Source organism: Neobacillus citreus, assembly GCF_018343545.2.
Classification (GTDB): domain Bacteria; phylum Bacillota; class Bacilli; order Bacillales; family Cytobacillaceae; genus Neobacillus; species Neobacillus citreus.
Genome location: NZ_JAGYPE020000025.1, coordinates 1 through 57,671, shown reverse-complemented (window position 1 = coordinate 57,671; position 57,671 = coordinate 1). Strand labels below are relative to the sequence as shown.

Genomic DNA, 57,671 nt, shown 5'->3' with positions numbered 1-57,671 from the left:
TGGGAATGATGATGCTGCCACCGGTGATGATTTCCCTTCCATTTAAAATTTTACTTTTTATATTGGTCGACGGTTGGAATTTAATTGTCAAATCACTGCTATTAAGCTTTTAGGAAGGGAGTGACTATCAATGACAACGGATATGATTTTAAGAATTGCCCAACAGTCTGTTTACACGATTTTGATTGTCATTGCACCAGTCGCGGGTGTTGCTTTAATTGTAGGATTATTGGTTAGTATTTTTCAGGCAACAACACAGATTCAAGAACAAACTCTGGCATTTGTACCAAAAATAATTGCGGTTTTTCTGTCCTTGCTTTTTTTTGGGGCGTGGATGTTGCGTGAAGTAGTTGATTTTACGGAAAATCTGTTGGGAAACCTATCTAAGTTTGTAGGATAGGTGATGACAATGGATATCTCCTCCGTATGGACTTTTTTACTTATTTTTGTTCGGATTACCACCTTCATGATGACAGCGCCTATTTTTTCCGGACAGCAAATCCCAGCAACTTATAAAATCGGATTCAGCGCGGTCCTCGCTTTGCTTTGCACGGGTGCGGCAGACTCCTATCAGCCTATAGTAGAAAATGGAATTTTATATTTACTTTTGTTGAAGGAAATTATAGTTGGACTGGTATTAGGGATGGCTGCGGCTTTTTTATTCTATTCCATCCAATTTGCCGGTCAATTGCTAGACTTTCAAATAGGTTTTTCGATGGCTAATCTGTTTGATCCAACCTTTGAAACAAGTACACAGTTAACCGGTCGTTTTAAAAATATTCTGGCCATATTATTTTTGCTTGCTACAGACGGCCACCATCTTTTGATCCAAGGGATTTTGGCCAGTTTTGATTGGGTTCCGTTACAAGCTATGCTGCCATCGTGGATGGATGGGAGGATTTCCACCTTTTTACTGGAGTGTGTCCAACAGTTGTTTATGATAGGCTTTATGATGGCTATCCCAATAATTGGTGCATTATTTGTAGTTGATGTAGGCTTGGGAATCCTTGCAAAAATTGTACCTCAGATGAATATTATTGCGATTTTTCCACCCATCAAAATTTTAATGCACTTTTTGATGTACATTCTGGTTTTACCAAGTTTTTTTTATCTGCTTAAAATTCTATTTGAAAATATGTTTAATTCTATGCATTCTATCTTAAAAATTATGGGGGCATAACCATGCTTCTTCGTCTAGATTTGCAGTTCTTTTCTGATGAAAAAACAGAAAAAGCTACACCTAATAAACGGCGCGACGCTCGAAAAAAAGGTCAGGTGGCAAAGAGTCCTGAGATTTCATCAGCATTAACACTGCTCCTTAGTTTTTCATTTTTTGGGGTAGCGGGAAAGTCCTTTTTGGAAGGTTGTTTTCAAATTTTCCAACATAGCTTTCAAGAGTATTTATTATGGGAATTGTCCATTAAAAGTACACAGCTGATGTTTAATCAACTTCTATGGGATGCAGTAAAGCTTGTTGGCCCTATTTTTGGTGTAATTCTTATTGCAGGATTGGTTGCCAATTTTGCACAAGTTGGCTTCATGTTCAATACCGAGTCTTTAAAAATGAAACTTGGAAAAATAAATCCAATCCAAGGGGCAAAAAATATTTTTTCCCTCCGCTCTGTGGTTGAGATGGTCAAATCAATTTTGAAACTTGTAATCATTATAAGTGTCGCTTATTGGGTTATATGGCGTCAGAAACACGAATTTTTGATTATCGGAGGAAAAAACATTTGGGATGCAACAAGATTTATCGGTTCGATGGTTATTCAGGTCGGGATGGCAGTATCACTTAGCTTGGTGGTGCTTTCTGGGGCAGACTATTTATATCAAAGATTCGAATATGAGAAGAAGCTGCGGATGTCCAAACAGGATATCAAGGATGAACACAAAAAGATGGAAGGTGACCCTTTTATTAAAGGAAAGCGTCGTGCCAAACAACGGCAAATGGCGATGAACCGGATTATTCAAGAAGTTCCAAAAGCGGATGTGGTAATCACGAACCCAACTCATTTTGCTGTTGCAATTCAGTACGACTTTGAAACAATGGCAGCACCTCAGGTGATTGCCAAAGGACAGGATTATATCGCTTTAAAAATAAAAGAAATAGCAAAAGAACATAAAATAATGACGGTCGAAAATCGGCCATTGGCTCGTGCATTATTTGCAGCGGTAGAAGTGGGGGATACAATCCCCGAAGAATTGTTCAATGCAGTAGGGGAGATTTTGGCTTATGTATACTTTCACGAAGGCCGGTATAGGGGGATGATGACATGAAAGCAAAAGATTTATCAGTATTGATTGTCGTACTTTTGATTGTAACCATGATGATCATTCCACTTCCAACATTATTATTAGATGTTTTATTAATTTTCAATATTTCAGTTTCATTACTGATTCTTTTGGTGGCTATGAATACAAAGGAGCCTCTGGATTTTTCTATATTTCCAACGGCATTATTATTGACTACATTATTCCGTCTAGCGCTGAATGTGTCGACAACTAGATCAATTCTCTCTAAAGCTGATGGAGGAAGGGTAATCGAAACATTTGGTTCCTTTGTTATTGGTGGTAGTCCAGTTGTTGGTTTTGTAGTTTTCTTAATTCTTGTCGTAATTCAATTCATTGTTATTACAAAAGGTTCGGAACGGGTTGCCGAAGTTGCAGCTAGATTCACTTTGGACGCCATGCCGGGTAAGCAAATGAGTATTGATGCTGATATGAATGCAGGTTTAATAAGCGAACAAGATGCCAGGGAACGTCGCAAGAAGGTAGAAATGGAATCAGACTTCTACGGAGCAATGGATGGTGCCAGTAAATTTGTAAAAGGGGATGCCATCGCAGGCATTATTATTCTTTTAATTAACGTTATCGGTGGGTTTATCATCGGTATGGCCATTCACGGTATGGGCTTTGCTGAAGCAGCAAGTACCTTTACTTTGTTATCGGTAGGTGATGGCCTTGTCAGCCAGGTACCTGCTTTGCTCATTTCAACCGCTACTGGTATTACTGTTACACGGGCTGCGTCGGATGGAAATCTGGGAACGGATATTTTAAATCAAATTTTTAATTATCCTAAGTTGTTATACATTGTGGCAGGAACCATTCTGGTATTAGGTCTATTTACCCCTATCGGCCTTTTCCTAACATTACCTGTTGCTGCAATACTAGCATTTAGCGCTTTAACGATGCAGAAAAATGTCAAAAAAGAAGAACTTCTATTAGAACAAGCTGTTACTGATGAAACAGAAGATGATATCCGCAGCCCTGAGAAGGTAATTAACCTGCTTCAGGTTGATACTTTAGAGCTTGAAATTGGCTACGGCTTAATTCCCTTGGCCGATCAAAAACAGGGCGGCGACATTCTTGACCGAATAGTGATGATCCGCAGGCAGTTTGCGATTGAATTAGGACTTGTGATTCCTACTATTCGAATAAGAGATAATCTCCAATTGCCACCGAACCAATATGTATTAAAATTCCGTGGCAGTAAAATTGCGGCCGGAGAGATCTTTATTGACCACTTCCTCGCAATGAGTCAAGGGCCAGGTGCTGATTCTATCGAAGGCATCCAAGTAGTCGAACCTGCTTTTGGGCTCCCTGCAATTTGGGTTAGCAAGGAAGAAAAGGAAAAAGCCGAATTGTTTGGGTATATGATTGTTGACCCGCCATCTGTAATTGCGACTCATTTAACCGAGGTTATCAAAAAGTATGCCCACCAATTATTGCGCAGGGAAGAAACAAAGGAGTTAGTGGACAACCTAAAAGAAACTCATCCCAACTTGGTTGAAGAACTGGTTCCTAACTTGCTTTCAGTTGGTGAAATTCAAAAGGTTCTTCAAAACTTATTGCGTGAACAAATTTCAATCCGTGATCTGGCTTCCATCTTTGAAACTCTCGCGGATTATGCAGTCTATACAAAGGATCCGCGAGTACTCACGGAATATGTACGGCAATCTCTTACCCGACAAATCACTGAGCAATTTGCTGAAGATGGCATTATACATGTTTTGACGGCAGGAGCTACTCTTGAAAAAGGATTTTCCGATAGTATTCAGCAAACAGAAGCGGGTGTACATTACTTGTCAATGGATCCGCAATTGTCTCGGAGAATCTCAGAGGAGCTTAAAGTTGAAATCGAACGGGTTATTAAGGCAGGCGGCCAGCCAATATTCTTAACTTCCCCGAACATTCGGATGTATTTAAAGCAATTTGTTGATAAGATTATGCCAACAGTACCAGTACTTGCTTATACAGAATTAGAGCCTGAAATTGAGATTCAAAGTATAGGAGTGGTCAATATATGAAAACCAAAAAAATTATTGCGGACTCCATGCCCCTAGCCCTTAAAATGGTACGGCAGGAATTGGGGGATAACGCCATAATCGTTAATACCCGGACGATAAAGAAAGGCGGTATGTTTGGCTTTTTCGGGAAACAGAAATATGAAGTAACGGCTTATTCGATTGAAAAGGAACAACCCTCAACTCAAGGCAATTTTGCTGCAGGATTAAAGGAAAAGGTTGAAAAAAATTATCTTGAGAAAAGTACTCCACAAAATGAAGATGTCGCAGAAGAAAATCAGATTTCCGGTATTTATAATAAATCAAAAAATCTTTATCACTTTTATTCGCAAAAGCCAGAAGACAACCAAAATGTGGGACAGGAAGTATCTAAACCCGTTAACGATGGTGCTATGCCTGTAAAAGTGCCTGAACGGTATGCATCGAACAAAGCTGAAAGTAACAGCCAATTACTTGATGAAATACAAAACATGCGAAAAATGATGATGAACTTTATGATGGGTGACAAAGTAAGCGGCACTTTGCCGCCTGATTTGGCAAAATGGGTTAATCGTCTAAAAAAACAAGGTGTAGACGAAGAGGTAATTGAGCATCTTTTGACAGGTTTGATGGGAAAACATGAAAATTTCAATCACCTAACAGATAAAGAGTATAAGCAGGAGTTGTCCACGGCGATAGAGAAAATTATCGAAAAGAGAATCCCTACAACACACATGGTCAATGAGGATACGCATTTAATTAATGTAGTTGGCCCTACTGGGGTCGGCAAAACCACATCTATTGCGAAACTGGCGACCGAACAGGTTTTAAGACAAAAGCGCAGGGTCGCGATGATAACAACAGATGTATATCGGATTGGGGCAGTTGAACAATTAAAAACATATGCCGGAATTTTGAATGTTCCAATCGAAGTGGTACGCTCCACTAATGAACTTGATGCCGCTTTACGAAAGCTTGACACATATGATTTGATATATATGGATACAACCGGACGGAATTATAAAGAGGCAAAATTTCGTGAAGCGATTAACGAATATTTAAATCATCCGTTAAAAAGTGAAAACTATTTGGTCATGAGTATGACAACTAAATTTGAAGATATGCAAATTCTCTTGAATGAGTTTCTGAACAGTCCAATTAAAAAATTGATTCTTACGAAGTTCGATGAAACGGGAAGTTACGGCTCGATTCTTAATATTGCCTATCAATATCCATATCAGTTAGCCTATCTCACCAACGGCCAGAGTGTTCCAGAGGATATAATTCCTATTGACGCCGGACAAATAACAAGATATCTGCTCGGAGAGGAATAATAATATGGACCAGGCACAGACCCTTCGCGAATATATGAATCGCTTTAATGTCCAGCAGCACAATAAGCCAGCTTCCAAGGTTATTACAATTACAAGTGGAAAAGGGGGCGTGGGGAAATCTAATTTCACCTTAAATTTCGCTTTAGGCCTGCAAACTGCTGGTAAAAAAGTGGTTGTCCTTGATCTTGATTTATCCACGGCAAATATTAATATTCTCATGGGTGGTACCTCGCGATATAGCCTAGCTGATATATTCCGGAAGCAAAAAAACATCTGGGAGGTACTGGAAAAAGGGGCGGCTGGAATAGAGTATATTGCTGGCGGGTTAGAAATAGAAGATTTGTTAGAGTTTGATAAACATTCATTAACTTTCTTTTGGAGCCAAATTCAAGAACTACAAAGTTATGCAGACTTTATTCTTCTTGATACAGGAGCTGGAATCTCAAAAGAGCTAGTTGATTTTATTTTGGCTTCTGATGAAACGATTTTAGTCACAACACCCGAACCTACTGCAATTGCTGACTCATATGCGGTGTTAAAAACAATTTTTCAAACGGCTAAAAATTCAAATCCTAAATTCCGGTTAGTCGTAAACAGGGCACAAACTTATGGAGAAGCAGTAGAAACATCAAGGGCCTTAAAAAGTGCAAGTAATAAGTTTTTAAAAATAGAACTTAATACACTTGGCTTTATGATGGAAGACCTCTATGTTCGCAAGTCTGTTAAATTGCAAACGCCATTTTTCAATGCCTTTCCTAATTGTGAGGCATCAAAAAATATCAAACAAATTGTAAATTCGTTCATCCCGGAAAACAGTTTGAACTCTTCCACTGCTCCAAAAGGGATTCGTGGTTTCATTGAAAAACTTATGATAAGAGGAAAAATCTCGCAAGGAGAGAAATAAATGTCTTCAAGTTGGAAAATGAATTTGTATTTGGGCAGTATAACCTTCCTTTTAACATATCTTTTTTCTATCTATACCAACACTTGGCAAACAAGCTTGTTTAGAGCAAGTATTGGGTTCCTTCTTTTCTTCATTTTGGGGTATGTTTTGCGGTATTTATTATACCATGCCGTGGTTCGGAAGGATCTCAAACAAACGATGTTAAATGAGGAAGTGGAACATACTTCAAACGAGGCCCAGGCCCCTTATGTAGATAAAGTAGAGGGGGAAGAACCGTCTTTCCAATCGGTTCCCCTGCAATCTTTACATACAAAGAATTAAGCAGGCCGATGTGGATGATAATTATTTATCATTTCAAACAAAATCTTTGATCAACCAGGAGGGATAAGCTTGAGACCAGCCATGAAAGAAACCATTCCCCATTTTCTCTTATGGAGAAGCTACCGGGAAACCCAAGATGCCATGTTACAAGAGAATCTCGTGAAACAATATGGATATTTAGTCGAACAAATGGCAAATCGAATGAGCTCGAGCATTCCTCATAGCATCATCCCTAAAGAAGATTTACTTGGATTGGGTTATATTGGTTTAATTGAAGCAATCAAAAAGTTTGATTATAAAAAAGGTTACCAATTTGAAACCTATGGATTATGGCGGATAAAAGGTGCCATGTTGGATGGAATCCGGAGAATGGATTGGATTCCTCGAGGATTAAGAGAAAAGGCTAAGAAACTAAATACTGCATACCGCCATCTGGAACAAACTTTAATGAGATCTCCGACAGAAGAGGAGTTAAGCAATCATTTAAATATGTCTTTACAAGAAGTTGATCATGCCATGGCTGCATTATCTTTGTCTACAATGCTTTCCCTAGATGAACCTATGAATTCTCATGAAGATGAGGGTAAACAGCAAAGCCGTCTTGAACTAATTCGGGATGAAAAATCTTTTTCGCAAGAACGAAATTTGCAAATGGGGGAATTTCGTAATTTGATGGCTGAATGTATAGAAAAAATGCCAGAGAAGGAACGGCTCGTGATTTCTCTTTTATATTATGAGGGGCTTTCACAAGTGGAGATTGCTGAGATCTTGAACCTAACAAAGGGGAGGATTTCACAAATTCACTCAAAAGCCATCCTGCGATTACGTCAAAGCTTTGACAAGCACGGCTTTTCATTGGATTCATTTCTTTAATGACAGGGATATGAATTATAAAAAATATTAGTCTCTCGTGCTTGAGAGACTTTTTTCATTTTTACGATAGAAAAAATTACTAGTATATTATTATTAGTATAGATACCAGTATATCAACTTTTATGCCAATTCAAAATAATTTAAAAATTGATTCATTTATTAAATTAACCACAATTAACTTGTTTGAAAGGAGCACCTTTCCAATCATGTCATATTTAAGTATTATTGCCCTAATTTTAACCCTCTTGCTTTTGGGGGCGATGATGATTAACCGACGTCTAACAAAATTAAACTTCAGATTACGGGAAGAAAATAAGAAAATAAAGGCAAGTGAACAACAATTTCGTTACTTAATTGAAGAGGCACCTAAAGCGATTCTCACACTTACCAAGGATCTCCAATTAATATACGCAAATCGGGCCGCACTGCATATCCTTGGGGCAAAGTCAAAGAATGAGTTGGTAGGAAAGGGTGCTTACGATTTAATTATTCCTACAGAACACCCATTACTGAATGAAAATATGAAAAAATTTGTAAATGGGGAACGGATGTATGACGTCATTTATAAAGTAAAAACCCTTAAGGAAAATATCATTAACTTTGAAATGTCGTCAATTCTTCTCCACTTTAATAATGAGGTATGTATTCAAGTTATAGGAGAAGATATTACAGAAAAATTGAAAGAAAGTGAAGAACGCTATCGCATCCTGCAAAGAAGCCTGGATCACTTTACTCAGGACCTTTCTAAAGTCATGACTACTACAGATTTAGAAGAACGATTGATACTCGAGATAAAGGAAATATTAAAAATCGATACCGTATCAATTATAGAAATTGATGATAGGCTAAATTTATATCGCTGTACTGGAGCAAATTCCGACTTTCACGAGGAAATACTGAAACATTTTGATGAGTTGAAAACTATCGGGGAATTAGTGAATTTTGGTCGTGGCTGTTTTGTGAAAATCGGAGAAATCCACGGAAGGATTAATCTATTGTGTATTGAACATAATGATCAAGCTTGTAAAAGATTGTCTCAGGCTGTTTGGTTGCAGTCCATTAGCAGGTATGTTAGTGTTTTATATGAAAATTTATCCATTATAGAAGACTTGGCACAAGAATTGGAACAAAAATCCCAGGACAAAACAACACCGCGCTGGATACTTAGATTACTATTTCATATTGCTGAAAAGGAAAGATTTAGACTTTCTGCTGACTTACATGATTCCGTTTTGCAAAATCAAATTCTTTGGTATCGAAAACTTCAAACACTGCGATCAGATAAAGAACTGCCCTTGTCAGTGGATCAAGAATTACTTCTAATTGAGAATGGTCTTTTGGAGATTATTCAGCAGATTCGGATTACCTGTAATTTTCTTCGACCGCCATATTTAAAGGAACAAGGATTAATTGTTGCACTTGAAAGTCTCTTTTCTCATGAGCAGAACAATGTTAATTTTAAAATACAGTTTGATTACGAGAATTTAAGATTAAGAATAACTGAAGAAGAAATGATTACCCTATATCGTATTGCACAGGAATTGCTTGCTAATGCAAGAAAGCATTCCCAAGCTGACAAAGTGGAATTTTCTCTTTCAACTTTTGAGGGAGTTGTTTACTTTAATTATCAAGATAATGGGGTCGGCATGGATTTTGAAAGATTAGATTACTCCTTTGAGCATATTGGCATGTCTGGGATAAAAAAACGGGTTGATAGCATTGGCGGTGAAATCGAACTGCACTCTGCACCAGGGAAAGGCTTCCAATTATTAATCTCAATTTCTGAGGATAATCACAAGTCTGGACATAGCTTGCTTTCTGAGGTGTTTAAATGATTAATATTTTACTTGTAGATGATCACCCATTAGTGGGTGAAGGTACGAAATTGATTATAGAAAATGAACAGGACATGATAGTTCATTTTGAGACATCTTGTCGAAACGTATTTGACAGAATTCAAAATGACAAGTTTGAAGTGATGCTATTTGATCTTCAAATGCCGGAAATAGATGGCTTTGAGTTAACTAAGCAGGTGCTTAAGATCGTTCCTGCTGCAAAAATTCTAATTTATACCGGATTTGATATACTCCCTCATTGGGAGTTATTTATCGAGTCAGGTGCAGTTGGGTTTGTTTCAAAGACAGCAACGAAGGAACAATTGATAAGAGCAATACGATGTGCCCTAAATAGGGAGGTTGTCATTCCATATTCCTTCTTAAAAGAACTAGTAAGAAAGGGACACATTACTGTTGAAAAAAATGCATCAGGAATAACTATTTTAAACGATAGGGAAAAGGAAATTATCCAGGAATTAGCAAAAGGGAAAACGAACAGGGATATTGCCCAAGCCTTGTTTATTGGCCAGCGTTCATTGGAATACAGCTTAACAAACATCTTCCAAAAACTTGGGGTGCAAACAAGGGTTGAGGCGGTGGTGAAAGCAAGTGAACTTGGATTAATTATCAACTGAAAATTGATGTTTACATACTAAAATAAATATTAATGTTAAACACTCTAATTAGGAGTGTTTTTTAGTTCCTTAGTGATATAAACATTTATGAAATTTCACCGATAAATAATACAAATATAGTTTAAGTGGTTTTTTGAGAAATTGCCCCGCTCCTAGGCAAATATTAAATTCAACTACGAATTGGGAGGTTAATGGCATTGTGGATAATATATTATTAGAATCCAGTTCACTTTTTGAAATTTATCGGACTCTTTTTGAAAATCATCATGCCCCGGGCTATGCGCTAGATGAATATGGGGATTTTATCCTATTCAACGATGCTGCGGTTGAAATGACTGGATATTCGAAGGCTGAAGCCCTTCAAATGTCCTTTATTCAAATAATTGACGAGGATTGCATAAATCACGTGATCCAACTCTTTAATAATATCTTAAATGGAAAACGTGAAACTTTTAATGTTAGAATTCGCCATAAAAAGGGACACAGTATAGAGTTAGTATTAATCGGGGTTCCAATTATCCATGATGGGAAAATTGCTGGCATCGTGGGAATGGCAAGGGGCATAACAGAAAAAAGCAAATTTGAAATTTTGCTTAATGGTCAAAATAAAGTTCTTGAAATGGTTGCGATTGGGTCTCCATTTAAAGAAGTCTTAAATGAAATTATATATCTTGTAGAAGAGGTTTCGCACGGTGGGATTTGTTCAATTCTCCTAGTTGATGAAAATAAATCTATGTTAATTCATGGAGCGGCCCCTAATTTGCCCGCTGAATATATTGAGGAAATAAATAAAGTCCCAATTGGTCCGGTTTGCAGGAGATGTGGATCCGAAAGCTATTTTAAACAAAATGTAGTCGTAACCGACATTGCAACCGACCCGTTGTGGCATGGTTTCAAGGAGGTTGCGTTAATGAACGGATTAAGGGCATGCTTGTCATCTCATGTGTTAGATAATCAACAAAATGTCCTAGGTGTATTTGGTATGTATTATAATCATCCATTCAAACCTTCTCCTCGAGATTTGAAAATCTTGGAAAAGGCCACCCATTTAATAAGCTTAGTCATTCAACATTATCGAACTGAAGAAAAGTTTCAATACTTGGTTTATCATGATGAAGTAACAGGACTTCCCAATCAAAGACTATTTAATGAAAAAGTGAATTTCGCCATAGAGTTATATAAAAAAGATAACACCAAAATGTTTGGCGTTTTGCTAGTTGACTTAGATCGCTTTAAGGTAATTAACGACTCACTTGGTCATAATATTGGGGATAAATTATTAATTGAAGTGGCAAAAAGATTGCGAAACTGTTTGCACGGAAAGGATACAGTTTCAAGAAAAGGCGGCGACGAATTTACTATTTTAGTTGAAAATGTTTCGAAGCATGAAGTACGGTTGATAGCCCAAAGAATTCTCAGTATTTTTTCGAAATCCTTCTTTATTGAAGGGCATGAGGTTTTTGTAACACCAAGTATTGGCATTAGTGTATACCCATCTGATGGAAAGAATTCGGATGAGCTAATTCGGAAAGCTGATTCAGCCATGTATCAGGCCAAGAAGGAAGGACGTAATAACTTTCAATTCTTCGATACAACCTTGGATATAAAGGCCCATTCCATTCTTGAACTAGAAAATGAACTTCGGAAAGCATTAGATAGAAATGAATTCATCCTTCATTATCAACCTATTATGGATTTATCAAGGAACCAATTTTCTGGTGTAGAAACTCTAATCCGTTGGGAACACCCTTTTATGGGAAGGGTCCCTCCAGACAAGTTCATTCCTATTGCAGAGGAAACGGGAATCATTGTACCCATTGGCGAATGGATTCTTCGGACAGCATGTCAGCAATTAATCTCTTGGGAAAAAAGAGGCTGCTATGTTCCGAATATTTCGGTAAATATTTCAATAAGGCAATTCTATCAACCACAGCTCGTTTCAATGATATCGAATATCCTATCTGAAACTGGTGTTGCCCCAGAACGGTTAACTATTGAGATTACCGAAAGTATGACGATGGATGTTAAAAGCGCATCCAAAATTCTTTTCGATTTAAAAAGTTTAGGTGTTAATATTTCAATTGATGATTTTGGAACAGGTTATAGTTCGTTAAGTTATTTAAAAACATTCCCCATTGATTTTCTTAAGGTAGATCAATCGTTTATCAGAGACATTGAAAAAGGCAAAGATGACAAAAATATTGTAACTACCATTGTGTCAATGGGCCATAATCTAGGCTTAAGTGTAATAGCAGAGGGAGTAGAGACGGAGGAACAGCTCAAATTTATTAGGCAGCTGCGTTGTTCAAAGGCGCAAGGGTATTTATTTAGTAAACCTTTGACAGAACAGGACTTAATCCAGTTCTTGAAGAAATCATCAGTTTATTTGGTTTAAAATTAAATTCGGAAAAGTTTCAGGACGTCAGTTTATTACCATAGATATAAATCTTTTAAAATTAAAAAAGATACTTTGAATAATGAATCGTATTAATATATAATTTCCGATAGGGAAACCTTATTTGGCTTGTCCTTACATAATTTAATACGGTTAGGAGTAGGAATATGGAAAAAGTACTTATTTTTGGACATAAAAATCCAGACACAGATTCGATTTGTTCTGCGCTTGCGTATGCAGACTTGAAAAAACAACTTGGAATGGAAGTTGAAGCAGTTCGTCTTGGCCAAATTAATGGCGAAACACAATATGCGTTGGATACCTTTAAGGCAGAGGCACCACGTCTTGTAGAAACTGTTGCTTCTGAAGTTAATTCTGTTATTTTGGTAGACCACAATGAACACCAGCAAAGTGCGAACGACATCACTGATGTTAAAGTGCTTGAGGTAATTGACCATCACCGCATCGCAAATTTTGAAACAAGCGATCCGTTATATTACCGCTGTGAGCCAGTCGGTTGTACGGCCACAATTTTAAATAAAATGTACAAAGAAAATGGCAAGGAAATTAAGAAAGAAATCGCGGGACTTATGCTTTCAGCCATCATTTCTGATTCCTTATTATTCAAATCGCCAACATGCACGGCTGAAGATGTGGCTGCAGCTCGTGAATTAGCAGATATTGCCGGTGTAGATGCCGAAGCGTACGGTTTAGAAATGCTGAAGGCCGGTGCGGATTTAAGCGACAAGTCTGTATCTGATTTATTAACACTGGATGCAAAAGAATTTGACATGGGCGGAAGCAAAGTAGAAATTGCCCAAGTCAATGCTGTAGATACTGCGGAAGTTCTTGCCCGTAAAGAAGAATTAGAAGCAGCTATTTCTAAGAAAATTGATGAGAAGAATCTGGACTTATTCTTATTGGTAGTGACTGATATCCTTAATAATGATTCAGTAGGGTTAGCGCTTGGAAGTAAGGTTGCTGCAGTGGAAAAGGCTTATAATGTGACCCTTGATGCCAATACTGCAATGTTAAGAGGCGTCGTATCCCGTAAGAAACAAATTGTGCCAGTATTAACGGAAACTTTCACAAAGGGTGTTTAAGATAACAGAACGTTCATGCATTTGATGGCATGAACGTTTTTTGTTGTTATCTTTTATGATTTGTCCGTCTGCTTTGTGTGCTCATCATGATGCTGATTCATCAGGAAGAAGGTCAGCGGCTTATCAGAGCCTGTCATCAGTTTATAGACATAGGACGAGGTGAGTTTGTAACCATCTTCGATTTTGGAGGCCAAATAATTGGTCCGTTCAAATAGAATGGACCGAATAAAGTTCAACTGCCGTGAAATTTTCTCGGTTAATGCTTCTTGATGATCCAATCGTTTGAGGACGTCTTCTTGAAATTCTTCTTGCTTGTTCATTTTGGCAGAGATTTGATTTTGAAAATCCTCTTGGCTGTTCAATTTCTCCGTTACTTCTTTTTGAAAAACGGCTTGTCGATTTAATTTGTCCGCCATTTCCTCTTGAAATTTTTCCTGCATTCTCATCATTTCTTGATACGATTGGCTGCTTTTTTGCAAGTCAATCAATTGGCTGCCGATATCATTCCAATGGCTAGTTTGGGATTCTTCCTGCTTAATAGTTCGAAGTTGCAGTTCCCTTAATGTTTTTTTTAAGGCGGCATTCGCTTTTTCCTGTTCCTTGATTAATTCAGTCAGGAAATCCTGTCTGGAATATGACTGATTAGGGGCATTGATCGTTTGTTTATTTTCAAAAACATTGGGATGTTCACGCTTATTAATGTATAAACTCATACCTCACTCCACTCCTTTTATAATATTTTATGCTTCCAAAACATTAGAGGGGACACGTTTGGGCTCGACTATTAATCCGGGAGAAGAATTTGAAAATCCTCTTTAAAACACGGTTAAAACGTTATAAATACTGCCAAATCAGTAATGTCAAACCTGTGTCAGAAAGGGATTTTCAGCTGTGAACGTTTTGTAAAATCTTCCTAAACCTTCCTCTCAAAAACACTCAGCTCGATTACTATTAAGCTATAGATTTACACTTTTGACCTATTTTAAAAGGGAGGAAGATTGCATTGGAATTAACCAGGAGATCATTGCTAAAAGCAACGGCGATTTCGATGACGATGGCAGCCGCAGGATGTAGTACAAAAGACAACAGCGCTGATACGAAAAGTGCGTCAGCGGCAAATATCGAACCGGATGAATGGAAAACTACCGTCTGTCGTTTTTGCGGAACTGGGTGCGGGATTCTAGTAGGTGTTAAAGATGGAAAGGTAATTGCTACAAAAGGTGACCCTGATAACCGTTCGAACAAAAGTCTTAACTGCATTAAAGGTTATTATGTAGGAAAAATTCTGTTTGGCAAAGACCGGTTAACAAAACCGCTTATTCGCGATGATAAATCGAAAAAAGGCACGAGAGAGGGATTTAGGGAAGCCAGTTGGGAAGAGGCATTAGATTTGGTTGCCACTAAGTTAAAGGAAGCCTATGATGCCGACCCTAAATCGGTGGCCTTTTACGGATCCGGCCAGCAGTCCATCATGGAAGGTTATGCATCAGTCAAACTGTGGAAAGCCGGATTATTAAGCAACAATATTGACCCGAACGCCCGCCTTTGCATGGCAAGTGCGGTAACTGGCTTCATGTCGACGTTCCAGTCAGATGAACCAATGGGGTCTTATCGTGACCTTGATGAGGCGGATTTGTTCGTCACCTGGGGTGCCAACATGGCGGAAATGCACCCGGTTCTATATTCCCGCCTCACCGCTCATAAGCTGAAAAACAGCAACGTTAAGCATTACGATCTAACAACAAGAAGGTCCAGAACATCCGAAATAGCCGATGTTGTAATGGTGTTCCGTCCACAAACAGATTTGGCCATTGCCAATGCAATCTGCAATTACGTAATTCAAAATAATTTGTATGACCAAGCTTTTGTAACCGAACATACGCAGTTTAAGGCTGGAACAGAGAATCTTGGTCATACGTTTGATGATAACTATGAGGCAACGGATGTCGGAAAAGTTGCTGACGTCGACTGGGTCATTACCTTTGATGAATTTAAAACAAGAGTTACGGAGTACACGATTGAAAAGGCGGCTGAAATGTCAGGGGTGCCTGCCAAAGACATTGAAGCACTGGCCAAAGAATTTGCCGATCCGAAGAAGAAGATTATGTCGCTTTGGACAATGGGTGTCAACCAGCATACCCGCGGCACTTGGATGAATAATCTCATTTATAATATCCATTTGCTAACCGGTAAAATTGCCAAACCGGGAAACGGCCCATTCTCATTAACCGGGCAGCCAAGCGCCTGCGGCACAGCACGAGAAGTCGGGGTTTTCTCTCACCGCCTGCCTGCTGACTTAGTTGTCAAGAATCCGGAGCATCGCCGCTATGCCGAATTAATCTGGAATCTCCCGCAAGGCTACCTGAATCCGATAGAAACCCCTGGTTTCCATACCGTTAAAATGTTTCGCGAATTAGGCAACGGCAAAATCAAGTTTTTATGGAGCATGTCCAAGAACTGGGGACAAACGATGCCGAAGTTGAACCGTTTCAGGGGAAATGATGCGAACGGTAAAGGTGTTATCGATGGATTCATCGTCGTTTCCGAAGTCTATCCAACCCGCTCAACTGAACTGGCTGATGTTGTTTTCCCGGCCGCGATGTGGGTGGAACGTGAAGGTCAATTTGGCAATGCCGAGCGCCGGACATCAATTTTTGAAAAATGCGTTGAGCCGCCAGGTGAGGCTAAGTGGGATTTATGGGCGATCGTGCAAATTGCTAAGCGTGTCCTTGACGGAAAAATGATAGGTGATAAACCTGCCTTCGATGTCTTGTTCGGCATGGTTTGGGATCAAAAGAAAAACGATTTAATCGCCGATGAGCACGAAGTCAACAAGCGACTCTGGGATGAGTATCGCTCCTTCACCAATCCCCATGAAAGCAAAAATCCAGAGGTTCAGCAATTAGGGGGAAAATTGAAAATGAAAGCGAAGCAAATGGCCCCTTATGATGAATATCTAAAGCAGCACGGTATTGCTTGGCCGGTGCGGAACGTAAACGGCAAATGGGTGGAGACCAACTGGCGTTATTCATATGGCAAGCAGGAAGATGGCTTCGACCAATATGGGGTTGAGGAATTTGGCCATCAGGGGAAATACATGGATCTTGATTTCTATAAGTCTACCGACCATAAGCCGGCCATCCTATTCAGACCATTTGAAGAAGCGGCGGAAGTGCCGGATCAAGAATACCCTCTCTGGCTCTGTACGGGTCGTGTGCTTGAGCACTGGCACAGCGGCACGATGACGAGAAGGGTTCCAGAGCTCCATAAAGCTTTCCCTGAAGCCCTTTGTGAAATCAATCCGGAGGATGCGAAGGCACTGGGCATCAAAACAGGTGACATGGTAAAGGTCGTATCCCGGCGCGGCGAAGTAAAAGTGAAGGCGACGACAACGGGCCGCGGAAATCCGCCAAAGGGATTGGTGTTTGTGCCATTTTTCGCCGAAGAAACGTTGATCAACCTTGCCACTTTAGATTGTTATTGTCCAATTTCCAAACAGCCCGATTTTAAAAAATGCGCCGTTAAAATTGTGAAGGCTTAGTGAGGTGAAATGGTCGTGAAGGAAAAAGGAATTCTTTATATCGTCGCATTTGTCGTTGTGTTGGGTTTGGCAATTGGAGGAACGAAGCTTCAATGGTCAATGGAATCTTCGGCTAAAGTCAGTACTAAAACCACAAATGTACAATTGGTGCAATTGGCTGAAAAGGGCCGACCTAATGCGGAAACGATGGGGCTGATCGGGGCTCCTCCATTGCAGCCTGCAAGTCACGTCGACCGATGGAACCCGCAGGCACACCAAGACAGCTGCTTAGCTTGTCATGGAAAGCCGGATACTGGAGCACCAACGCCGCCGGATAATCACTTCTACAACAATGATACAAAGGGCAAGATTTTCCGCGACAACTGTGTCCAATGCCATGGTCAGCAAAACGAAACGAAGACAAAGACAGCTTTTAGCAAGTAATTTTACAACTGGCGGGGTCTGTTGGTTTTAGGCAGCAGACTCCCTTTAGTCTCAGGGAGGGAATTGAAATGGTGATATCGGGAATTTATGTTGAAACAATCCAGGGCAAGGCTTGCGGTGCTGCGGAGAAATTGGGCGAATTAAACGGTGTCGAGGTTCACCACATTCATGAAGATAAAAGGGTCATTTTGACTTTGGAAACTGATACTGTGGACCAAAGCTACCGGACAGCCGAAAAATTCAAGGCGATTGAAGGCGTGCTGGGCATCTGTCTTGTTTATACCAACTTCGAGGACGAACCATTTTATCAGGAAGTGGCTGGTAATGGATAAGGAGAAATTAAATAGACGGCAATATTTGGCGTTGAACTGGGAATCAACGATTCATTTTTTAGGGAACTTCCTTGCGCCGGCAATGGAATTAGAGCGTGATTTTATCCGGCCGCCAGGTGCCGGGGAGGAGCTTGAATTTCTGACCTCTTGCACAAGATGCAGCAAATGTCAGGAGATTTGTCCGGAACAAAGCATCCGCTTATTTGCCTTATCTGACGGGGCCAAGCTTGTAAATACTCCGTACATGAACTTGAATGAGTCACCATGTACGTTTTGTATGAAATGTGTAGAGGTGTGCCCGACAGAGGCGTTAAACCTTTCTGATTATCAGAAGTGTCCATACCTTGGAACTGTAAAAGTAGAGAAGTACAGCTGTTTGGCATATAAACAAGTGATGTGCGATTATTGTGTAAGGGCATGTCCGGTTAACGGTGCGATCAGGTTAGAGGATGGAGTTCCGGTCGTATCCAAGGAACTTTGTACAGGCTGCGGTATATGTATTACGAACTGCATTGCTGAAGGCGGTGCATTGAAAGTATTGCAAAAAGAGCATTCTTAAAACGTGGTCTGTTTTAGGTGCTCTTTTTCGCTTTTCTAGTCCCGGCAAATTATAATGGTAAAAGGGGAAGAGGTGATTTTTTCGTGGCAAAAAAAAGAGCTGCGTTATCATTCAGTGGAAAAGACTCTACACTGGCATTGCACGAACTCCTTCACGGTGAAGAATATGAGGTTGAATTGTTGTTTACGACAGTAACTGAAGGCTTTAATCGGACAAGCATTCATGGAGTAAGGGAGGAACTGCTGGAGGCGCAAGCGGCATCGATTGGCATTCCATTAAGAAAAATCTTTATTCCGGAGCAATGCTCCAATGAAGTCTACGGGGAAATAATGAATCGGGAATTGGCTGATTTGAAGGCGAATGGGATTGACCATATTGTATTTGGCGACCTATTTCTTGAGGATATCCGCAAGTACCGTGAAGAACAGTTAAAACCCTTAGGTTTTACAGCGGTTTTTCCACTCTGGGGACAGAATACTGCAGATTTAATTCACCGCTTTTTATCGCTAGGGTATCAAACAATTATAACTTGTGTAGACTTGACGAAACTGCCTGAGAATTTTTCCGGTAAGGAAATTAATGACGTGTTTATGGAAGTACTGCCTGAAGGTGTGGACCCTTGCGGTGAAAACGGCGAGTATCATTCATTTGTATATGATGGTCCAATTTTTAATAAGCCAATCCGGTTTCAAGTTGGCGAGAAAAAGTTTTCAAAGGATGTATACACTGGTGAAACAAGATTTTGCTTTACCGATTTAATTCCATTAAGGGAGTTTTGATTTATGAATCGCTGCGGCTGGGTTAATCAAGACCCATTATATATTGATTATCATGACCATGAGTGGGGAGTCCCCGTTCATGACGACCGTTTGTTGTTTGAATATTTGAATTTGGAAGGGGCGCAAGCTGGCCTTAGTTGGTATACGATTTTAAAAAAGCGGGAGAATTACCAGAGGGCGTTTGACAACTTTGAGGCGGAGAAGATTGTCCTGTATGACGATCAAAAGATTGAAGAACTTTTACATAATGATGGTATTGTACGGAATAGACTAAAAATTAATGCGGTGATTGGCAACGCCAAAGCTTATTTAAAGGTGGTCGAGGAATTTGGTTCCTTCAATAGCTATATTTGGTCATTTGTTGACGGGAAGCCGATTATCAATCACTTCAAAGAAGCGAGCGAGGTACCTGCCTCCACGGAAATAAGCGACAAATTGAGCAAGGATTTAAAAAAGCGCGGCTTTAAATTCGTCGGCTCCACCATCTGCTACGCCTTCATGCAAGCAGTAGGAATGGTCAATGACCATATCGAAAGCTGTGAAATGAAACGCGGGGACGGTTCTTTTGCCTCAAAAATTTGAGGCATTAGAACCGTCCCCATCTTTTATCCGTTTTGCTTTTGGAACTGTTCCATAAATTCGCTGAATGCTTTACAGGATTCGTATGGAACGGCGTTGTAGGTGGATGCGCGGCAGCCTCCAATGGAGCGGTGGCCGTTAACACCGATAAAGCCTTCTTGCTTGGCTTGCGCTAAAAATGCTTTTTCCAGCTCTTCTGATTTTAAGTTAAAGGTAATATTCATTAGGGAGCGGCTGTCGTTTTCAGCGTGCCCGATGTAGAAACCATTGCTATGATCAATAGCATCGTAGATAACCTTCGCCTTTTCCTCATTCCGTCTGACAACTTCCTCAAGGCCGCCAATTTCCTGTACCCAGCCAAGAACCTCACCGAGCATATAAATGCCAAAGGTTGGCGGAGTGTTATATAAGGAATTGTTTTTTGCATGAGTACTGTACTTTAACATGGTAGGGATATTAGAATTAGCCTTTTCAAGAAACTCCTTGCGAACAATTACTACCGTAACACCGGAAGGTCCAAGGTTTTTCTGGGCACCCGCATAAATCATGGAGAACTTGCTGACATCAACATGCTTGGATAAAATATCGCTGGACATGTCCGCAATTAACGGAACATTGCCAGTAGCAGGGAATTCCTTCCACTGCGTTCCGTAAATTGTATTATTGGAGGTCAGATGTAAATAGGCCTCGTCACCTTGATATTGAATTTCCGCTAGTCTAGGAATGCGGCGGTATTTGCCTTCTTTTGATGACGCCGCCTGAGCAACTTCACCAAATAGCTTGGCTTCGGCAAAAGCTTTTTCTGACCAAGATCCAGTCATCACGTAACCCGCTTTTTTTCCTTCTCCCAAAAAGTTCATCGGAATCATTGAAAATTGCAGGCTTGCTCCACCTTGCAAAAAGAGTACTTCATAATCTTCAGAAATACCCATTAAATCCTTTAGGCGCGCGATCGCCTGATTATGTACTTCTTCATAGGCAGCACTGCGGTGGCTTAATTCCATGATTGACATTCCTGTGCCACGGAAATCAATCAGCTCCTGCTGGGCTTTTTCCAGTACAGAAAGAGGAAGAGCAGATGGGCCGGCATTGAAATTATAGGCCCGTTTGATGTCTAGTTTCATTTCGTTCACTCCCATGTTTTTTTAATATAAATGAATATAACATATTTTCGTATTATTTTGACAGGAAATTTTATTCCTTTACAGAGTTAAAGGCTTGTTCAATTTTTAAACAAAAAAATGCCTGCCACTAATGCAAGTAGCAGACCGACAAAATGCTTCTATGTTTAAATATAAATCACTTAACTTTCAGCAAGAAAATCCTTTTTTGGCAGCGTAATGATCTTTCCGCCAATTTGGACGTGAACGGTATCGTTGAAAATGGCTTTTACTATTCCTTTTAAGGAAATAGTTGAATTTACGGAGATTTTTTTAGAGTCAGATTGATTGGCCATATGGATCAACACCTTTCAAAATTTATAAACCCAATATAAAAAATAAGATTACCCTATATTATTCGGAAAAATATGGTGATATCCTTCCTGACAAAACCTGTTTTTTAAAAAATTTTTAAAAAAGTTGTTCATGTTAGACGAATTCCTTTAATCCAGGGGTGTTATGGAAGGAATTGAATAACATGAACTATAGTTCAAGTATTACATTCAGCTATAAACATATCAACAAAAAGATGAACTGTAGTTCACCTTTAATTTTTGTGCTATAATAAGCCCGAGGTGGTCCTATGACTGAACGTGAAGATTTGCTTGTAGGTGAATTTCCGATTCTTCCTAAACAAGAACGGGCCCAACAAAAAAGAAATGCTCTCTTGGCAAGCGGGCGAATACTGTTTATTGAAAAAGGATATGAGCAAACAACCGCAAAGGAAATCGCGGCCCATGCAGGGGTAGCTACAGGAACCTTTTATCGCTATTTTTCAGATAAACGGCAGCTGTTAATGTCCCTTTTGGAGGATAAAATAGATGAATTGCTCCCTCCTGAACCAAATTGGACTGCCGGTAATCCTGAACTTTTATTGGCATCCTTATTAGAAGCGCATATGAAACGGCTTAACGGGATGGGACTTCACCGTGTTTTGCCAGAACTACTGCATAAGGATTCGGAACTTGCCGAGGTGTTAGGAGAAGCCAGAAAAAAAATCCATTTAAGAATTCTTACCGGATTAAAGCGTGCTTATGATTCAGGGTTAACTTGGAGGGACTTGGATTTGGATAAGGTTGCCTGGTCTATTATGGTGTTGGCAGAGAGTGGAAATACCAAGATAGGTCAACACTGTAAAAAAGAAGATTTTATGGAATTGGCAAAGGTCATTTGCCGCATTGTTTTCCCTCCTGATGTACTAAAGAAATTCCTTATTGAAAATGAAGAATAAACTAAAGAGTGGTGACTAGCGATGAAGGTAAGAGATTTTATGATAATGAATGTCATTACAGCAAAACCAACTGATACTATTAAGGATGTTATGAAAATTTTTGTAGAAAAAAAAATTGGCGGCATGCCTGTTGTGAATGGCGAGGGTAAATTATGCGGCATTGTAACAGATGGGGATATCTTAAGAGCTATTAAACCCATTGATCGGCAAATTTATAATTATTTTACCTTTATGACTTATATCGCCGAGGAGGATTTAGAAAGCCGCTTGAGTGAAATGGCGGGAAGGGAAATCATAAAGATTGCCAAAACAAATGGGATTGTCACTGTTCATCCTGATGATGATATGAAAAAAGTTGTCTCCCTCTTATCCAAGCACCATTTTAAAAAATTGCCTGTGTTAAACGGTAATAATCGTGTAATCGGTGTCCTCAGCAGGGGAGATGTGATTCGAAGCATCCAACAAACCATTATTGATGAGATGGATTGAAGAATAAAAAGGTGCCAGGTACTTTCATGAAAGACAGCCTGACACCTTTTTTTAGAGTTAAGTATGAAATTTGCGTCCAATATCGGCAAGCATCATTTGTGATGTAATATAATCCTGTTCCCGTCTTTTTTCAACTAATATCCGTATGTCATGATTCCGGCAATAAACCTTATAACAAACACCATGGGCATTAAGAAGTGCTTTCTCCATTTCACTCGTGTACTTCAAACGTAAATGTTGGATGTTAAAACCCTCCTTTAGTTATTAGGTTTTCATCTTACCATTGAACAGTTTTTTTCGACAAAGCCCGTAAAGTGGGAAATCTTGTTATATTTAGGACTGAGATGGCCTCCTGTTCCCTGAACCTGCTGATTCATACAATCCCTCCAATATCCTCTTGATTAAACCTTGTTTTCCACTGATTTTCCAAAAATACGCAACTTGTATTAGGTTGATAGTAAGGATGTATTATTTTTTTCATCATTCTGATGACTTACACTATAAGAGTAAGAAAATTCAGAATGGGGGGTTAAATATGCACAAGAAACGGTTTCAGGCCGGCGGCATTCTGTTAGTAATGCTTGGTTTTATTTTTTCAACCGCATTTTCCTTAACTGGCACTTCAATAGGCGAGGAAACCCAAACAACATCCATAGACACAACTACTAATAAAAAGTGGGAAAGCTACGACAGATCTGAGGAGTATCAAAGCTACATTACAGAAAAAGATGTTTTCATTACAATGAGGGATGGCGTCATATTGACTGCCGATGTTTATCGGCCAGACGGACCGGGGCCATTTCCAGTTATTTTGACTCAGACGCCATACAATAAAAATGTTAATGGCGTTAATGAATATTTTGTTAAACGCGGCTATGTCCAGGTAGTGGTAGATGTCCGTGGGACAGGTAGTTCGCAGGGCACATGGGAATCATTTGGGATTGCTGAACAGCAGGACGGAAAGGAGCTTGTGGAATGGGCGGCCAGTCAGGCGTGGTCAAGCGGCAAGGTTGGCTTATACGGGGCTTCCTATATGGCGATTAACCAATTCTTTACGGCAGCCCAGCAGCCCAAAGGCTTGGCTGCGATGTTCCCAATTGTGCCGATGGGAGACAGCTACCGGGATATCGTGATGTCAGGCGGTCTGGTCAATACCGGGTTTATCCCTCTGTGGCTGGGGCTAGTCACTGGTACGGGTTTATTGCCGCCAAGCTACACATTGACAGATCCTGTTCAGGCAGCAGGAGTTCTTATTAACCATGCAGGGCAAATCTCCGGTTTTCAGACAAATACGTTAACATCCGCTCTTGCAGGCGGGGAAGTTGCCTATGATGGGCCATTTTCTTGGCAGCGTTCGCCTCTATTAGTCGCAGATAAAGTAAAGGTGCCGGCATTTATAACCGGCGGCCTCCATGATATTTTTCAACGGGGTGAACCTTTACTATTTGAAAAGTTGAAGGCAAATGGGGTCAAAACGAAGCTGTTGATCGGTAATTGGACGCATGGAGATTTTGGAAGCGGATTACCGGCGGATAATGTTCCAACTTTAGACCAAATTACCTTAAAATGGTTCGACAAATATGTGAAGGGCATGAATGTGGATGTGGAAGGGATTCCTGATGTAACGCAATTTGTGTTAGGCGATGGTCACTTTGCAGTGCAGCCAGGCTGGCCGCATGCCAAGGCACAGGCTGAAAAATATTATCTTCGTTCCGGGAACCTACTGACAAAGGATACTCCTTCCATGATTGAAGGCTCCGATTTCATGCTGCAGCAGCCAGTGAACGGGATTTGCTCTGGCAGTGCCAGCCAATGGACGATGGGAATATTGGGGGTCTTTCCATGCACAAAGGATAATCGCTTAACCGAGACTACAGAAGTCACCTACACAACACCTCCGGTTAATCAGGACGTGAGAATTTCCGGTCCGATTGCTGCAAGAATTTATGTAAGTACAACCGCTAAAGAAGCAGTCCTATCTGTTCGTGTAACAGATGTGGCTCCGGATGGCACCTCAAGCGAATTGACCGCCGGCTGGCTCGCTGCTTCGCATCGTGCTGTAGATAAGTCAAAGAGCCGCTTTTTAAATGGCGAAAATATTCAGCCATGGCATCCATTTACGACGGAAGCGGTTCAGGCGGTGGTACCAGGCAAGGTTATGGAATTAAACATCGAGATTTTTCCGACCAATGCACAGATTAAAGATGGGCACCGCCTACGGGTCAGCGTGGGGCCAAGTGACTTCCCGCATTCGTTATCAACGACACCGATGCTGCTTAATCAATTAGGCGGTGTGGTTACTATTATGCATAACAGCCAATATCCTTCATATGTGACCTTACCAATAGTAAAATAAATCTTTTTAATAAGCTGTTGATTACTGGTTTTTGCGGTGATCTGCAGCTTTTTTCTAATATATATGGTTCATAACGCCCGAACGGTTAAAGGGAAGAAGGATTCGGTCGTTATATGGGTTTATAACCCCCGAACGGTTAAAGGAGAGAAGGATTCGGTCGTTATGAGTGGGTTCATAACGACCAAACGATTAAAGGAAAGAAGGATTCGGTCGTTATGACGGGTTTATAACGCCCGAACGACCGAAAAAAACAAGGCCCCAGGCGTTATGGTGGGGTTATAACAACCTCAAAACTTAAACGAACAAGTCCCGGTCGTTATGATGTTGTCCTTACCGACCTAAACAGTATCGTCGATGCCATCTTTATAAGTAAAAAGACAATTCAAAGCATTAAACAAAATCTATTCTGGGCATTTGGATATAATACATTGGGGATTCCAATTGCCGCAATCGGCTTTCTAGTCCCATGGCTTGCCGGAACTGCTATGGCATTTAGTTCTGTTTCAGTCGTATTAAACGCACTGCGTTTACAAAGAGTGAAGCTTTAACTACTAATAGAAATGGAGGTGGCGGGAAACTTGGCTCCTAACCAATAATCTTACCATTTTAACTAAAATTACTTGTTGTACTCATCGATTTACGGTAGGGGGGTATGATATAATTAGCAAAAAGGGAGGCGGGTCAAATGTCAATGAATGAAAAGGAAATAATGGATGAATCCTGCTGCCATACCGAGGAAAATCACCGCAAGAGTCACCATTCTGATAAGGTAAAAAGCAATCTTGTGACAAGGCTGAATAGAATTGAAGGCCAGATTCGCGGCATTAAAGGGTTAATTGAAAAAGACACGTACTGTGATGAAGTGATCAACCAAATTGCCGCCACGCAGTCGGCTTTAAATAGTGTAGCGAAAATCCTGCTCGAAGGCCATATGAAGAGCTGTGTGGTGGAACGGATTCAGGAAGGCGATTTTGACGTGATTGATGAGGTTCTTGTAACCGTACAAAAATTAATGAAAAAATAACGGAGGAATAAAAAATGGAAAATGTAACATTAAATGTAAGCGGTATGTCTTGCGGCCATTGTGTCAAAGCGGTGGAAGGAAGCGTCGGGAAATTGGATGGCGTAAAAAATGTTTTCGTTAAGCTGGAAAAAGGTCAAGTTGATGTTGTGTTTGATCCAAGCATAGTATCCCTCAGCACGATTAAAGAAACAATTGACGATCAAGGATACGATGTAGAATAATGATGATTGGCACCCAGATTAGCTTGGGTGTTTTCTTTTTACAAAGGGTAAATTCTTTTATAAAAATAGCTGTGGTAGAATGATAGTTAAAGCTTTGAAAAGAGGTGCAGCTTTGAGCAGGCAAGGTGTGATATCCCTCGGGGATGCGTTTATTGATTACATATCAAAGGATTCAACTAATACAATATTTCACCAGTTTCCCGGCGGGGCGACGGTAAATACCGCTGTTTGGACAAGCAGGATAGGGGTGCTTTCTTATTACTTAACGAAACTTGGAACGGACGAAGAGAGTGCTTTTGTGGAGATGGAGCTTGTAAAAGAGAAAGTGAACGTCGATTATTGTGTCCGTTCGCCTGAAAAAAGAATCTGTAGTGTCAAGGTACATATAAATCAATCAGGTGAGAGACAGTTTCATTCCTATAATAACCCAACTCCAGATTTACTTCTGACCAGCAATGATCTTCCTGAAGAATTGTTTCAGCAGGGGAAACTCTTTTATTTCGGTTCCGGGACACTTTTTCATGATATAGCAAGGGAAACGACACGCCAGGCACTCGAATATGCCCGCAAACGGGAGTTGCTGACGGCATTTGATACAAATATTCGCCTGCAGCGTTGGGAAAGCGAAAAGAAATGCCGGAAGACTGTCATTTCTTTTGCCAAACAAGCCGATATCGTTAAAATGGCTGAAGATGAATTATTCTTTTTAACAGAAACAAATAACCTGGAGGAAGGTCTGGGGCTTATCTCTGAATGGGGGATTCCGTTTCTGTTTATCACGATGGGCGGGCAAGGCTCCTGTGCCGTACATAAGGGACGAAGCATTTTCATTCCGGGTGTGCAGGTTAAAGCTGTAGATACCACCGGGGCAGGTGATGCCTTCATGGCAGCCATTATATCCCGCTTTCATAATCATGGTGTTCCTCAAGATGATTTGCAATTAGAAGAATTTGTCCGATTTGCTAATGAAATCGGTGCGCGGGCAACGACGAAAATGGGGGCATTGTAAACAAAAACAGCGAAGCACATGACTTCGCTGTTTTGTCTTTTTAATGGGTGATTGAATTTGATTGTGTAGCTTGATTTGATTCCGGTACCCTCATTAAAATAATCCCACCTATGATGAACAAAACAATTAAGCTAAAAACACCGCTGTTGGTGTTTCCTGTCATCTGTGCAGTAAAACCGACTAAAAACGGTCCAAGGATGGCTGCAAATTTATAAAAGATGCTGTAAAATCCAAAGAACTCGTTGGCACTTTCTTTCGGCACCAATTTGGCGAAATAAGAGCGGCTGAGCGCTTGGATGCCGCCCTGAGAAGAGGCGACAAGCATGGCCAGAATCCAAAAGTCCAAAACAGTTTTTAAGAAATAGGCATAAGTACAAATGATGATATAAACGAAAATGCCAACGAGCAGCATCGTCTTACCCTTAAACCGATCGGCAAGCTTGCCGTACAAAATGGCAAACGGCGCGGCCACCACCTGGGTGGCAAACAGGATGATTAACAGATTGGTAGAATCAATCCCCAAATCCGATCCGTACGCGGTTGACATCGTAATAATTGTGTTAACCCCGTCAATATAAAAGAAATAGGCAAGTAAAAAGAGAAATAACGGGCGATAGAGTTTAATTTTTTTAAACGTAATAAATAACTGTTTAAAGCCGTTGGAAACAGGGTTTGGGACGCGTTCTTTGTAATAAACTTGATTTACATTTTTTAACATCGGAATCGTGAATAGTCCCCACCATAAGGCGGTGATGGCAAAAGCGACTTGGCTGGCAACGGTGACAGACAATGGGAGAATGCTTTGTTGGGCCAAAATGATCAGGGCAATTCCCATAATGAACGGGATGGTACTGCCGATATAGCCCATCGCAAAACCGCGTGAGGATATTTTGTTCATCCGCTCTTCAGTAGTGACATCAACCAGAAAGGCATCATAGAAAATGTTCGTTCCGCCGAAGCCAATAACCGTAACCATATAGCAGATTAAAAGAATCATCCACTGGCTGCTTGGAACCACGGCGAGCAAAAAAGTAAAAATAACTCCTAAAGCAAAGAAAAAGGTGAAAAATCGTTTCTTAAACCCTCGGAAATCTGCAATGCTGCCAAGGACGGGGGCACAAATAGAGATTAATAGTGTCGCAAAAGAGTTGGCATAGCCCCAATAGGCGGTTGATGTTGCACCGGCAAGTCCTGCCTCTTTGGCGGCTGCTTTGAAATATAACGGAAAAACAGCAGTGGTAATCAGGATAGAATAGGCGGAGTTGGCCCAATCGTAAAAAACCCAGCTTTTTTCTTGCTTTGTCATCCGGCTCATATTTTTTCCCCCTAACTAAGTTTTTATCGTTTCAATATCTCCTCAATTACTCTTCCATCAGTATCTCCTAAGCTGACACCAAGTAATCTTGCGAAGGTGGGCCCTTCATCAATAAGCCGGATGGATGGAAGTGTGACTGATTGGACCCCTTTTCCTGCCGCCATAAGGATGGTTCCATATGCCTCTTTTACGGGAGAATAGCCGTGAGTAGCCAGGGTATATTTTTTATCTGCCTTTACATCTTCAGCTGTAATGGTTTTAATATAATCCCCCTCATAATCTTCTAAAAAGTAATACCCCAGGCTTGCTTCAATCATAAAGGCACATTCCCCATCCGCACCTCGTTCGGCAGCCTGACTGCCTGAAAGCACCTGTTCAATTCCCGAAGTTGGGTCCTGAATCATTTCTGACAATAAGGATTTTACTTTTTCATAAGTAATGGTGTCACACGGATCTTTTACATAAATATATGCCGAACCGTCACAGCTTTTGCAGTATGCCTTCCAATTTACCAGCTTTCCGCGAGAGTTGGTGGTAATCAGATTGTGTTCTTTAAAAAGTACGTTTAAGTGTACAGCCTTAGTTTCATCTAACGCGCTGTGGTCGCCGAGTATAACCACAGTGGAGTTATCTTTGATGCCGCTCTCCTCAAGTGCTTCCATGATTCTGCCAAGCCTGCTGTGATGACGGTAGATGGCGGCAATCGCCTCATCTGAAGAAAAACCATGGAAGTGACGCATGGAATCCAAGTCTGTAAAGTGGACTAGCATTAGGTTTGGTTTCTTTGTTTTAATCGTATCCACCGCTGCTTCTAAAACAAAATCATCCAATTCCGGCTGGCTTAAGCCGTTGCGGAGATGACCATACCGTTTATTGAGGTCCCATTGGAAGCGGGGAGTCCCGCTAGTGAGAGATACAAGAATTTGATTTTGCCATGGACGGTTTGCGAAGATCTCGGGCATGTTATAATCAATATCCGCCTTTCCGGTAACCGGCCATAGTAAGGCAGCTGTGGTCATGCCTGCTTTTTTTACTTCATCATAAAGGGTGGTTCCGCGAATGGAGCTCCGAAACCAATTCCAATCAGGAGATAAGCGTCCTGGCTGCAATAGGGTATTATTAATGACACCGTGTCTGTTCGGATATTTTCCCGTTACGATAGTGGCATGGCAAGGGTAGGTGACAGATGGGTATATACTCTCGACATTTTCCACCAAGGCCCCGTTTTGAAGAATTGTCTGAAAGTGAGGTAATTCTTTAATGATGGGAAAATCTAAAGCAGAAAGACAGTCGAATGAGATAATGATGAGATGGTCGGTAAGTCGATTCATAAAAACCCTCCGAATTGGTAACTACTGCTAATCCAATTGTACAATAAGATACTGGGTTGTTACAGAATTTTTACAATATTTATGAAAAAATTAGGATGTTTTGGTGTTGGAAGATATATGTAATTAAGTTTTTTCAGTATAATGTATATAAATGTCTAGGGAGGGGGATGACCGTGATGCCAAGCATTCAAAGTTTATTAATCGAAAAAATGATAAAACTATCAGTAAAAAGAATGGCGAAAAAAGGAATCAGGAAAACAGAGATGGAGGAAACACGGCAGAGGTTCAATGAATTTGGTGCCAAGCTTGGCCAGCTGCCAAAGGGCTGTGTTAGGGAATCCTGCAAAATTGGCGGCCTCTATTCTGAATGGCTTTCCTTCACTGATACTAAGGAGAAGAAGGTAATCCTTTATTTGCACGGCGGTGCATATGAATATGGGTCGGCAGATACCCACCGTGTGTTGGCTGCGAGAATTGGCAAGGCTTCCGGTGCCAAAGTGCTCTTGCCGGAGTATCGGCTTGCCCCTGAACATCCATTCCCGGCGGCGATTGAAGATGCTGTTTTAGTATACCATTGGCTGCTTGACCGGGGTTATGAATCTTCTAATATTATTTTTGCTGGCGATTCAGCAGGTGCAGGCTTAAGTATTGCCGCCGCCTTGACACTGAGGGAGCAAAACGATCCCTTGCCGGCAGCAGTTATTTGTTTATCGCCTTGGGCGGACTTAACAAGCAGCGGAGAGAGTTATGAGAAAAACAGGAAGCTGGACCCGTATTTAAACCCAGAAGCCGTGAGAAAGGCAGCTGCCATGTATGCAGGTGCCAAACCGCTAAATCACCCAATGATTTCGCCTGTTTTCGCTGATTTGACCGACTTACCGCCATTGTTTATCCAAGCGGGAAGTCATGAAATTTTACAAAGTGATGCCGAAATGCTTGCAGCAAAGGCGCGGCTTGCTGGCGTTGATGTCACCTTGAAGATATGGGAAGGAATGTGGCACGTTTGGCAAATCTTCGGTGGCGTTCTGCCCGAGGCCCGTAAAGCCATTCGCGAAATCGGGCATTTTGCGAAGCGAAGCTTTAAAAACTCCACAATTAAGTGAATGCCCGCAAATTGGAAATTGTAATAATATTGCCAATGTTTTTGCAGCCAGTCTTTTTTACAGGCTATATAATGAGAATTAATAGGAACATCATTTTGAAGGAGGAGCAAATCATGAAAACGTTAATTGTTTATTGCTCATCCCATGGTACGACAGAAAAGGCTGTGAGTGTATTATGCGAGAATATTGAAGGAGAGGTCCTCGCTGTAGATTTGAAACGGGATAAAATTCTTTTTGATTTAGAGGACTATGATGGGGTTATAATTGGCGGATCGATTCATGCAGGGGAAATTCAAAGGAAAATTAAACAATTTGTCAAACAGCATCATGATGAGCTTTTAGAAAAAGAAGTGGGACTATTTCTGTGCTGCATCCGGAATGGTGATATCGCTGTGGAGCAATTTAACCGCGCCTTTCCGCAGGATTTACGGAAAAACTCCGTGGCAATGGGCTTATTTGGTGGCGAATTCTTAGTTTCTAAAATGAATTTTTTTGAAAGACAAGTAGTAAAAAAAGTGGATAGTGTAATAAAAGACGAATCGCATCTAAACCTCAACGCCATCATGGAATTTGCCCTAAGATATAATAATATAAGAATCCCGGTCTAGTCAGCCGGACTATTATTCCAAAACGCTTCTGCAGCAAAAGAGGCGTTTTTTTATTTTAGAAAAATATTTATCTGTTTAAAAAAAACACGTTTTGAACATAATGGAAGGGTCAAATTACAACATGAGAGAGGATTTTTATGAAAATTTGGTTTAACCGCTGGTTTACAACTGTTTCCCACTATATTGAGATGATTCGGGACAATCCCGATAACCGGAAATTTTCAATCTATGGAACGAGTCCGAATAAGGATGCTCTATATTTGCAGTATTGTGATAAAGCTTTTACCGAACCGGAACTCTCCGGTGATGAATATATCGCCTTCTGTATGGAGTTTTGTGAAACACATGGGATCGACATTTTTATACCCCGCAAGGAAAACGTGTTAATTTCAAAAAGACTTGCTGATTTCGAAAAAATTGGCGTCAAAGTGTTGGTCTGTCCAGATGCGGAACTAATGGAGAAGATGGATAATAAGGCCCTTGCTTATCGAACCGTTATGGAAAAAGCGGAAGAAGAAGGCCCTATATTTTCCATTCCTGAACATTATGTGGTTAATACTTTAGCGGAATTTAAGTCCGCTTGCGAAAGGCTGATAGAAAAGGGACATAAGGTTTGTTTTAAACCGGTCATCGGCGAGGGTGCCAACGGTTTTCGTGTGATAAAGGATGAGATTGATTCCGTCAATCAGCTTTTTCATCATGGCACTAGTTTCCGAATGCCTTATCGGTACGCTTGCGAAATTCTTGGCCAGCAGGAGACATTTTCAGATTTAATGGTCCTTGAGTATCTAGAGGGCCGGGAATATAGTATTGATTGCCTGGCAACACCAGACCGATTACTTGCCGCGATCCCAAGGATGAAGGGAGATGGAAGAATCCGTGAGCTAGTAGACCATCAAGAACTGATTCAACTCGCTCATCGGTTTCATCTTGAGTTTAAGCTGCCATATATATTTAATATTCAATTAAAATATAACAATGGTATCCCAAAGCTATTGGAAATTAACCCACGTATGAGCGGCGGCATGCATATCAGCTGCCTTTCCGGCATCAATATGCCCTATCTGGCCATCAAAATTCTCCTCGGGGAGAAAATTGAAGCGGTCAGCCCGCGTTTCGGCATTCGCGCCAGCCATCTCGAAAGAGAAATGATTCTTAAGGATGATTGGTGTCAGGCACCGTAAACCATATAAAGATTTCATTTGTTTAGTAGATAGTGTAAAATAAAATAAATATGGAAAATTCAAAAAAATAACGGTGCGGCTGGGGAAAGGTGAAAAAATTGACTTATTCTGAATTAGAGCTAATCGCAGAGACAAAAACATTTCATGTCAGTAATGTGAAGATTTTTGATTATTTCGACCTGGGGCGTAAGGAATGGTACCGTTTTTGTACCCAGCAGCTGGGTGTAGAGGCAGTAGCGGTCCATATTGGCGTTGATTATAAAAAAGAAGTGTTTAATAATGATGAAATAATCGTTCGCACATGGCTTGAGCGAGTTGGGAATACAAGTTTTACCCTTATGCAAAAGATGGAAAATAAACAAGGCATTCTGCTGGCGTCTGCTGAAGTCATTTTGACAACAATTAATCGGCAAACAAGAATTAAAACCACTGTACCTGATGAAATTCGCCGACTGCTCCATCAAAATGCTGAGCTTGCCGAACTAATCAACTGCTAAAAAAAGGACGAACACCATGTCTGATGGTGCTTGTCCTTTTTTCTTTTAAAGACTATATTGGATACTGTTAATCAAACATTTTATGCTATAGAATGATAGATAGGTTTAAAAAACGGAGGATTCATTAATGGAAGGAAAATGGCTGATAGCAGATCGTGACTTAAACGAACGGGAGGGGTTGAAGTGGATGTTAAAAACCTCCTCTATTCCTGTTGCCAACATCTTGTCGGCGGCTGATTATCAGGAATTTATCGTCCTTTTTGAGAAAGAATCTCCTGAAATCGTCTTAATCGAATTAGATATGATTAACAAAGAAGATTGGCCGGCTTTTCGTGATTTAATCCAAATTTATGAACCTATTCTGCTATTAACTAGCGCTGAGGCCACTTTTGAGAAAGCGCGCTTGGCCATCGACCTACAGGCACTAGATTTAATGATCAAACCTTTTTCGACGGTAAAAATAAAGTCTGCTTATCAAAAGGCATCCCGAAAGCTTTCGACCAAATTGAAACCAAATGGTCTAATGCAGTCAACCCTTTATAAAGATATTACCTATGAGTCCTTATTTATTTCACAAATAGGTTTTAGCGAAAACTACCATATTGCTGCATTTAAGGCTGAAGAGATTGAAATGAATCGTACCTTGCATTCCTTTTTATTAGAATATTCGTTTAAGGATTTGCATGGCATTTTTCCGTTAAGTGACATGGTTATTCTTTTGTTTATGGAGTCCTGTACCACCATAATGGAGCAATGCCGGAAAGCAATGAGAAGATGGGAAGAGGAATTTTCCGACTCTCTTGCGATTGTCGTTCATAAAGGGAATTCCCCAACGCCTCTTAACGAAAAATATCGCCAAACCAGAAAAATGCTGGATTTCACTTACTATAAAGGATACCGGCAGGTGGTTGAGTTTGAATACTCTCCGAAATGGGTTTATCTCGACCCATTCTTAACGCCTCCCGAGCAACGAAATTGGATTGACATGCTGACCAATTTTGAATTGGAAAAAATAAAGAAATGCCTTTATGATGAATTTCTACATTTAGAAACTCCTTATCCGGACCCCGGGCTGGTCAGAATCAGGTTGACAAGTATTTTGGCGCAAATAAGAAGATTTATGAAGACCTATACTCTTGAGGAAGACGAGCACTTTGAGAGGGAATATCGGTACATTTTTAATTCTATATTATATGATACGGTTCTTTACCGGACGGTTCAAAATCTGATTTTATTTATGCAAAAGATTTTCCAGGGTGTGGAGGCTAACATCCGCAGCTTAAAAAACGATCCAATCGAAAGAGGCATCGCCTATATGGAAGCTAATTTTTCAAATAGCCAGCTGCGGCTTGAAGAAGTAGCTCAATATGTGGAGCGAAATCCGTCTTACTTCAGTCATCTTATAAGCTCGACGACTGGTTCAAGCTTTACGGATGTGTTGACTGGAATCAGGATGAAGGAAGCGAAAAGACTGCTGCGGGAGACGAACAAGCCCATCAATGAAATTGCCGCAATGGCCGGCTTCCAAAATTCCAATTATTTTAGCAGGCTGTTTAAGGATTTGATGGGTTCCTCACCAAGAGAATATCGAAAAGAAATGAAACTATGACTCAGTGCTGATTGAGTCTCTTTTTTTGTTTTTTCTAAAAAAATTAACCTTTTCTAAAAAAAGTATATTTTATTGAGGGTTTGTCCTAAAAAAAAGCATTTTATTATAAAAATTGTATCTGTTTTCTAATGTTTTATTCGTATTTTTCAGAAGATTAGCTTTTTATAATAAAAATAGATTTAAACCAATAAGGGGTGTAAAAATGGAAACGAAAACATCACAACCAAGAGTAGTTAAAAATTATAAAGGCACTGAACTGCATGCAAAGGGCTGGATTCAAGAGGCAGCGCTCCGCATGCTTTATAACAACCTTGACCAGGAGGTTGCCGAACGACCAGAAGATTTAGTTGTCTACGGCGGAATCGGAAAGGCAGCACGTAACTGGGAATCTTTTGATGCAATTGTGAAAACGCTTTTAGAGTTAGAAGATGATGAAACATTATTGATCCAGTCAGGAAAGCCGGTTGTAGTTTGGAAATCTCATAAGGATGCGCCCCGTGTATTGCTGGCAAATTCAAACCTTGTTCCTGCATGGGCTAATTGGGAGCACTTCCATGAGCTTGATAAAAAGGGCTTGATGATGTATGGACAAATGACAGCCGGCAGCTGGATTTATATCGGCAGCCAGGGAATCGTTCAGGGAACCTATGAAACTTTTGCTGAGCTTGCTCGTCAAGAGTTTGGCGGTTCATTAAAACACACGATTACACTAACTGCTGGTCTTGGCGGGATGGGCGGCGCTCAGCCACTTGCGGTAACAATGAACGATGGTGTTTGTATCGCTGTGGAGGTCGATGAGTGGAGAATCGACCGTCGGATCGAAACAAGATACTTGGATGTAAAAACAAAGGATCTTGATGAAGCATTACGTTTAGCGTTTGAAGCGAAGAAGGAAGGCAAGGCACTTTCTATTGGGCTTATTGGAAATGCGGCTGAAATTTTACCATTAATGATCGAAAAAGGTTTCAATCCAGATGTGTTAACAGACCAGACATCTGCACACGATCCATTAAATGGATATGTACCAATTGGGTATTCATTAGAGGAAGCAGCGAAGTTAAGAGCGGAAAATCCGGCTGAGTATGTGAAGCTTTCCAAACAAAGCATGGCTGTTCATGTAAAGTCAATGCTGGATATGCAGGCAAAAGGTGCGGTTACATTCGATTATGGTAACAACATCCGTCAGGTAGCAAAAGACGAAGGTGTGGAAAATGCCTTTGATTTCCCAGGATTTGTTCCAGCTTACATTCGCCCGTTATTCTGTGAAGGAAAAGGACCTTTCCGTTGGGCGGCATTATCTGGCGATCCGGAAGATATCCGTAAAATTGACGAAGCATTACTTCGCGAGTTTAAAGATGATGAGCATCTTTGCAAATGGGTAAGAATGGCCCAGGAAAGAATCGCATTCCAAGGACTTCCTGCTCGTATATGCTGGTTAGGATATGGAGACCGTGCACGTTTCGGTAAAGTGATTAATGACATGGTGGCTAGTGGTGAGGTTTCAGCACCAATTGTTATCGGTCGTGACCACTTAGACGCTGGTTCTGTTGCTTCACCTAACCGTGAAACTGAAGCAATGAAAGACGGTTCGGATGCAGTTTCCGACTGGCCAATTCTAAATGCGATGATTAATGCTGTTGGAGGAGCGAGCTGGATTTCATTACACCATGGCGGCGGCGTTGGGATGGGATATTCCCAGCACTCTGGTATGGTTATCGTAGCCGATGGTACGAAGGAAGCAGAAGTCCGCTTGCAGCGCGTATTAACAACTGACCCTGGGATGGGTGTAGTCCGCCATGCTGACGCCGGGTATGATCTGGCTATTAAGACTGCTAAGGAAAAAGGCATCAAAATGCCAATGCTTAAGCAAGACTAGTACTACCAGGATAAGGGTACGCAATCGTGTTTGGCGGATATATCTGCGAGTTTGGCGGATATGTCCGCTATTTAGGCGGATATCTCGGTTAATTCGGCGAATATGTTGGTGTTTTCGGCGAATTACTTGCAATTTTTGGTGGATTCCTATGTTGAAATGGAAATGTAGCCCGAGATAATCCTGCAAAACTATGTTTTGAGAGGAATGACTCAAATTGACCAAAGCAATTTTTATTAGAAATGCATCTCAACTAGTTACTTTACATGGTGGCTCTGATGCGCCACGGGTAAAAGCGGAAATGTCTGAGCTCGGCATTATCGAAAACGGAAGTGTATGGATTGAGGACGGAGTTATTCAGGCTGTCGGCACTGATGAAGAGCTTGCGGCTAAATATGCCAACCGTCTCGCTGAGGCTGAACTAGTTGACGCCAGTGGAAAGCTTGTAACACCAGGTTTAGTTGACCCGCATACGCATCTGGTACATGCGGGCAGCAGAGAAAACGAGTTCAATATGCGCTTACAGGGTAAAACCTATATGGAAATCATGAATGCCGGCGGCGGGATTCACGCGACGACAAGAGCAACAAAAGCCGCATCACATGAGCAGCTCTACAAAGAAAGCTATAACCGCTTGAATCAGTTCTTGCGTCATGGGGTTACCACGGTTGAGGCAAAAAGCGGCTACGGTATGGATTGGGAAACCGAACTGAAGCAGCTTGAAGTGGCAAAGGAGCTGCAGGAAAAGCACGTAGTTGATGTCGTTTCTACCTTTATGGGAGCACATGCAGTTCCGAAGGAGTATAAGGAAAACCCAGATGAGTTTGTACGCGTGTTAGTGGAAGATTTGATTCCGAAAGTTGCCGAGCTCGGACTCGCGGAATTTAATGATGTGTTCTGTGAGCATGGCGTGTTTACACCGGAGCAATCAAGGGTCATTCTTGAAGCGGGAAAGCGTCATGGTTTGATTGCGAAAATCCATGCCGATGAGATTGAGCCATATGAAGGAGCTGAACTTGCGGCAGAGGTTGGTGCCATTTCCGCAGACCATCTTCTAAAAGCTTCAGAAAAAGGTATGAAAGCAATGGCTGAAAAAGGCGTTGTCGGTGTGTTACTGCCAGGTACAGCATACTTTTTAATGGCAGAGTCTGCTAATGGCCGAAAAATGATAGATTTAGGAGTACCGGTCGCACTTTCTACTGATTGTAACCCCGGATCATCACCAACGGTTTCGCTGCCGTTTATCATGAGCCTTGGCTGCTTAAAAATGGGAATGACTCCGGCAGAGGTTATCACCGCTGCCACCATTAACGCTGCCCATGCCATCAATCGCGGCCGCGAGATTGGGAGTTTAGAAATCGGTAAAAAAGGCGACGTGACAATTTTTAACATTGAAAACTATATGAAGCTTCAATATTCCTATGGTGTCAACCATACTGATACTGTCGTGAAAAATGGCCGGGTGGTTGTCAAGGGAGGTCAGCTCATTGAAGAGCTTTCTTTATCCTAAACTAAATCCGCCTAGCTTTACATGGGTACGGCCAGAGGGAGGCAGCGCGGAAGCTAGCAAAGTTCATGAATGGATTGAGCCTTTGTCAGCTGCAAGCGACCCGGAAAAAGCAAAGGACGCTGACTTTCTCGTTGTCGGCGTCCCGCTTTCTCGTTCGTCCATCAGTGCATCAGGAGCTTCGGAATTTCCGGATGCCTTCCGAAGAGCATGGAAAGGATTCACGACTTATAATTTGGATGAAGATGTGGATCTCACGGATATGACGGCAGTGGACGCAGGAGACGTCCCGATGCATGTCACTGATATCCGCCGCTGCCATGATAATATTATCGCGGCATCTACGGCACTTCATCAGCATTTTACGAAGTCCAAGATTTGCGCTATTGGCGGTGATCATTCGATTACGGCAATGATGGTAAAGGGTCTGCATCTGGCCCGGCCTGACGAAAAGATTGGAATTATCCAATTTGATACTCATTTTGATTTACGGGACATGAGTGATAATGGACCTTCGAATGGGACACCGATGCGGAACCTGATTGAAAGCGGCGTCGTGGACGGCTCGAATATGTATAATATTGGTCTACACGGATTTTTTAACACTAAAGATTTAAAGCAATATGCAGATGAAAAAGGTGTTAATTATATTACGCTGGGGCGTGCCAGGAAAAAAGGCATCGAGGCGACGGTCCTTGAATGTCTGGACGCACTCGCCGCTAAAGTTGACACTATTTATTTGACGGTTGACATGGATGTCCTTGACATCGCCTATGCCCCAGGGGTACCGGCCTCAACGCCGGGGGGCATGACCACAACTGAACTGCTTGAAGGGGTACTAGCAGCAGCAAAGCATCCAAAAGTCGGTGCCATGGATATCGTCTGTCTAGACCCGCTCAAAGACAGTGCCGTCCAACCAACTGTTAAACTCGGCACCCACGTATTTTTAACCTTTGTAACAGGGGTTATGTTGAGATAGGTGTCAGGCGGCACAGAAAGACAATTTGGGGTATTTGTCCACCTCAGGTGGACAAATACTTAATTTTTTGATTTTGTACTTTAATGAACTAAAGGGAGTTTATTTCAAGGGGGATGGAGTATGGCAAATCATTCAGTTGAACAAGTAAAGGCTGTACAGCCGGAATTACAGAACAGCAACATGGCAAATATTGTGAAGTTTTTTGTTTATAGTGCAATTGGTATTTTTGTCTTTTTTATTCCGGTAACAGTAAATGGGAAATCATCTATCATGCTGGACCACATTGTTTCCTACATTCAAACGGCGGCTCCAGGAGTTCTGCCATATTATGCATTGCTCGTGATTTTATTGGGTGCTGTTTACCCATTTATTAAAGGCACTTGGAAAAAAGACACGGTAACATTAGTCTTTTCAATCCTAAAAGTGTTTGGTTTTGTGGCAGGTGTGATGCTTGTATTTAATGTCGGCCCTAAGTGGTTTTTTGACCCAAATATGGCACCGTTTTTATTTAACAAGTTAGTCATTTCAGTTGGCTTGCTGGTACCAATTGGCTCCGTATTTCTGGCTCTATTGGTCGGCTATGGATTGCTTGAATTTGTCGGAATCTTTATGCAGCCGGTGATGAAACCGATTTGGAAGACACCTGGACGTTCTGCTATTGACGCAGTGGCATCCTTTGTAGGAAGCTACTCAATTGGATTATTAATTACCAACCGTGTTTTTAAAGAAGGAAAATATACTATTAAAGAAGCAGCAATTATTGCAACAGGATTTTCTACTGTTTCAGCCACCTTTATGATCGTTGTTGCCAAAACGCTGGATATAATGAACATTTGGAATGCCTATTTCTGGGTAACGTTTATCGTAACATTCATCGTAACCGCTATCACCGTCCGTATTTGGCCATTATCCAAAATGAGTGATTCCTATTATCAAGATATGGAGGGCGACGTAGAGGTTATCATTAAGAAAGACAGAGTGAAGACTGCATGGAAAGAAGCGATGGTAACTGCAAACGAGTCTCCTAGTCTTGGCAAAAACATTTGGGACAACCTAAAAGACGGCTTTGTCATGACAATGGGGATTCTTCCTTCGATCATGTCAGTTGGCTTGCTGGGTCTTGTATTAGCGGAATTTACCCCAGTTTTTGATTGGCTTGGCTACATTTTCTATCCTTTCGCAAAGCTCGTGCAGCTTCCGGATGCCATGCTTGCTTCAAAAGCCAGTGCTTTAAGTATTGCCGAAATGTTCTTACCGGCACTTTTAGTTACAAAGGCTGCAATTGTTACAAAATTTGTCATTGCTGTTGTGTCCGTTTCTTCCATCATTTTCTTCTCGGCAGTGGTACCATGTATCCTTTCAACTGAAATACCACTTACAGTCGGCAAACTTGTGGTCATCTGGTTCGAAAGAGTAGTCCTGACGATCCTGATTACAGCACCAATTGCATTTTTAATTCTATAAGCCAAGGAATTTCGTTTTCCAAAAAAACCTTGATTATCAAGGTTTTTTTTTATGAAAAAATGCTATTTTCAAAAATTACTTTCACATTTATAGGATACAAGCCTTAACCATTTACAGCTAATATGAATTAACTATAAGAAGAGGCAGATGTTGTTAAGATTTTGGATGGTTATTGTTATGTGGAGGTAATATTAATGAATTATGCTTCATGCCTAATGGCATATTTTAAAAAATACAGGAGGGAGGAAATAAATGGATATTAAGCGTCTCGAAAATATATTGAGCGGCATTAGCGTCCAAAATGTACCGAATGCAGATGTGGAGGTTGTGAATAATACCCTGTTGACGATGATTGGTAAAGGCAGGCAGGGAGCAGTTTTTCACTATACTAATGACATTTGCGTTAAGGTGTTTGGAAATGAAGAGGATTGTGAACGGGAGTATTATGCTTTATCGCTTGGCCAACAGACCACCCTTTTACCGCGAGTATATGCAAAAGGAAAGCTTTACATCGCAATGGAGATTATCAAAGGGGTTGATTTGCGGGAATATTTGCAATCACAGCCATTAACGGAGGAACTCTCTGCAAAACTAATAGACATGCTCATTACTTTTAAAAAGATAGGTTATGAACGGATAGACCATCATAAACGGCAAATCTATTTGCAGGAGGACGGGAGCTTAAAGGTGATTGATGTCGCGAGGACCGTATGGCGCGACCGTGTTTACCCTTATCCTAGAAAATTAATTAATTCCTTAGGGAAAGAGTATAAAGAAGTATTTTTATCCCATGTACAAGCATTATCGCCTGACTTATATGAGGAATGGCAGAACTTCATCCGAATGGAAGAACTTTCACGTCATATTTATGAAATTATACTCAAGCAGAAATCCAACAAAAAAACTTTAAAAAAATTAAGTGAAAAGAATCTAATAGTAGACAACGAAAAAAAATACGTATTACAGCTTGAAGGGCTAATGTACAAGGTTTTTAAGGAAGAATGGATCAAAACCATGCTGGCCCGGGGTACTGACCCAGAAGTAGTTATGGAAAAGATTGATGAGTACTGGGATAAACGTGAACAAAGTTTCGAGAAGAATTACCCAGTGAAAGAGCGCAGCAAGAAAAATAAGGATAAACGCTCCCGCCGATATGAAGGATACAGTTATGATGACCGAAAAAAAGATCGACACCACAGTAAAGGTCATCATGATAAAGATCGTAAGCGTCACAAGCATGAAAAAGATAAAAAAAGACATAAAAGGTAAACTACAAACCTATTAAAAAGAGAGGTGAAGCGAACATGAAGATATTGGTCATCTGGCGCTTGCTCACTGTAGGAGGAGTAAATGCCGGTTGGCGAAATCGAGCCATTTATTTTAAAAAACATGGAATTGAAACCGAATTTCTCTATACGACGGACCACGGCGGCCTTCATATTATGCAGGATGTGGCTAAAGTTTATTTAACGAAGGACGACAATGAGATTATTAACATTATCAAAGAAAATGGATATGATGCCATCATCGTAGTCGACACCGGTGCTGCCTACAAGTGGATTCGAAAAGCGAAATACGAAGGTCCTATATTAATAGAGGCCAGAACCCCCGAGCTTATCAAATTGATGCCGCATTTGAAAACCTTCAAAGGAATCGAGCCTAAACTAATCATTGTTCCTTCCCACTATCAGAAAAGGCTTGTTTCCATTCTTACAGAGGATATTCCTATTCACGTTATATACAACGGAGTCGATACGTCCTTTTTTCGGGCACTGCCTGTGGAGGAAATCGATTTTGCAAGCCTGCCTCTTAACCAGCTTGGTAAAAAAATTGTCGGCTGGATAGGCCGGACTGACAGGCGGAAGAATTGGCCGATGCTATTGGAGGTAGCCAAGAAAATAAAACATGAACGCGATGATATAGAATTCTGGCTCATTGGCGGTGCACAAAGCGTCCAGCGGGAAGAATTTGCTGCCGCCTGGAAGGACGGGGAACTAACTGACATTGTGAAATGGTTTCCAGTTATTCCGTACCAGCAGATGCCGCATGTCTATGCCAAAATTCGCGAATCGGGTGGCTGCACCCTAGCGACAACCAAGTCGGAATCGTTTGGGAATACTTTTATTGAATCGATGGTGTGCGGGGTTCCTGTTGTGGCTTCGAACATCATGCCAATTAACGAACTGGTGGTAAATGGTGAGACAGGCTTGCTTTATCGGGGCCAAAACGTCGACGATGCAGTCAAGCAAATCTATGAGATTGTAGACAATCCCGACATGCATCGAAATATGTCGGAAGCTGCAGTTCGTCGGGTGGAAGAAAATTTTGCCATTCAAGTGGTCGCCGATCAATACGTTCATTTATTAAAATCATTCATTCAATTGGAGAGGAACGGAGATGGGGAGGTGGAGGCGACTTGATTAAACCTGTTTCGTATCAGAAAAAATTACAAGGAAAATCGAATGCTCATTTAATCACGTTTGATGATGGCAGGGAGTATGTGGTGAAATTTTTTCAGCAAGGTTTTGAAAGATCACTGCCCAATGAATGGGTCGCCTACTGCCTTGGGCGATATCTAGGATTGCCAATTCCATTTGGCAGAATCGTAGAAATTCCGCAGGAATTCTCGTTACAGGTACCTGAACTTGCCAAGATGGGACACACCCAATACCAATTTGCATCCTTGTATATTCCTGATTGTCTGGATGGCCACAAGGTTTCAAAAATTTCTTCTATTGAAAACCACCAGTCATTAGCAGGTATTATTGCATTTGATTATTGGTTGTTTAATCGTGATCGGACCCGTATGAATGTTCTTTTTCAAGAAGTTGCCTCAGGTGGATATAAGCTTTGGATGATCGACCAGGCAGAGGTTTTTGGTTCTTTTAATTGGACCCAGGAGGATATAGAGAATCTCCCTGCCGATATATTAAAAAGTGCCACACATGAATTGATGTCGGCCTATATCGAGGATGAAAAAATATTCTATGGGTACTTGGAAATCATTCAAACAATCCCCATATTATTAATAGAAGAAATTGTTGATCTTATCCCGGAAGAATGGGGCGTCACAAAAGACGAAAAAAAAGCAATAGTAACAACACTCGTAACAAGGCGAAAAAAAATTCTTCCTAAATTGGTCGAAAGGTTTATGAAAAGAAAATGGGTGTCAGACACCACAAAAAGACATTTTGGCAATTTGTCCACCTAAGGCGGATGAATTGTAAAATAGTCGGTATACAGTGTTTAAACCGTCATTTTTTGACGGTTATTTTTTTGTTTTTTCGTGGTTTTTGGTTGAATAGGCTGTTTTGTGATGGGAAATTATTGTGTTTATTCCTTGGGAAAGCGCATGAAGTGACATTTCTCGAGTTGTGAGGTCGGTAGAGTGATGTACAAAACGACATGACCCGACATAAAGCTTTATTCCCACTGTTTGCCTTTCTATAAATCATTTGCATTTAATCATTTAAATTGCTTTTTGTAGGTAAAATGAATATTGTGTATGTTAGACATAATCGGACAGGGGAGAATTTTATCTTGAGCAAACAAGTAATTGTTTATACCACCAACGACTGTATCGAATGCACAATGGTTAAGAAAGTCCTGACTGAAGAAGGAATTCCTTTTGAGACAAGAAATGTGGCAGAAAATCCTGAGTATCAAAAGGAAGTGGAAAAATACGGTTTTCTCGGTGTTCCTGTTACGGTAGTGAATAACCGTGCGGTAAAGGGTTTTACAAATGATCTTAAAGAATTGATGGAGCTTGCGAAAGAGAGCTAATAAGTACAAATTTCGGAAATCGAGTATTTCGGAGTTTTTAGAAGCGGGTTAAACAAAAGTATTTTTAAGTTATTTTTCTTTACAAAAAAGATTCTTAGGTTTATTCTGATGATAATTTCATATTTGATGTAACTACTAGGGGTGCCCTGTTAGCGGGCTGAGAGAAAACGGCTAGTTTTTAACCCTTCGGACCTGAACTGGATAATACCAGCGTAGGAAAGTAGACCATGTTTAATTTTTACGGTTTCTTACTTAACTTAACCAGGTCCTTTATGAGGGTCTGGTTTTTTTTATTTTTTAAAAGGAGGAGAAGGATTTGCTTAAAAACAACTTGTTTGAAACGTTGCAAAAAGTAAGAGAAGTAAAACCGCTTGTACATAATATTACGAATGTAGTGGTAACCAATTTTACTGCTAATGGACTTTTGGCTCTTGGGGCATCACCGGTAATGGCGAATGCTGCTGAGGAAGCCGGAGATATGGCACGGATCGCCAGTTCACTAGTTTTAAATATTGGCACTTTAAATTCACAAACGGTAGATTCGATGATTTTGGCAGGGAAGGCGGCCAATGAACAAGGTATTCCGGTTATTTTTGACCCGGTGGGTGCAGGGGCAACCCCTTATCGGACGGAAACAGCGCAAAGGATCATGAGGGAACTAAGAGTATCCATAATTCGAGGGAACGCCGCTGAAATTGCCAATGTCGTTGGAGAGAAATGGGAAATCAAAGGTGTCGATGCGGGAAGCACAAATGGTAATATTACCGATCTCGCTATGACTGCTGCAGAAAAATTAAACTGTATCGTCGTCATTACAGGGAAGGAAGATGTCGTTACGAATGGGAGTACCACTTATGTTGTGGCTAATGGACATCCATTGTTAACAAAAGTGACAGGTACTGGTTGTCTTTTAACCTCCGTTATTGGTGCATTTACCGGGGTGGAGAAGGATTTACTGCAGGCATCTGTTGCTGCAGTCTCGATATACGGAATAGCCGCAGAAAAGGCGGCGGAACTAACGGTGGAATCAGGCCCAGGAAGCTTTCAAATCGAATTTTTGAACCAGCTTTCGAAGGTTGCTGCAGATGACATCAATCTTTATTCTTCCATAAAAAAATTAACAGGAGGAGGGCAATAATGAATAAGGCGTTAACGATTGCAGGTTCCGATTCAGGCGGCGGGGCCGGAATTCAGGCGGACCTAAAAACATTTCAGGAGTTAGAGGTTTTTGGCATGTCCGCATTAACCGCTGTTACAGCGCAAAATACATTAGGTGTCCATGGAGTTTATCCAATGACAGCAGAAGCGGTTATCGAACAGATGAAAGCCATCGGTGAGGACATGGGGACCGATGCGGTGAAAACGGGTATGTTATTTAATGCGGAAATTATTGAAGCTGTATCTGTTAATCTTACAAAATATCATTGGGATAATGTTGTTGTCGATCCTGTAATGATCGCAAAAGGCGGGGCTTCCTTGCTTAAGATGGAAGCAATTTCTGCGATGCAGAAATTTTTAATGCCGCTTGCCAAAGTGGTTACCCCGAATATTCCAGAGGCTGAGGTCCTAACCGGGATGTCTATACGTACAGCAGAAGATAAGCAGGAGGCAGCAAAAAAATTACATGCCTTAGGGGTGCAAAACGTTGTGCTGAAAGGCGGCCATGATGAAAACCCTTCAGAATCAACAGATCTCCTCTTCGATGGAAAAGAATTCTATACTTTTACGAGTAAGCGAATTCCGACTAAGAACACACACGGCACTGGCTGCACTTTTTCAGCAGCTATTACTGCTGAACTGGCTAGGGGAGCAGATGTATATCAAGCGGTCATCAAGGCGAAGGATTTTATTCAGGCTGCAATTGAAGATGGGATTGCGATTGGACAGGGACATGGGCCGACAAACCATGGGGCTTACCGGAAAAGAATCATGGAGATGGTCCAATCATGATAAACTTACGGGAAGCCTTGAAAGTATATTTTATTATGGGAACAGCCAATTGCAGGAAGGACCCGGTTGAGGTATTGAAAGAAGCCATCGCCGGAGGAATTACCTTTTTTCAATTTCGGGAAAAAGGCGAAGGGGCTTTAATTGGGGAAGAAAAATATGCTCTTGCGAAAAAACTGCAAAGCCTATGCAAAGAACACAGAATTCCGTTTATCGTTAATGATGATCTTGAACTGGCAATCGCGCTTGACGCAGATGGGGTTCATATTGGTCAGGAGGATGAACCGGCTGAAACAGTCAGAAATCAAATTGGCGATAATAAAATTCTTGGTGTATCCGTTCATACGCCGGAGGAGGCCGAAGCAGCACTTAGCGCTGGTGCCGATTATTTCGGAATTGGACCGGTTTATCCAACAAAAACGAAGGCCGATGCAAAGCCATCAAGAGGGACTGCCCTGATCGAGGAACTGCGAAGCCAAGGAATTGCTGTACCGATTGTTGGAATTGGCGGGATTACAAGTGAAAATGCGGCAACTGTCGTGGAAGCCGGAGCGGATGGCGTTTCAGTTATTACTGCCATCAGCCTTGCCGATTCACCGCACTTAGCTGCAAAGGCTTTGCGAAAAAGTGTAGGGGAGTGAAGAGGTCATGAAAAAAACGTATAAGCTTACGTTAACTGCCATGATGATTGCGATGGGGACTCTTTCAAGTAATTTGGTCGTGATTCCGATTGGCTTTACAAAGGTTTTTCCAATGCAGCATTTTTTAAACGTTCTTTCCGCTGTTCTGTTGGGCCCTTATTATGCCGTGGCCCAGGCCTTTTGTGTTTCCCTGCTTCGGAATATGATGGGCACAGGTTCGCTTTTTGCGTTTCCTGGAAGCATGGTCGGGGCATTTCTAGCCGGACTATTATTTTGGAAAACTAGAAAAATCTACTTTGCTGTTATAGGAGAAGTTATTGGGACGGGAATTCTTGGAGCATTGCTTTCCTATCCTATTGCAACCCTAATCCTCGGGCAGAAAGCAACTCTATTCGGGTTTATCCCATTATTTATTTTCAGTTCCTTTGCGGGAGCACTGCTTGGATTTGTGATTTTAACGATTTTCTTAAGGAAGAAAGTGCGGCTTGGCGAGAAAAATATCACAGTAACTAAATAGAACCTTCACTGGGGGAAGCCTAAAAGGCTTGAGATGGGCACAGCTCCGAACCCTTTGAACCTGAACTGGATGATTCCAGCGGAGGGAAGTGGAACGATCAGAACCCACTCTTACCCTTGCTATAAAGAGTGGGTGTTATTTTTTTAAAACCTAGAATGAATTTAGGAGGCTTTAGGAATGGTTGGTCTGGAAAATTTAATAGAAACGATCGGACAAGAAGTGGAAGCTAGGGAAGCCGAACTGCTTAAACTTTTGAGCGACCTAATTGCGTTTCCGACTGAAAGTCCTCCGGCCCGGAATACAACGGGAATCCAGGAGTTTCTTAAAAGCTATTTAGGAGACATGGGATTTCATACCGATATGTGGGAAGTATATCCTGGGGATTCGAATGTGGTTGGAATTTTAAAGGGTGAATCCTCTGAGCAATATAGCAGCTTAATTGTCAATGGACATGTGGATGTTGCTGAGGTTGGCGACGAGAAGGAATGGGGGGCGGACCCGTTTTCTGCCAGAATCAAGGATTCTTATATATATGGACGCGGTGTTGCCGACATGAAAGGCGGTATTGCCGCATCCCTCATTGCTATAAAACTTTTAAAAGAGCTTGGGGTTCCGCTTAAAGGAGATTTGCAATTTCAGTCTGTTATCGGAGAAGAAGTTGGCGAGGCAGGAACGCTTGCTTGTTTGGAAAGGGGCTATTCTGCTGACTATGCAGTGGTAGTTGACACAAGCGATTTACATATTCAAGGGCAGGGCGGCGTCATAACCGGCTGGATAACGATTCAAAGCAAAGAAACCTATCATGATGGGATGAGGAGAAGGCTGATTCATGCCGGCGGGGGCATCAATGGTGCCAGTGCGATTGAAAAAATGACGAAAATCATCGAAGGCCTTCAAGACCTTGAACGCCACTGGGCTGTGACAAAAAGTTACGAAGGTTTTCCACCAGGTATGAATACAATTAATCCTGCTGTAATCGAGGGCGGAAGGCATGCTGCGTTTGTTGCCGACCGCTGCGCCTTGTGGGTTACCTTTCATTTCTACCCAAATGAAGATTACGAAGAGATTATAAAGGAGATTGAGCAACATATTGGTGCAGTGGCAGCTGCGGATCCATGGCTTCGTGACAATCCACCGGAATTTGTTTGGGGCGGTAAATCCATGATAATCGATCGTGGTGAAATATTTCCTTCCTTGGAGCTTGATGTGGACCATTCAGGAACCCGAATGCTGGCAAGCTCCTTTGAAAAAACGCTTATGAAAAAGCCTGTACTGGATATGTCAACGACGGTAACAGATGCAGGCTGGCTTGGCCGTGCAGGAATTCCGACAGTTATTTTTGGGCCGGGAAAACTAGAGGATGCCCATGCTGTTAATGAGAAGGTCGAGATTCGGCAATTGTTAGACTTTACAAAAGTGTTAGCTCAATTTATTGCTGTCTGGTGCAACACACTAAAGGAGGAGTAAAGCCAATGAAATTTTCTGATCGGCTTTTTGAAAAAGTTAATGGAATTTGGGAGAAAACACATGAGCATCCATTCGTAGTCGGGTTGGGACGTGGCGATCTTCCGGTCGAATCTTTTATCCGCTATATGAAGCAGGACTATGTGTTTCTTATTGACTATTCAAAGTTGTTTGCGTTTGGAACGGTGAAGGCGAGAGATGTTGAGACCATGGCAGCTTTTGCAAAGCTTTTAGATGAAACCTTACATGGTGAAATGGACCTGCACCGCGAGTATGCGAAACGGTTTGGAATTACGGAACAGGATCTTGAAGGCACCGAACCTACTCCGATTAATTTAGCTTACACCCGCTACATGTTAAATGTGGCTCAAAATGGTTCTTTGGAGGAATTAATATCAAGTCTGCTGCCATGTATGTGGAGCTATTGGGAAATCGGTAAAATGCTAGCAGAAAACTATCAAAACTCTAGCGATCATCTATTATACGGCGACTGGGTGAAAATGTACTCTTCTGATGAATTCGGGTCGCTGGCTCTCTGGCTAATCGATTTGTTAGATAAATTAACGGAAGGAAAACCAGAGCGAGAATTGGCGGTTTTAGAAGAGCATTTTCTCACCACATCCAGGTTTGAGTATATGTTCTGGGACATGGTCTATGAGGGAGGAGATTGGCCTGTCTAATTCAAATATGTTACACATCGAAGATTTAACATATACGTTTGATAGGGATATGCAGCCGATTTTTCAACAGCTTTCGCTCGATTTAAAGGCGGGGGAGTTTGTTTCCCTTATTGGCCCAAGCGGGTCAGGGAAAAGTACACTTTTTAAATTAATTACCGGACTGCTTAAACCGGGCCAGGGAAAAATACAAATTGCTGGGAATCTATCCTCAGGCAGACTAGGAAAAGTTGGCTATATGCCGCAAAAAGATTTACTGCTGCCTTGGCGGACGGTAATGGAAAACGTGCTGTTGCCCTCAGAAATCGCGAAAGAGGACAAGCGGGAAAAGGCACACGAAATCCGTGCTTGGTTATCCCGTTTTGGCCTTAAGGAATATGAGAATGCTTATCCAGATGAATTATCAGGGGGAATGAAACAGCGTGTCGCCTTTTTACGGACCATTATGACAGGCAGGGAACTTTTATTGTTGGATGAACCGTTTGGGGCGCTGGATTCGTTAACGAAACGAACCATGCATAGCTGGTTATTGGGGCTATGGGGTGAGCTTAAAAAGACCGTCCTGTTCATCACACATGATCTCGAGGAGGCAATTTTATTAAGCGATAGAATTCTTCTCCTTCAAAATAGAGGAGTCTTGGAATACAAGGTCAACCTGCCAAGACCACGAAATTCAGAATCTATTTATCAACCAGAGTTTATTTCGATGCGTAAAGAATTGGAGCGGCTGATACAACATGAGGAGTAAATGGAAAAGATGGGCCGGAGAATACGGTTTGTTTTTGCTGACGGCCATTTGTTTAATCAATATTTGGCAGTGGGTAGTTGAAGCTGGAATGGTGCCGTCATTTATATTGCCTGCACCTACGGCAATCGGCGAGTCACTTGTGAATAATCGTGAGATTCTTTTGGGCGAGCATTTACCAGCGACATTCTTAGAGGTTTTGATTGGCTTTGGAATTTCGCTTATAGGAGGGCTGCTATTAGGCGTTAGTATGCATTTTTCTAAGATATTAGAAAAAGTGCTTTATCCTTTTCTAATCATCTCGCAAACGATCCCGATGATTGCCATTTCGCCGATTTTTATCATGTGGTTCGGCTACACGATATGGAGCAAGGTTGCTGTGACAATATTGGTAGCCTTTTTCCCAATCGTTGTGAGTACTTATGACGGGTTGAAGGCGGGCGGAAGCGAATATCGTGAATTACTGTTAACAATGGGGGCCGGACGCTGGACAATTTTTAAAAAGGTGCAGGTTCCGATGGCCTTGCCATCCATCATGTCCGGTTTGAAGATGGCGGTGGTTTATTGTGTCGTCGGCGCCACTATCGGAGAGTGGCTGGGGGCAAGTGAAGGGCTGGGCTATTTTAGCCGGAGGATGTCTTCAAATCTCCAGTCAGATTCGGTCTTTGCAGCTATTTTTCTGCTTTCTTTAATGGGAATTGTATTGTTTTTGTTTATAAGCTTACTAGAAAAAAAGTTAATAAAAAATAAGATTCGTTAATTTGCTGAAAGGAAGTTATTATTGTGAAAAAAAGTTTATTGGTTATGGTGAGTTTGCTGCTTCTGTTGGTTAGCGCATGCGGGAAGGCAGGGGCCGATAAGTCCCCCGCTAAAGAGGAGGGCCTCCAGAAAGTCAGCTTGATGCTTGACTGGTATCCGAATGCCGTTCACTCGTTTCTTTTTGCAGCACAGGAAAAGGGCTATTTCAAAAAACAAGGACTGGATGTCGACATTCAAATGCCTGCAGACACGAACGATCCTTTAAAACTTGTGGCCGCTGGTAAATTTGACATGGCGATCAGTTACCAGCCGCAGGTATTAGTAGCACGTGGAGAGGATATTCCTGTCCGGTCATTCGCTGCTCTCGTTAGACATCCGCTTAACCAATTAATGGTTGCAGCCGATAGCCCGATTCAATCACCGAAGGATTTGGCTGGACGGACCATCGGCTATCCATCGATTCCCTTAGATGAGGCGATAATTCAAACGATGGTAAAGGCAGATGGCGGAGATGCTGGAAAGATAAAAATGGTCGATGTCGGCTGGGACTTGATTCCGGCGATGGCTACGAAAAAAACCGATGCCTTGATTGGCGGCTATATCAATCATGAGAAATTATTGCTTGATAAAGAGGGACACCCAATGCGTACGTTAAATCCAGCAGATTATGGTGTACCAGACTATTATGAATTGGTGCTGGTAGGAAGTGAAAAAGGGTTAAAGGAAAAACCTGAAGTATTTAAGAAGTTTATGGCTGCCATAAGAGATGGACAAAAATATGTTGCGGACCATCCGGAAGAGGGGCTGTCCATTCTATTAAAGCATGAAGACAAATCATCGCCACTGGAAAAGGACATCGAGACGAAGAGCCTCGAAATTCTGCTGCCGTTGATGGATGCAGGAGATAAGCCGTTCGGCTACCAGGATTCTGTAGTCTGGGAACATGCTGCTAAATGGCTAAAGGATACCAAAATCATCAATAAAGATATCAAACCAGAAGATGCCTATATTAACTTTTAATAAATAATAATCTTGATGTCATGGTCAGGCACCGTAAGTGGACAAATGTCCACGCGCGGTGCCTGAAACCATTACTGATATGTTAGAAAATATGAATAATTTGGGCGAGAGATCATGTTCATCAGGTAGGCTGAGTGGTTGGGGCTGGGTTTTCGTTTTTTGTTTAGGAAGTCTATAATGACTTTGGCGTTTCGGATACCGATTCCGTGGCCATAGTATTGATCGCCGCCAAAATAGATGACATTTTCCGCTCTCCAATGAGGTTCCTTTGGACTGAAATCTGGATTGTTGAAATGAAGAGCATCTCCTGGTAAATAATCATCACCGAATTTTTGGTAGATTGGCAAATCCTCATCAAATTGCCAGTCCATTAAATATAGGCGTTCAAACAGCAAATCAAACCGCGTTCTGCCAATTGAATAAAGGGTAGCAATATATAAAACAATGGCTATAGCAGTGGAACACTCAAAAGCATACAGCTTTCCGTTTTTTAAGATGTCTAGAATAGCAGTCGAAGGACTTGCTCCTGGCTTCAGTAGGAACCCTCCGTTGCCGAGCCGGTCCCAATATTTTTTATTGCAGATTGCATAGGTAAAGGTTGTAAATATTGCGCCGCTCTTGTTCAGTTCACGGGCAGCTCTCATCGTATTGGACCGAAAAGTCAGTTCGAATTTAAGCTGCTCCACGGTTTGATACGAATAAACCTCTTCATAAGCAGTCATTTGTTTTATTATTTTACGCTGCTCTTGGTTGGTGATTTGTTTATAAAGCTCCTCTGCCTTAACAACCTGATTATTGATACGAATCATATTTTCCCCCCCGAAATCAGATATCAGCCTACCTTTACATTATGAATAATCCTTAGTTGTGACACTTAAAATAAATTCTTCACTGCCTAGTTTGAAAAACAAAAAGTTGGGATAAAAACCCCAACTTTTTAAGAGCAATTTCTATATTATGCGTCCGTCTCAGGGGGACATTGTCATCAAGAGGTGCCTGACACCTTCGTACGGATTAAAACCTTCATTGAGATACCTTCATTGACACTTTCAAGGATTTCATGTACATGAGCAGAAAGACGAGGGCGCTCATGAATCTAAATACGGTGCTGATGTTGAGGGCGGTGATGATTCCGCCGATTTCGAGCAGGCAGATGCCGATTTGCGGTGCGATGAAGGCGACGAAGGAGAGGAGAACGTTGTAGGTTGTAATGCAATAGGTTCTCTTTTCCTTCGGTGATTGCTCAAGCAATAGGTTAAACAACAGCAGCACGGTCCCTGATACAAAGAATCCCGAAGTCATGCTGACAAACGTTAAATAATAAAGGTTCGTAGATAGAGCATTTAAGAAAGGCGCAGTAGCCATTCCAGCTGCCACCCACACGAGCATTAATGTATTGGATTTTTGATCCGCCCATTTTTTCCAGAGCGGATAGGAAAATATTTGTACTAGCTGATTCGCAACAGAGAAAATACTAATCCACAGAATCGTGGCATGAGCATATTTTACGTTATAAATATTGAATAGACCCCAAGCCATTTGCCAAGTGAAATTAAAACAAAGGGCAGCGATCAGAAACCATTTATAGCCCCGGTCCTTAAAAATTGACCAATCCATCGAAGAATTCTTCGGTTCCTTCACCTGTTTTGACTTTATCGTTTCCTTATGCTTCATTAAGAAAACAACTTCCAGTACACCAAAGGTAAAGGCCATAAAAAATAAGGTCTGGTATGCAGCCGCGTTATCTGTTTCTTTCTTCATGACAATCCCGATAATCAGTGTTGTTACCATTCCTACCAACGTTAAAAGCCGGTTACGGTCGCTGAAAAATGTACCTCTTCGTTCTTCGGAAATCATCCCGCTGATTAATGTCTGCCAGCCTACGTTTGAAATGGTACCGGGAACATTCATTAAGGCAATAATCAATAAAAATGTCCATGCCTGCATGGATGACTGCAAATAAACCACACCAATGAGCAATAAAAACAATACCCTTGCCCAGAGAACGGACAAGGCAACGGTTTTCTTTTGCTCTTCCAACCGATTTAAGATAACAGCAGCAGGAATGGTCATAATGAGGGCGACAAGCGGCGGCAGAGAACTGATTAATCCGACCTGATAATTGCTCGCCCCGAGGATGGAAATAGCAAAGATAGGAAAATAATTGCTTGCCAAGTTTGTCGCAACTGTCGACACCATTCCATGATATATGCTGATTTTTTCATTATAAGTACGCATCTGTCTCCACCGTTCATCTTTAAATATACAAAGCTATTATACATCCAAAAATCTTCGTTGCACTAAGTATTTTTCAAAAAATAAACCCATCATCACTGTAGCTGTTTTTAGGCCAGTCAAGAAGAACATGCTATAATAAAATACAAATTAATAATGGAAGGATGTGCAATATTTGGCAGCACAGCAGTCTCAATTGACGAAAAAGAAGTTAACCCAATACATACCGCCAATGGGAGAATATGAGAGCTTTCAAAGCGAAGAGGATTTTAAAGGGAAGTTGAAGGAATGGGGGTTGTCAGCAGCAAAAAAAGAATTTTGGTATAAGGACAGAGGATTTCAATGCCTGGTAAGCATAAAAGGCTATGAAATGTACGGAAATCAAAACTACACCCTTGTAATAGAATTTTCAGATGGAAACCTTAGCTGTATTCACCCGGCTTATTTAAAGGAAATGCAGCAGGCAAGTTTCGGGAAGGAAAGTATGCTTACGCTGGAGGATCGGGATGTGAAGGTAGAGGAAGTAGATACCGCAGTTAGTCAGGAGGAATCTGCAAAAATCGACCTGGAAAGTAAAGCAGAAAGAAAGGGAATCAACTCCCAAGCCGAGCCGGCCAAACCGGCAAAAGTGAAGGAGGCTAAACCTAAAAAGGAAAAGGCGCCTAAAATAGAGCTGCCTGCAGATAAAGTGCATTTTACAGCCACTGTGAAGCAATTCGCCCTGACCTACAACGCGTTTAACGAGGAAAACGATGAAGTCGTTGTCCTTGAAAATGTCCGAATCGTCCAGGAAAATCCTCTCGATCTAGGGCTTGCCTGGTGCAGCCACAGCAAAACATTGAAAAAGTTTGAGCTTGCCCCTGGGGATATGCTCGAATTCGATGGGAAGGTGGCCGCAAAAAAACTTGCAAAAGGGAAGGACGCGGCGGAGGAGTTCACTGTCGAAGTGCCCGTGTTATATAAAATTAATAATCCTTCAAAAATAACGAAACAATAAAAACAGGGACCTTTCTTGGTCCCCCAGGCTGTCAAGAAACTATCGACAGCCTTTTATTTTACTCATATTCTTTAATGATTAACCGCGTTAATTTGATATTATATTATTAATATCAGTCTTTTCAACAAGTCTGTTGATTGGCGCTCCAGGCACTTCGCTTTCCGCGGGCGTGCCGGGGAGCCTCCTGATATGAACGAAACTGTCAAGGGCTCCCACACTAAACTAGGTTTTGGTCCATTTTTGACCAACTCTAAGAAGAGAAGCTATTTCTCACTTCTTCGCTTATTTGGTTAGATAGTTAGCCGTTCTGGCTAGAGTAGCTCCTTCTTTAGCTTACTGACCACTTCTCACCTCTTTGAATGGCTGTCAAGTGCTTTCCTTGACTGCCATTCAAAGAGGTGAGACACTTTTTTAAGCTAAAGATGGAATAATCGTACCTCCCTCATGTTTTTTGGAATAGATGTTAAGGACACGGCACGAAGGCAAAAATCTCTACTGCGGTTAACGCTCTGATATTCGTGGGTTCTCACATTTTATCTTTCCGTATAAAGGACATATCCACTAACTCGTGACGTGCGTTAATCTAAATAGATATAGCACAGAGGAGGCACGTGGGTTTTCCTTCCCGATTTTTCTCTTTGCCTTCGAGCCCTATTCTCATCCATCTATTTTCTTTCTAATGTACTGATCGTCATTTGAGAAAACGTACTTATTTAAGCTTTTGGTACTACTTCGTCTAATTCCTGCGTAATTGCCCAGATAAAACCTGCTAGCTCTCTTGCCACTGCCGTAATGGCTTTACCACTTTCTTTGCCTCTTGATAATAATCGAAAATATTTCTTATGAAGTCGGTTTTGTGCTTTCCAAGATATTGCTTGAATGGTTGGCGATTGTCCATTTTGTCTCTTTTGTAATTCACCTTTGACGGAAGGTTTATATCTATAACTCCAAGCCGATTCCACTAGTAGACGCCTCACATGACGATTCCCTGTTTTAGTGATCTTTCCTTGTCTTCTACTTTCACCACTAGAATATTCACTAGGTACTAATCCCACATACGCCATAAACTGTCTAGGAGTGGAAAATCGTTTAAAAGAACCTATTTCTGCCGCAATGCTAGTCGCTGTAATCAGTGCTACTCCTCTTAATGCTTGTAAAGCTTGGATGGTTGGGGCATGAGCACCTTCCGTTGCTTGTATTCTGATTTCTTCTTCTAGTCTTAAGATTCGTTGTTGTATCTCTTTAATTTGATGATAATACTCTTGAAATACCACTTGTAGTTTAGAGTTTTCAAACTTTACCGTGTCCAACCATCTATAATATCTGACTGTCCATTTTTTTCCCTTTGATGGTGGTTGGATATCATAACGGAGTAAAAATTTACTTAACCGGTGTTTAGCTCTTAATTCGTCTTCTTTTGCATCTTCTCGACATCGAACAAGATCACGTAAAGCTTCATCCTCTGGAGTAGGAACGTAAACAGAAGTTAATTCCCCGGCTCGATATAATTGAGCTAGTCGAACAGAATCTCTGCGATCCGTTTTAATACGTTCACCAGGTCTTTGAGGAATTAAAGATGGTGCTATCACAGTACAGTGAATATTTAGCGCAAGGAGTAACCTATACAATGGATATCCAGTAGGGCCTGCTTCGTAACACACTCGTAAGTTCTCGCTGCTTCCTATCTTTTTCATCAATTTCGTAACTGCTTCTGGTGTATTCGAAATCATGCCCCAGTATCTAGGCTCATCTCTTCCTTCATCAGCAATCGCGACAGCTATTTTTTCTTTTGATACGTCTAAACCTACGTATTTTATGGTATCCTTCATAATAACTAGCTCCTTTCGTAATGTAGCTCTGATTTGGTTTGGATTTCCAGTAAACATTCTAACCAAATTAACCTACGTATTTACGAATAGGAGCTAGTTTCGTTCATGATAACTCGTCGCTAAAGCTCCTGCGGGGTCTCCCCTGCCCCGTACTCCCGCAGGAGTCTTCGTGCCTTCCGCGCCAATCAACAGGTGTATTCA

The 57,671-nt window shown here is 41.4% G+C and carries 57 protein-coding genes, 1 pseudogene and 2 riboswitches (1 of these 60 running past the window's edge); of the genes and pseudogenes, 49 read left to right on the top strand and 9 right to left on the bottom strand.

Annotated elements, in window-relative coordinates; genetic code table 11:
* The 13 genes from fliP to KHB02_RS14865 form a co-directional block, all read left to right on the top strand.
* Positions 1-113: the end of a flagellar type III secretion system pore protein FliP gene (gene fliP, locus KHB02_RS14925; RefSeq protein ID WP_213140299.1), read on the top strand. Its footprint begins 634 nt before the window's first position; 113 of the gene's 747 nt are visible here — the last part of the coding sequence; its start codon lies beyond the left edge, outside the window; its stop codon occupies positions 111-113.
* Positions 114-130: 17 nt separating this feature from the next.
* Positions 131-400, top strand: a complete 270-nt coding sequence (gene fliQ / locus KHB02_RS14920) for a flagellar biosynthesis protein FliQ (RefSeq protein WP_213140298.1) — start codon at positions 131-133, stop codon at positions 398-400.
* 3 nt (positions 401-403) lie between these two features.
* Positions 404-1,180 carry a flagellar biosynthetic protein FliR gene (fliR, locus tag KHB02_RS14915; RefSeq protein ID WP_213140297.1) on the top strand — a complete coding sequence of 259 codons (777 nt, stop codon included), beginning with the start codon at positions 404-406 and terminating at the stop codon, positions 1,178-1,180.
* 2 nt (positions 1,181-1,182) lie between these two features.
* Positions 1,183-2,277: a flagellar biosynthesis protein FlhB gene (gene flhB / locus KHB02_RS14910; RefSeq protein ID WP_213140296.1), complete on the top strand. Its 1,095-nt coding sequence runs from the start codon at positions 1,183-1,185 to the stop codon at positions 2,275-2,277.
* A complete protein-coding gene (gene flhA / locus KHB02_RS14905) occupies positions 2,274-4,307 on the top strand; it encodes a flagellar biosynthesis protein FlhA (RefSeq protein ID WP_213140295.1) in 2,034 nt (677 codons plus the stop codon). The genes flhB and flhA overlap by 4 nt, the downstream gene beginning before the upstream one ends.
* Positions 4,304-5,617, top strand: a complete 1,314-nt coding sequence (flhF, locus tag KHB02_RS14900; RefSeq protein WP_213140294.1) for a flagellar biosynthesis GTPase FlhF — start codon at positions 4,304-4,306, stop codon at positions 5,615-5,617. The genes flhA and flhF overlap by 4 nt, the downstream gene beginning before the upstream one ends.
* A gap of 4 nt (positions 5,618-5,621) precedes the next feature.
* Complete coding sequence (locus tag KHB02_RS14895; protein ID WP_213140293.1) at positions 5,622-6,521, top strand: MinD/ParA family protein; 900 nt, start codon at positions 5,622-5,624, stop codon at positions 6,519-6,521.
* The gene (locus tag KHB02_RS14890) at positions 6,522-6,842 is read left to right on the top strand and encodes a hypothetical protein (RefSeq protein ID WP_213140292.1); all 321 of its coding nucleotides are present in this window, start codon (positions 6,522-6,524) and stop codon (positions 6,840-6,842) included.
* Positions 6,843-6,911: 69 nt separating this feature from the next.
* Positions 6,912-7,715 carry a sigma-70 family RNA polymerase sigma factor gene (locus tag KHB02_RS14885; RefSeq protein ID WP_213140291.1) on the top strand — a complete coding sequence of 268 codons (804 nt, stop codon included), beginning with the start codon at positions 6,912-6,914 and terminating at the stop codon, positions 7,713-7,715.
* Positions 7,716-7,921: 206 nt separating this feature from the next.
* On the top strand, positions 7,922-9,550 hold the full coding sequence (locus KHB02_RS14880; protein WP_213140290.1) for a PAS domain-containing sensor histidine kinase: 1,629 nt from the start codon (positions 7,922-7,924) through the stop codon (positions 9,548-9,550).
* Positions 9,547-10,185, top strand: a complete 639-nt coding sequence (locus KHB02_RS14875) for a response regulator transcription factor (RefSeq protein ID WP_213140289.1) — start codon at positions 9,547-9,549, stop codon at positions 10,183-10,185. The genes KHB02_RS14880 and KHB02_RS14875 overlap by 4 nt, the downstream gene beginning before the upstream one ends.
* A 199-nt stretch (positions 10,186-10,384) precedes the next feature.
* A complete protein-coding gene (locus KHB02_RS14870; RefSeq protein WP_213140288.1) occupies positions 10,385-12,580 on the top strand; it encodes a bifunctional diguanylate cyclase/phosphodiesterase in 2,196 nt (731 codons plus the stop codon).
* A 167-nt stretch (positions 12,581-12,747) separates the two neighbouring features.
* The gene (locus KHB02_RS14865) at positions 12,748-13,683 is read left to right on the top strand and encodes a manganese-dependent inorganic pyrophosphatase (protein ID WP_213140287.1); all 936 of its coding nucleotides are present in this window, start codon (positions 12,748-12,750) and stop codon (positions 13,681-13,683) included.
* 53 nt (positions 13,684-13,736) lie between these two features.
* Here the strand turns inward: KHB02_RS14865 and KHB02_RS14860 are convergent, their stop codons facing one another.
* Positions 13,737-14,396: a hypothetical protein gene (locus KHB02_RS14860; RefSeq protein WP_213140286.1), complete on the bottom strand. Its 660-nt coding sequence runs from the start codon at positions 14,394-14,396 to the stop codon at positions 13,737-13,739.
* 290 nt (positions 14,397-14,686) lie between these two features.
* On the opposite strand from KHB02_RS14860, the gene napA reads away from it, so the two are divergent.
* The 6 genes from napA to KHB02_RS14830 all read left to right on the top strand — a co-directional run bounded on the left by napA (position 14,687) and on the right by KHB02_RS14830 (position 19,899).
* Positions 14,687-17,224, top strand: coding sequence for a nitrate reductase catalytic subunit NapA (gene napA / locus KHB02_RS14855; RefSeq protein WP_213140285.1), 2,538 nt, complete (start codon positions 14,687-14,689; stop codon positions 17,222-17,224).
* Between the two features lie 15 nt (positions 17,225-17,239).
* On the top strand, positions 17,240-17,647 hold the full coding sequence (locus tag KHB02_RS14850; RefSeq protein WP_213140284.1) for a nitrate reductase cytochrome c-type subunit: 408 nt from the start codon (positions 17,240-17,242) through the stop codon (positions 17,645-17,647).
* 68 nt (positions 17,648-17,715) lie between these two features.
* Complete coding sequence (locus KHB02_RS14845; RefSeq protein WP_213140283.1) at positions 17,716-17,979, top strand: chaperone NapD; 264 nt, start codon at positions 17,716-17,718, stop codon at positions 17,977-17,979.
* Positions 17,972-18,538: a 4Fe-4S dicluster domain-containing protein gene (locus KHB02_RS14840; RefSeq protein WP_213140282.1), complete on the top strand. Its 567-nt coding sequence runs from the start codon at positions 17,972-17,974 to the stop codon at positions 18,536-18,538. The genes KHB02_RS14845 and KHB02_RS14840 overlap by 8 nt, the downstream gene beginning before the upstream one ends.
* Positions 18,539-18,621: 83 nt before the next feature.
* Complete coding sequence (locus KHB02_RS14835; protein WP_213140281.1) at positions 18,622-19,317, top strand: Dph6-related ATP pyrophosphatase; 696 nt, start codon at positions 18,622-18,624, stop codon at positions 19,315-19,317.
* Between the two features lie 3 nt (positions 19,318-19,320).
* Complete coding sequence (locus KHB02_RS14830; RefSeq protein WP_213140280.1) at positions 19,321-19,899, top strand: DNA-3-methyladenine glycosylase I; 579 nt, start codon at positions 19,321-19,323, stop codon at positions 19,897-19,899.
* 23 nt (positions 19,900-19,922) lie between these two features.
* Here KHB02_RS14830 and serC read toward each other — a convergent pair whose 3' ends face one another.
* Both serC and KHB02_RS14820 read right to left on the bottom strand, forming a co-directional pair.
* On the bottom strand, positions 19,923-21,020 hold the full coding sequence (gene serC, locus KHB02_RS14825; protein WP_213140279.1) for a 3-phosphoserine/phosphohydroxythreonine transaminase: 1,098 nt from the start codon (positions 21,018-21,020) through the stop codon (positions 19,923-19,925).
* 179 nt (positions 21,021-21,199) lie between these two features.
* Positions 21,200-21,352, bottom strand: a complete 153-nt coding sequence (locus KHB02_RS14820) for a hypothetical protein (RefSeq protein ID WP_213115881.1) — start codon at positions 21,350-21,352, stop codon at positions 21,200-21,202.
* 287 nt (positions 21,353-21,639) lie between these two features.
* On the opposite strand from KHB02_RS14820, the gene KHB02_RS14815 reads away from it, so the two are divergent.
* Together KHB02_RS14815 and KHB02_RS14810 are read left to right on the top strand one after the other, a co-directional pair.
* A complete protein-coding gene (locus KHB02_RS14815) occupies positions 21,640-22,287 on the top strand; it encodes a TetR/AcrR family transcriptional regulator (protein WP_213140278.1) in 648 nt (215 codons plus the stop codon).
* A gap of 21 nt (positions 22,288-22,308) precedes the next feature.
* Entirely contained in the window at positions 22,309-22,776 is a 468-nt protein-coding gene (locus KHB02_RS14810; RefSeq protein WP_213140277.1) for a CBS domain-containing protein, read from the top strand.
* Between the two features lie 57 nt (positions 22,777-22,833).
* On the opposite strand, the gene KHB02_RS14805 is transcribed toward KHB02_RS14810, so the two are convergent.
* Positions 22,834-22,986, bottom strand: a complete 153-nt coding sequence (locus KHB02_RS14805; protein WP_241113873.1) for a YuzK family famiily protein — start codon at positions 22,984-22,986, stop codon at positions 22,834-22,836.
* Positions 22,987-23,311: 325 nt separating this feature from the next.
* Between KHB02_RS14805 and KHB02_RS14800 the strand changes: the two genes are divergently transcribed.
* The 5 genes and pseudogenes from KHB02_RS14800 to KHB02_RS14780 all read left to right on the top strand — a co-directional run bounded on the left by KHB02_RS14800 (position 23,312) and on the right by KHB02_RS14780 (position 27,386).
* Positions 23,312-25,132: a CocE/NonD family hydrolase gene (locus tag KHB02_RS14800; protein ID WP_241113872.1), complete on the top strand. Its 1,821-nt coding sequence runs from the start codon at positions 23,312-23,314 to the stop codon at positions 25,130-25,132.
* Positions 25,133-25,467: 335 nt separating this feature from the next.
* Positions 25,468-25,680: pseudogene (locus KHB02_RS14795) on the top strand (hypothetical protein); the annotation flags it as partial.
* 137 nt (positions 25,681-25,817) lie between these two features.
* Positions 25,818-26,156 carry a metal-sensitive transcriptional regulator gene (locus KHB02_RS14790; protein WP_213140275.1) on the top strand — a complete coding sequence of 113 codons (339 nt, stop codon included), beginning with the start codon at positions 25,818-25,820 and terminating at the stop codon, positions 26,154-26,156.
* Positions 26,157-26,170: 14 nt separating this feature from the next.
* Positions 26,171-26,377, top strand: a complete 207-nt coding sequence (gene copZ / locus KHB02_RS14785; RefSeq protein ID WP_213140274.1) for a copper chaperone CopZ — start codon at positions 26,171-26,173, stop codon at positions 26,375-26,377.
* Positions 26,378-26,489: 112 nt separating this feature from the next.
* Positions 26,490-27,386 (top strand): carbohydrate kinase family protein, encoded by an 897-nt coding sequence (locus tag KHB02_RS14780; protein WP_213140273.1) that lies wholly within the window; start codon positions 26,490-26,492, stop codon positions 27,384-27,386.
* 40 nt (positions 27,387-27,426) lie between these two features.
* On the opposite strand, the gene KHB02_RS14775 is transcribed toward KHB02_RS14780, so the two are convergent.
* Both KHB02_RS14775 and KHB02_RS14770 read right to left on the bottom strand, forming a co-directional pair.
* Positions 27,427-28,701 carry an MFS transporter gene (locus KHB02_RS14775; RefSeq protein WP_213140272.1) on the bottom strand — a complete coding sequence of 425 codons (1,275 nt, stop codon included), beginning with the start codon at positions 28,699-28,701 and terminating at the stop codon, positions 27,427-27,429.
* 23 nt (positions 28,702-28,724) lie between these two features.
* The gene (locus KHB02_RS14770; RefSeq protein WP_213140271.1) at positions 28,725-30,032 is read right to left on the bottom strand and encodes an alkaline phosphatase family protein; all 1,308 of its coding nucleotides are present in this window, start codon (positions 30,030-30,032) and stop codon (positions 28,725-28,727) included.
* A gap of 176 nt (positions 30,033-30,208) precedes the next feature.
* On the opposite strand from KHB02_RS14770, the gene KHB02_RS14765 reads away from it, so the two are divergent.
* The 22 genes from KHB02_RS14765 (at position 30,209) to KHB02_RS14660 (ending at position 52,409) form a co-directional block, all read left to right on the top strand.
* On the top strand, positions 30,209-31,135 hold the full coding sequence (locus tag KHB02_RS14765; protein WP_241113879.1) for an alpha/beta hydrolase: 927 nt from the start codon (positions 30,209-30,211) through the stop codon (positions 31,133-31,135).
* Between the two features lie 113 nt (positions 31,136-31,248).
* Positions 31,249-31,743 carry a flavodoxin domain-containing protein gene (locus KHB02_RS14760; RefSeq protein WP_213140269.1) on the top strand — a complete coding sequence of 165 codons (495 nt, stop codon included), beginning with the start codon at positions 31,249-31,251 and terminating at the stop codon, positions 31,741-31,743.
* Between the two features lie 137 nt (positions 31,744-31,880).
* Positions 31,881-32,927, top strand: coding sequence for an ATP-grasp domain-containing protein (locus tag KHB02_RS14755; RefSeq protein WP_213140268.1), 1,047 nt, complete (start codon positions 31,881-31,883; stop codon positions 32,925-32,927).
* A gap of 89 nt (positions 32,928-33,016) precedes the next feature.
* Positions 33,017-33,424 carry an acyl-CoA thioesterase gene (locus KHB02_RS14750; protein WP_213140267.1) on the top strand — a complete coding sequence of 136 codons (408 nt, stop codon included), beginning with the start codon at positions 33,017-33,019 and terminating at the stop codon, positions 33,422-33,424.
* 127 nt (positions 33,425-33,551) lie between these two features.
* Complete coding sequence (locus tag KHB02_RS14745; RefSeq protein ID WP_213140266.1) at positions 33,552-35,033, top strand: helix-turn-helix domain-containing protein; 1,482 nt, start codon at positions 33,552-33,554, stop codon at positions 35,031-35,033.
* Between the two features lie 202 nt (positions 35,034-35,235).
* The gene (hutU, locus tag KHB02_RS14740) at positions 35,236-36,909 is read left to right on the top strand and encodes a urocanate hydratase (RefSeq protein WP_213140265.1); all 1,674 of its coding nucleotides are present in this window, start codon (positions 35,236-35,238) and stop codon (positions 36,907-36,909) included.
* Between the two features lie 214 nt (positions 36,910-37,123).
* The gene (hutI, locus tag KHB02_RS14735; protein WP_213140264.1) at positions 37,124-38,416 is read left to right on the top strand and encodes an imidazolonepropionase; all 1,293 of its coding nucleotides are present in this window, start codon (positions 37,124-37,126) and stop codon (positions 38,414-38,416) included.
* Positions 38,394-39,392, top strand: a complete 999-nt coding sequence (locus KHB02_RS14730; protein WP_241113871.1) for an agmatinase family protein — start codon at positions 38,394-38,396, stop codon at positions 39,390-39,392. Before hutI ends, KHB02_RS14730 begins: the two co-directional genes overlap by 23 nt.
* A gap of 180 nt (positions 39,393-39,572) precedes the next feature.
* Positions 39,573-40,856 carry a YjiH family protein gene (locus tag KHB02_RS14725; RefSeq protein WP_241113878.1) on the top strand — a complete coding sequence of 428 codons (1,284 nt, stop codon included), beginning with the start codon at positions 39,573-39,575 and terminating at the stop codon, positions 40,854-40,856.
* Positions 40,857-41,108: 252 nt separating this feature from the next.
* Entirely contained in the window at positions 41,109-42,125 is a 1,017-nt protein-coding gene (locus KHB02_RS14720) for an RIO2 family protein (protein ID WP_213140261.1), read from the top strand.
* A gap of 35 nt (positions 42,126-42,160) precedes the next feature.
* Entirely contained in the window at positions 42,161-43,276 is a 1,116-nt protein-coding gene (locus KHB02_RS14715) for a glycosyltransferase family 4 protein (protein WP_213140260.1), read from the top strand.
* Positions 43,273-44,067: a HipA family kinase gene (locus KHB02_RS14710; protein ID WP_213140259.1), complete on the top strand. Its 795-nt coding sequence runs from the start codon at positions 43,273-43,275 to the stop codon at positions 44,065-44,067. Before KHB02_RS14715 ends, KHB02_RS14710 begins: the two co-directional genes overlap by 4 nt.
* 329 nt (positions 44,068-44,396) lie before the next feature.
* Positions 44,397-44,639, top strand: coding sequence for a glutaredoxin family protein (locus tag KHB02_RS14705; RefSeq protein WP_213140258.1), 243 nt, complete (start codon positions 44,397-44,399; stop codon positions 44,637-44,639).
* Between the two features lie 127 nt (positions 44,640-44,766).
* A riboswitch (TPP riboswitch) is annotated at positions 44,767-44,875 on the top strand.
* A gap of 80 nt (positions 44,876-44,955) precedes the next feature.
* Positions 44,956-45,777 carry a hydroxyethylthiazole kinase gene (gene thiM / locus KHB02_RS14700; protein WP_213140257.1) on the top strand — a complete coding sequence of 274 codons (822 nt, stop codon included), beginning with the start codon at positions 44,956-44,958 and terminating at the stop codon, positions 45,775-45,777.
* Positions 45,777-46,589 (top strand): bifunctional hydroxymethylpyrimidine kinase/phosphomethylpyrimidine kinase, encoded by an 813-nt coding sequence (gene thiD, locus KHB02_RS14695; protein WP_213140256.1) that lies wholly within the window; start codon positions 45,777-45,779, stop codon positions 46,587-46,589. The genes thiM and thiD overlap by 1 nt, the downstream gene beginning before the upstream one ends.
* Positions 46,586-47,227 carry a thiamine phosphate synthase gene (thiE, locus tag KHB02_RS14690; RefSeq protein WP_213140255.1) on the top strand — a complete coding sequence of 214 codons (642 nt, stop codon included), beginning with the start codon at positions 46,586-46,588 and terminating at the stop codon, positions 47,225-47,227. Before thiD ends, thiE begins: the two co-directional genes overlap by 4 nt.
* Before the next feature lie 7 nt (positions 47,228-47,234).
* Complete coding sequence (gene thiW / locus KHB02_RS14685; RefSeq protein ID WP_213140254.1) at positions 47,235-47,744, top strand: energy coupling factor transporter S component ThiW; 510 nt, start codon at positions 47,235-47,237, stop codon at positions 47,742-47,744.
* Positions 47,745-47,848: riboswitch (TPP riboswitch) on the top strand.
* Positions 47,849-47,921: 73 nt separating this feature from the next.
* Complete coding sequence (locus tag KHB02_RS14680) at positions 47,922-49,211, top strand: acetylornithine deacetylase (protein WP_277398261.1); 1,290 nt, start codon at positions 47,922-47,924, stop codon at positions 49,209-49,211.
* Positions 49,212-49,216: 5 nt separating this feature from the next.
* Positions 49,217-49,888, top strand: a complete 672-nt coding sequence (gene tenA, locus KHB02_RS14675; RefSeq protein ID WP_213140253.1) for a thiaminase II — start codon at positions 49,217-49,219, stop codon at positions 49,886-49,888.
* On the top strand, positions 49,863-50,633 hold the full coding sequence (locus KHB02_RS14670; RefSeq protein ID WP_241113870.1) for an ABC transporter ATP-binding protein: 771 nt from the start codon (positions 49,863-49,865) through the stop codon (positions 50,631-50,633). The genes tenA and KHB02_RS14670 overlap by 26 nt, the downstream gene beginning before the upstream one ends.
* Positions 50,623-51,390, top strand: coding sequence for an ABC transporter permease (locus KHB02_RS14665; RefSeq protein ID WP_213140252.1), 768 nt, complete (start codon positions 50,623-50,625; stop codon positions 51,388-51,390). Before KHB02_RS14670 ends, KHB02_RS14665 begins: the two co-directional genes overlap by 11 nt.
* A 23-nt stretch (positions 51,391-51,413) precedes the next feature.
* The gene (locus KHB02_RS14660; protein WP_241113869.1) at positions 51,414-52,409 is read left to right on the top strand and encodes an ABC transporter substrate-binding protein; all 996 of its coding nucleotides are present in this window, start codon (positions 51,414-51,416) and stop codon (positions 52,407-52,409) included.
* 71 nt (positions 52,410-52,480) lie between these two features.
* On the opposite strand, the gene KHB02_RS14655 is transcribed toward KHB02_RS14660, so the two are convergent.
* The gene (locus KHB02_RS14655) at positions 52,481-53,218 is read right to left on the bottom strand and encodes a protein-glutamine gamma-glutamyltransferase (protein ID WP_213140251.1); all 738 of its coding nucleotides are present in this window, start codon (positions 53,216-53,218) and stop codon (positions 52,481-52,483) included.
* A 214-nt stretch (positions 53,219-53,432) separates the two neighbouring features.
* Positions 53,433-54,647 (bottom strand): MFS transporter, encoded by a 1,215-nt coding sequence (locus tag KHB02_RS14650; protein ID WP_213140250.1) that lies wholly within the window; start codon positions 54,645-54,647, stop codon positions 53,433-53,435.
* 172 nt (positions 54,648-54,819) lie between these two features.
* Here KHB02_RS14650 and KHB02_RS14645 point away from each other — a divergent pair, with 172 nt between their 5' ends.
* Complete coding sequence (locus tag KHB02_RS14645; protein WP_241113868.1) at positions 54,820-55,641, top strand: hypothetical protein; 822 nt, start codon at positions 54,820-54,822, stop codon at positions 55,639-55,641.
* A 713-nt stretch (positions 55,642-56,354) separates the two neighbouring features.
* Here the strand turns inward: KHB02_RS14645 and KHB02_RS14640 are convergent.
* A complete protein-coding gene (locus KHB02_RS14640; protein ID WP_213140249.1) occupies positions 56,355-57,470 on the bottom strand; it encodes an IS110 family RNA-guided transposase in 1,116 nt (371 codons plus the stop codon).
* Positions 57,471-57,671: the final 201 nt, after the last annotated feature.

Excerpts from the sequence above, each read along its gene's own strand:
- KHB02_RS14790 (WP_213140275.1), top strand. The coding sequence starts at position 25,818 with ATGTCAATGAATGAAAAGGAAATAATGGATGAATCCTGCTGCCATACC.
- KHB02_RS14745 (WP_213140266.1), top strand. The coding sequence starts at position 33,552 with ATGGAAGGAAAATGGCTGATAGCAGATCGTGACTTAAACGAACGGGAG.
- tenA (WP_213140253.1), top strand. The coding sequence starts at position 49,217 with ATGAAATTTTCTGATCGGCTTTTTGAAAAAGTTAATGGAATTTGGGAG.
- copZ (WP_213140274.1), top strand. The coding sequence starts at position 26,171 with ATGGAAAATGTAACATTAAATGTAAGCGGTATGTCTTGCGGCCATTGT.
- KHB02_RS14760 (WP_213140269.1), top strand. The coding sequence starts at position 31,249 with ATGAAAACGTTAATTGTTTATTGCTCATCCCATGGTACGACAGAAAAG.
- KHB02_RS14840 (WP_213140282.1), top strand. The coding sequence starts at position 17,972 with ATGGATAAGGAGAAATTAAATAGACGGCAATATTTGGCGTTGAACTGG.
- KHB02_RS14865 (WP_213140287.1), top strand. The coding sequence starts at position 12,748 with ATGGAAAAAGTACTTATTTTTGGACATAAAAATCCAGACACAGATTCG.
- KHB02_RS14640 (WP_213140249.1), bottom strand. The coding sequence starts at position 57,470 with ATGAAGGATACCATAAAATACGTAGGTTTAGACGTATCAAAAGAAAAA.
- KHB02_RS14770 (WP_213140271.1), bottom strand. The coding sequence starts at position 30,032 with ATGAATCGACTTACCGACCATCTCATCATTATCTCATTCGACTGTCTT.
- KHB02_RS14830 (WP_213140280.1), top strand. The coding sequence starts at position 19,321 with ATGAATCGCTGCGGCTGGGTTAATCAAGACCCATTATATATTGATTAT.
- KHB02_RS14875 (WP_213140289.1), top strand. The coding sequence starts at position 9,547 with ATGATTAATATTTTACTTGTAGATGATCACCCATTAGTGGGTGAAGGT.
- KHB02_RS14765 (WP_241113879.1), top strand. The coding sequence starts at position 30,209 with ATGCCAAGCATTCAAAGTTTATTAATCGAAAAAATGATAAAACTATCA.
- KHB02_RS14670 (WP_241113870.1), top strand. The coding sequence starts at position 49,863 with ATGAGGGAGGAGATTGGCCTGTCTAATTCAAATATGTTACACATCGAA.
- hutU (WP_213140265.1), top strand. The coding sequence starts at position 35,236 with ATGGAAACGAAAACATCACAACCAAGAGTAGTTAAAAATTATAAAGGC.
- KHB02_RS14715 (WP_213140260.1), top strand. The coding sequence starts at position 42,161 with ATGAAGATATTGGTCATCTGGCGCTTGCTCACTGTAGGAGGAGTAAAT.
- fliQ (WP_213140298.1), top strand. The coding sequence starts at position 131 with ATGACAACGGATATGATTTTAAGAATTGCCCAACAGTCTGTTTACACG.
- thiW (WP_213140254.1), top strand. The coding sequence starts at position 47,235 with ATGAAAAAAACGTATAAGCTTACGTTAACTGCCATGATGATTGCGATG.
- fliR (WP_213140297.1), top strand. The coding sequence starts at position 404 with ATGACAATGGATATCTCCTCCGTATGGACTTTTTTACTTATTTTTGTT.
- flhB (WP_213140296.1), top strand. The coding sequence starts at position 1,183 with ATGCTTCTTCGTCTAGATTTGCAGTTCTTTTCTGATGAAAAAACAGAA.
- KHB02_RS14890 (WP_213140292.1), top strand. The coding sequence starts at position 6,522 with ATGTCTTCAAGTTGGAAAATGAATTTGTATTTGGGCAGTATAACCTTC.
- KHB02_RS14820 (WP_213115881.1), bottom strand. The coding sequence starts at position 21,352 with ATGGCCAATCAATCTGACTCTAAAAAAATCTCCGTAAATTCAACTATT.
- serC (WP_213140279.1), bottom strand. The coding sequence starts at position 21,020 with ATGAAACTAGACATCAAACGGGCCTATAATTTCAATGCCGGCCCATCT.
- thiD (WP_213140256.1), top strand. The coding sequence starts at position 45,777 with ATGAATAAGGCGTTAACGATTGCAGGTTCCGATTCAGGCGGCGGGGCC.
- thiE (WP_213140255.1), top strand. The coding sequence starts at position 46,586 with ATGATAAACTTACGGGAAGCCTTGAAAGTATATTTTATTATGGGAACA.
- flhF (WP_213140294.1), top strand. The coding sequence starts at position 4,304 with ATGAAAACCAAAAAAATTATTGCGGACTCCATGCCCCTAGCCCTTAAA.
- KHB02_RS14720 (WP_213140261.1), top strand. The coding sequence starts at position 41,109 with ATGGATATTAAGCGTCTCGAAAATATATTGAGCGGCATTAGCGTCCAA.
- KHB02_RS14805 (WP_241113873.1), bottom strand. The coding sequence starts at position 22,986 with ATGGAGAAAGCACTTCTTAATGCCCATGGTGTTTGTTATAAGGTTTAT.
- KHB02_RS14800 (WP_241113872.1), top strand. The coding sequence starts at position 23,312 with ATGCACAAGAAACGGTTTCAGGCCGGCGGCATTCTGTTAGTAATGCTT.
- KHB02_RS14880 (WP_213140290.1), top strand. The coding sequence starts at position 7,922 with ATGTCATATTTAAGTATTATTGCCCTAATTTTAACCCTCTTGCTTTTG.
- KHB02_RS14680 (WP_277398261.1), top strand. The coding sequence starts at position 47,922 with ATGGTTGGTCTGGAAAATTTAATAGAAACGATCGGACAAGAAGTGGAA.
- KHB02_RS14755 (WP_213140268.1), top strand. The coding sequence starts at position 31,881 with ATGAAAATTTGGTTTAACCGCTGGTTTACAACTGTTTCCCACTATATT.
- KHB02_RS14895 (WP_213140293.1), top strand. The coding sequence starts at position 5,622 with ATGGACCAGGCACAGACCCTTCGCGAATATATGAATCGCTTTAATGTC.
- KHB02_RS14775 (WP_213140272.1), bottom strand. The coding sequence starts at position 28,701 with ATGAGCCGGATGACAAAGCAAGAAAAAAGCTGGGTTTTTTACGATTGG.
- KHB02_RS14665 (WP_213140252.1), top strand. The coding sequence starts at position 50,623 with ATGAGGAGTAAATGGAAAAGATGGGCCGGAGAATACGGTTTGTTTTTG.
- KHB02_RS14845 (WP_213140283.1), top strand. The coding sequence starts at position 17,716 with ATGGTGATATCGGGAATTTATGTTGAAACAATCCAGGGCAAGGCTTGC.
- KHB02_RS14655 (WP_213140251.1), bottom strand. The coding sequence starts at position 53,218 with ATGATTCGTATCAATAATCAGGTTGTTAAGGCAGAGGAGCTTTATAAA.
- KHB02_RS14650 (WP_213140250.1), bottom strand. The coding sequence starts at position 54,647 with ATGCGTACTTATAATGAAAAAATCAGCATATATCATGGAATGGTGTCG.
- KHB02_RS14815 (WP_213140278.1), top strand. The coding sequence starts at position 21,640 with ATGACTGAACGTGAAGATTTGCTTGTAGGTGAATTTCCGATTCTTCCT.
- KHB02_RS14810 (WP_213140277.1), top strand. The coding sequence starts at position 22,309 with ATGAAGGTAAGAGATTTTATGATAATGAATGTCATTACAGCAAAACCA.
- KHB02_RS14860 (WP_213140286.1), bottom strand. The coding sequence starts at position 14,396 with ATGAGTTTATACATTAATAAGCGTGAACATCCCAATGTTTTTGAAAAT.
- flhA (WP_213140295.1), top strand. The coding sequence starts at position 2,274 with ATGAAAGCAAAAGATTTATCAGTATTGATTGTCGTACTTTTGATTGTA.
- KHB02_RS14725 (WP_241113878.1), top strand. The coding sequence starts at position 39,573 with ATGGCAAATATTGTGAAGTTTTTTGTTTATAGTGCAATTGGTATTTTT.